Source organism: Clostridium sp. 1001275B_160808_H3, assembly GCF_015550425.1.
In the GTDB taxonomy this organism is placed as follows: Bacteria; Bacillota; Clostridia; order Clostridiales; family Clostridiaceae; genus Clostridium.
In genome coordinates, this window is sequence record NZ_JADNAT010000001.1 from 173,015 (window position 1) to 230,685 (window position 57,671).

The window sequence follows — 57,671 nt, forward strand, 5'->3', positions numbered from 1 at the left end:
TTCTCCAAGTCCACAAAGAGAAGCATCCTTTACAACTTCACATAGTTCCTTCATTTTTTCTAAATCTTCTTCTTTTGCAGTTCCATCAGTAATTTTCTTTAGCAATTCTAATATTCTTTTATTTCCTATTCTACAAGGAGTACATTTACCACAAGATTCATCAACACTAAATTCTAGATAAAACTTAGCTATATCAACCATGCAGTTATCTTCATCCATTACTATCATTCCACCTGATCCCATCATGGAACCTATTGATGTTAAAGTATCATATTCTATAGGTAAATCTAAATACTCTACTGGTATGCATCCACCTGAAGGTCCTCCAGTTTGTATAGCCTTTAACGATTTATTATTGACAATTCCACCTCCTATTTCATAAATTATGTCTTTTAAAGGCATTCCCATTGGAATTTCTACTAATCCTACATTATTAATATTCCCTGCTAACGCAAAAACCTTAGTTCCAGTAGACTTTTCTGCTCCTATTGAGCTATACCATTTAGCACCATTGTTAATTATTTGACTAATATTTGCAAAAGTTTCCACATTATTAACACAAGTTGGTCTTTGCCATAGTCCTTTTTCTGAAGTTCTTGGTGGCTTCATTGTAGGTTCTCCTCTTAATCCTTCAATTGAATGAATTAATGCTGTAGCTTCACCACAAACAAATGCTCCTGCTCCATACTTTATTTCAATGTCAAAATTAAATCCTGTATTTAAGATATTGTTTCCTAGAATTCCTATTTCTCTTGCTTGCTTTAATGCTATTTTTAATCTATGAACAGCTAAAGGATATTCTGCTCTTATATAAATATAACCTTTGCTAGCTCCAATAGCATAACCACAAATAGCCATTGCTTCTAATACTGAATTTGGATCCCCCTCTAATATTGCTCTATCCATAAATGCTCCTGGATCACCTTCATCAGCGTTACAAATTACATATTTTATATCACCTTTTGCTCTTCTAGCAGCTTCCCACTTTCTCCCTGTTGGAAAGCCTCCGCCCCCTCTTCCTCTAAGGCCAGATTCACTTATTTCTTTTATAACATCCTCTTGAGTCATAGTTGATAGAGCTTTCCCAAGTGCTGTATAAGCCCCTCTTCCTAGAGCATCTTCCATATTTTCCGGATCTATAACTCCACAATTTTTTAATGCTATTTTTACTTGTTTTCTATAAAAAGGTATCTCTTCTTTTACCTTTATCCTTTCTTTAGTTTCTTCATTTTCATAAAGCAATCTTTCAACAACTGTGCCTTCAACAATATGACTTTCTACTATATCCTTAACATCTTCTTCAGTTACCTGTATATAAAACACCTTATCAGGCATAATTTCTATTACTGGTCCTTTTGCACAAAAGCCAAAGCATCCTGTCATTATTACCTTTACATCTTCTTGCAAATTTAATCTTTCTATTTCTTCTTTAAATGCTTTAAATATATTATCAGAGTTTGAAGCTTTACATCCAGGTCCTCCACAAATCAATATATGCCTTTCTTTTATTTCATCTTTATTAAATTTTTCTGGATTTTCTCTAACCTCTATTTTCTTTTTACATTCTTCATGCATCTTTAATAAATCATTATAAGTATTTATTCTATTCATATTAACCTTGCTCCCTTAAATTATTTATTAATTCATTTACTTGAGGCTTAGTAAAATATCCATAAACTTTATCATTCACAAGCACAACTGGTGCTATAGCACATGAACCAACGCATCTCAATGTATCTAGAGTAAATAGTCCATCCTCCGTTGTTTCACCTTCTTTTATTCCTAGAATCTTTTTAAAATCCTCTAGTATATCGCAGGCTCCTCTAACAAAGCAAGCTGTCCCAGTACATACACTTATAACATATTTACCTTTTGGCTCTGTAGAAAAATATGAATAAAAAGTTATTACACCATACACCTTAGATACTGGCATATTTAGTCTATCAGCTATATACTCCTGTACCTCTCTTCCTAAATATCCATATAATCCTTGTGCATGATGCAATACTGCAATTAAGGAACTTTCATCATCGTTTCCTTCACTGATGAATGATTCCAATTCTTTAAATTTACCACATTTGTCTCTCAAATTATCTCCCCCATTTTGTAATAATTTCAATTTTCAAAATTTTCCAATAATTAAATGTTAGCATACTTATATTTATTTTTAAACATATATAAGATTACTTATCATAATTTATTTTATTAATTATTAGAACTTAAAATTCTTATACTTTCTTTCTAATTAAAAAAGTTGTATTCTAATTTTTTATATTAGAATACAACTCTTATATCTTATAGTATATTTTTATTCATAAATAAATCACTATATGTCTTATATTTAAATTCCACTTATAAGACACATATAACCTTTATCTTTCTCCATATATATTCAATGAAAAACCTTTTTCTAAAGCTTCTTTTGCATATTCCTTTGCTCCAAATAATGATAAATCTCTGTAATTTCCACATTGAATTTCATTAGCTGCTGGTATTTCTGTTGCATTTAAAACTTCTCTTAATGATAATTCTAATGCTTCTTTTATTTCAGAAGCTTCTCTATCTCCCCATATACTTAAATAAAAGCCTGTTCTACATCCCATTGGAGATAAATCTATTATTCCTTCCAATCTACCTCTTAACTCATGTGCTAAAATATGCTCTAATCCATGCATAGCTGCAGTTCCAAAAGCCTCTTTGTTTGGCTGTAAAAACCTGATATCAAACTTTGTTACATTATCTCCTTTTTCACCTGTTAATAAACAACACTTTCTTATATAAGGTGCTTTAACTATTCTGTGATCTAATTCAAAACTCTCCACTTTTTCCATTTTCTTTCCTCCATATAACCATATTATTTATATTTAATATTATCCTAATTAATATATTAACTAATTTATTACTCCTTCACAATTATTTATAGTATCTAATATAGAAAATATACTTGTACTTATTCTTTTAGCAACATATGAATTATTCATGGTATATAAATGAATTCCATCTACTCCACTTGATATCAAATCTATTATTTGCTCTGTGGCATATGCAATTCCAGCATCTCTTAATGCTTCAGGCTTAAATTCATATTTATTCATTATTTTAATAAATTTCTTTGGCAACTTAGCTCCACATAATGAAACTATTCTATTTATTTGCTTAGTATTTATAACAGGCATTATTCCAGCTTGTATTGGAACATCTATATTATATTTATCTTTTTCTTCTAAAAATCTATAAAAGTACTCATTGTCAAAAAATAATTGAGAAATTAAATGTGTAGCACCTGCCTCTTGCTTTTTCTTTAGATTAATCAAATCATCTTCTATACTTATACTATCTAAATGCCTTTCTGGATAACATGCAGCAACTATATTAAAATTATCTCTTTGTTTTATATGCTTTATAAGATCACTTGCATGTTCAAATTCATTATTTCCATTATAATCTGAAGGTATATCACCTCTTAAAGCTAATATATTTTCTATTCCTGATTGCTTTAGATTATCTAATATAGTATTTACTTGATTCTTATTTGAGTGTACACATGTTAAATGAGCTAATGGCTCTATTTTATATTTATTCTTTATTATTGATGAAATTTCACATGTCATATTCTTAGATAAGCTTCCACCTGCCCCATAGGTTACGCTTATAAAATCTGGTTTTAAATCCTTTAATTCCTCTAAAGTATTATAAATAGTATCAATTTTTGATTCTTGCTTTGGTGGAAATATCTCAAATGAAAAAACCACCTCTTTTTTATCAAACAAATTCTTAATATTCATTATAGCCCCCCTTTTCAATGGATAATTGAAAATATATTCACTTATATATTTTTTATACATAAAAAATACCCAAAGGATAACCTTCAGGTATTGATATACAGCCCATGAATTACCCTTATCTAACAGGAATTAGCACCACACAACAAGGCTACTATATAAATGAAAATCATTTATGATAATTAACCTACGTAGGTTGCTGGGTTTCTTAGGGCCAGTCCCTCCACCACTCTTGATAAGTTTCAATCTTATTTTTATATATTACAGTTTATTTACAAATATTTTTAAATATACATCAAAATTCACATATTTAAAATGTAAAATTTATATATGTGAATTTTATTGCTTACTGAATTGTAGAATTAAATTCATAAAAAATATTATTTATGAATTTTCATATTTGCTTATTTTAACTTGCAAATTCATCTTTAAAAATTGCCATTAGTATTTCATCGTGATATTTTCCATTTCTATATACCTCTTTCTTTAGTATGCCTTCCTCTTTAAATCCAACCTTCTTATAACATGCTATTGCTCTGGTATTAAAGGAAAAAACTTTAAGCTTTATCTTATTCATATTTACTTCTTCAAATATAAATTTTGTTAATACTTTTAACGAATCACTGCCATATCCTTTGCTCCAATATTCCTTGTCCCCAATCATTATACCTATTACACAAGTTCTATTTTTTACATCACATTCATTAATGCTACATCCACCTATATATTTTCCTGTCTCTAAATCTTCAATTGCAAAATCATAAGTAAAATTAGAATTTGCTTTTCTACTTCTTACCCATTCCTCTTCTTGCCATTTAGTCATTGGAAATGGAATGTTAGAGTCTAAAAACTTTTTTACTTCTTCATCATTTATAAACTCCACTGCTCTTTCTATATCCTCTTCCTTATATGCTCTTAACCTTACTAATTTACCAGTGTACATGATAAAACCCCCTTTTTTAATGGATAATTGATAGTTTACAATAGACGATTGCAATGGAGAGTGGGCAGTTATAATTGATATTTGATAGTGAGCAATAGATAATTTATATTTGATAATTGATTATGAATGATTAATGAATTATGTAATAGCTTGAGTATGCCTATTGATTAAATTAAATTATATTATAATTGATAATTTCTGAATTTTCAAACTTTTATTTTGTTTAAGCCTATATTTTAATTAAGTGTTTATTATTAATTAAAATTTTTTAATCAACGTATAATATTAATATAATAGGAAAACAAGTTAAGAAAAGAAGGCTCTTAAAAGAAGAAATATGTGTAGCAACTGCTCTTAATAGACAAGGAAATTTAAAAATATCTTTAAACATGTAAAGTATCTGATCACTTATTATTTGTTCCGTATCCATTTGGAGTTGACTATTCTTAATACCCTTTAAGAAAACTGTTGATATTCCATCATTGTTTTTTATATAATATGATTCAAATCGTGAATCCCCTGATTCAATACTTCTACTATTTACATTGTAATTCCATACTCTTATTTCATCAATCATATCGTCATAAACATAAAGAGTTATAATTAAATTATTATCATAAGATTTAATCGTCTTTAAAATGGACATTTTTTTATTATCTATATCTAATAAAAACTTATTAATTAATTTACTTTCCTTTTCTAAGGTATTTGAAACATTTACAATATTATTATTTTCTGCTTCTAAAATCGTATAAGAACTTGGTAGTTCATAAATATCTTCTAACTCTTTATCTATAGATTTAAGCTTATACCCATTACTATTAAAATATAAAGATAGTGCTATAGAACAGCCAATAATTATTATTACTACTATTAAAGAATAAAAATATTTTTTATTAATAATCATTGATACTTATACTCTTAATAAACTTGTTGTAAGTAATGGGAGTTAGAGTATATAGAACTAACTGTTGTATAGTAGGTATATTGGTAAGTATTATATTGATATACATCTACTTTATGTCTTTCAAATTTCATCCTTCTATTAAGTTTTACAATATAATAGTTATTACCAGCTGGGAAATTTACCGTTGAACCTGATGTATATGCATTTGTACTCATTTGTCCTGTACTTACACTAAAACTAAATGGCTCCCATCCAAGACCAACACTAATACTTTGGCTACCACCTGAATCATAATTAAAGAAAAGAGAACCACGACTTTTGAAATTATTCCCTCCAGCAGGTTATCCACTCGGTGTCAAAGTAACAGTTTGATATTCAGTAGATACAACAGTAATCTTTTCATTTTCTCCATACTTAGGTTGTATTTCTGATTGTTTTTTAGCAAATTCTTCAGAGACTATTTTTTCATTAGGAATAGTAGTTGCTGCAAAAGTGTTTTTTACTGGTGCTGAAACTAAAGTAAGTGTTAATACTGAACAAGTTAAAATCGAAATTAATTTTTTTTGTAACATAATATCATCCCCTTTTGTTTATATTATATGCTCTTTTTATGTATTTACAATTATTGGAATTAATTTTTGTAAATCATTCATTTTATGTAAATTGAAAAACTAACTTCCGTTTTTTTTACTTAAACAGAAGTTAGTTTTGCAAAGTCTTTGATATAATTAATTTGATATTTGTCCTAAGCATATTAGAATGTGAGAAGTAAAGCTTCCTTGAGAAAGAAACTTCACTTCTTATTTTTTCCATATATAATTAAGTTTAAACACTGGCTCAAGCCGTCGCTTTTAGCGATTCAGTTCTGTTAAACTATTACAAATTAAAGTCCAGTAACTTCAAATCACTGGACTTTTAAATTAATTGTATTACATACTTATAATATATTATCAAACATTATTTAAAAACTACTCTCAGTAGTTTTCGACTTAATTTTACATTCTAAATTTTAAATTTTTAATTATGCGACAGCACCTTATCTTAATTATATACTATCAGCTCTTAATTAAAAGTAAAATTATCGAGATTATACTAAAAGCTAAACTAACCATATTTATGTATGTTACAACTTGCTTTGGAGTAAACCCCTTAGCTTCTAGTCTATAATGTATTTGGCTTCTATCTGCTTGATATACTGGTTTTCCATCCATAAATCTTTTTATTATAACAAAAAGATTATCAAATATAGGAATTGCTAGAGCTAGTATTGGAATAAATAAGCTCATTAAAGTTGCTTGTTTAAAAGCACCATCTAAAGCTATTATACTCAATATAAATCCTAAAAAATTTGCTCCTGAATCTCCCATAAAAATCTTTGCTGGATATTTATTATACATTAAAAATCCTAAAGTTACTCCTGTTACTATTAGTGACATACTTATAGATTCACTTTGTCCTAGAATAATTGCAGCTGCTGCAAATGTTATTGATGAAATCAATGATAATCCACCGGCAAGTCCATCCATACCATCTGACCAATTTATAACTGTTGTTACTCCAAATATCCATGTAATTGTAAGTATAAATTGTATTATTCCTGATAACTGTATATAAACTCCTGTAAACGGATTTGTAAATCCTCTAAAAACTATTCCTGATTTAAATATAATAAATGCTGCCACTAATTGAACTATTAATCTTGGATATATAGGAAATTCCTTGCCTCTAGTTTTAAAACTATCATCTATTAATCCTATTAATAATATTAATCCAGAACCTAATAATATCCATGATTTTTCTTTAACTGATGTATAATTATTAACTGTAAAATATACTATAAAAAATCCTATAAACATAGCTAATCCACCACAGAGTGGAGTTTCACCTTTATGTTTTTTTCTTTTTGTCGGTTTATCTGTAAAGCTATATTTAAAAGATAATTTAATCAAAATTGGCGTTATTAAATATACTATTAAAAATGCTAATATAAAAGATAATATATATCGCATAATTTCTCCTTAACCTCTTAACTGTTGATATTCTTTTTATTTATTATGTCGCTTAAAGTCATTACCTTATTATACTATTTATAAATATTATTATCAATGACAAAACAATGACGATTTTTATCTTATATTGCTAAAATAGAAATATATAAAGTCCCTATTTGGTTTTATGTAACACAAAACCAAATAGGGACTTTTTTCTAATTTCTTGCTTGTATCATATCTTTAACTTTCATTAATCTAGTTAAAGCTCCTCTTTCATTTTCATCAAGCTTCATTCTTATATACTTAATGGTTTCTTGCAGAGAAGGAATTGTCATATATTCAAGAGCATTAACTCTTCTTCTAGTCTTTTCTATTTCATCTGCCATAAGTTGAGTTGACTTTTCAACTTCTGCAAGTTCTAATAGCTTAGGTAAAATTCCATAAAGCTTAGCAATTGAATCATCTAATTCAGATGATGTACTTGCAAAACCATAAGGGAATATGCTCCCTTCATCGCCTTCAAGCTGTCTATGGAAATTCATCTCTGGAACATTAACACTCATTATATTTTTAGTTCCTACTTCAACAGATATACTTTCTTTTGGATAAGCTACTGCTTCCTCTAGAAATTCTGAGCTCATAACAGCTCTAGCCATAACAAAGTCCTTAAGTGACCCTTGAAGCTCTGCTTCTACAGATTTTCTTAATTCATTGTTGTATTTGACAAGATTAACGAATTGTCTCATAAGCTCATCTTGCTTATCCTTTAAAAGTTTATGTCCTCTTGTAGCTGTAGCTAATCTCTTTTTTAGCTTAGACATCTCCATTCTAGTAGGATTGACATTTAATCTTGCCATGGCTATTCTTCATCTCCCTTTGGCATATACTTTTCAAGATACTCATCTCTTATTCTCTTAAGCTCTGTTCTTGGAAGTATCTTTAAAAGCTTCCATCCTAATTGTAAAGTTTCTTCAATACTTCTGTTTGCTGTAAAACCTTGAGATACGTATTGTTCTTCAAATGCTTCTGCAAACTTAGCATATTGCTTATCTGTATCTGATAAAGCTGATTCTCCTAAAATCGCTGATAATTCTTTTGCTTGCTTACCTTGTGCATAAGCTGAGAATAATTGATTCATTGTATCAGCATGATCTTCTCTAGTCTTATTTTTACCAATCCCCTTATCTTTAAGTCTTGAAAGTGATGGTAATACATCTATTGGAGGAATAATACCTTTCTTATATAACTCTCTTGAAAGGATTATTTGTCCTTCTGTTATATATCCAGTTAAGTCTGGAATTGGATGTGTCTTATCCTCTTCAGGCATTGTTAAAATAGGAATTTGAGTTATAGAACCTTCTCTTCCTCTAAGTCTACCTGCTCTTTCATATAAAGTTGAAAGGTCAGTATATAGATATCCTGGATATCCTCTTCTACCTGGAACTTCTTTTCTAGCAGCTGAAACTTCTCTTAGTGCTTCTGCATAGTTTGTTATATCAGTCATTATAACAAGTACATGCATTCCTTTTTCATAAGCTAAGAATTCTGCTGTAGTAAGAGCCATTCTTGGTGTTGCTATTCTTTCGATAGCTGGATCAGATGCAAGATTCATAAATAATACTGAATTATCTATAGCACCTGTTTTATTAAATTCATCAACGAAGAATTGTGATTCCTCGAATGTAATACCTATTGCAGCAAATACAACAGCAAAGTTAGCATCTGAGTTTAAAACTTTCGCTTGTCTTGCTATTTGTGCAGCTAATTGTGCATGAGGAAGTCCTGATGCTGAGAAAACAGGTAACTTTTGTCCTCTTACTAATGTATTAAGTCCATCAATAGCTGAAATACCAGTTTGAATAAATTCTGATGGATAATCTCTTGATACTGGATTAATAGCCTCACCATTTATATCTGATCTTTTTTCTGGAATTATATTAGGGCCATTATCAATTGGGTGTCCCATACCATCAAAAATTCTTCCTAGCATATCCTCAGAAACACCAAGTTCAAGTGGTCTTCCTAAGAATCTAGCTTTTGTTTCTTTTAAGTTTATTCCTGATGAACCTTCAAAAAGCTGAACCATTGCTCTTGTTCCATTTATCTCAAGAACTCTACCTCTTCTTTTTTCACCAGTTTGAAGTTCTACTTCAACTAATTCATCGTATTTAACGCCTTCAACGCCTTCAACTACCATCAAAGGTCCTACAACTTCTGTAACTGTTTTATATTCCTTAAGCATTTAGAACCCCTCCCTTTTCGTTGATTAATGCATCTATAGCAGATTTTAATTCTACTTCAATTTCATCTATCTTATTTATATTATCTTCATGAATATATTTACTTCTTGCAATTTTATCTCTTATTTCACTTAAGCCTAAAATTTCATTTAAGTAAATTCCTGCTTTTAATGCTCTTTCTGCTTCTTTTCTAAATAGAAGTATTAGCTTTAACATTTTATATTGCTTATCTAATGAAGCATATGTATCAACTTCATGGAATGCATTTTGTTGAAGGTAATCTTCTCTTATTGATTTTGAAACTTCAAGTTTTAATCTATCTATCTCTGATAAAGCATCTATACCAACAAGACTTACTATTTCTTGAAGTCCTGACTCTTCTTGAAGTAAAGTCATTGCTTCTTGTCTTAAGGTAGACCAATCTGATGCAACTTCATTATTCATCCACTCATCTATAGTATCTGCATATAATGAATATGAATTTAACCAGTTAATTGATGGGAAATGTCTCTTATATGCAAGCTGAGCATCTAATCCCCAGAAAACTTTAACTATTCTTAGAGTAGATTGTGTAACTGGCTCTGAAAGGTCTCCTCCTGGAGGTGAAACTGCTCCTATAGCTGTTACAGCTCCTTCTCTACCATCTTTACCTAAGCAAATAACCTTACCAGCTCTTTCATAGTAATCAGCAAGTCTTGATCCAAGGTATGCTGGATAACCTTCATCCCCTGGCATTTCTTCAAGTCTACCAGACATTTCTCTTAAAGCTTCCGCCCATCTTGAAGTTGAATCTGCCATTATTGAAACAGAATATCCCATATCTCTGAAGTATTCTGCAATTGTTATTCCTGTATATATACAAGCTTCTCTAGCTGCAACTGGCATGTTAGATGTATTAGCAATAAGGACTGTTCTCTTCATTAAGCTTTCACCAGTCTTAGGATCTTTAAGTTCTGGGAATTCATTAAGAACGTCTGTCATTTCATTTCCACGTTCACCACAACCAACATATACAACTATTTCAGTATCTCCCCATTTAGCTACTTGGTGTTGTACAACTGTCTTACCAGCACCGAATGGACCTGGAACTGCTGCTGCTCCGCCCTTTGCAACTGGGAAAAATGTATCTATAACTCTTTGACCTGTAGTCATTGGTGCTTCTGGTTTTAACTTTCTTGCATATGGTCTACCTTTTCTTGCTGGCCATTTTTGCATTAATGTTAATTCCTTATCACCTTTTTCAGTTTCTACTATACAAACAGTATCAACTATTGTGAATTCTCCTGCCTTAATTTCTTTTATTGTACCCCTTACTCCATAAGGAACCATTATCTTATGTAGCACTACTGTAGTTTCTTGAACTGTTCCTATTATATCTCCAGCTTCAACTACATCTCCTACTTTAGCTGTAGGTTCAAACTTCCAAATTCTTTCTCTATTTAATGACTTAACTGCTACACCCTTTGTTAAAAACGGTGAATTTGCAGCTTTAGCAAATGCATCAAGTGGTCTTTGTATACCATCAAACATTGATTCTATTAGTCCTGGTCCTAATTCTATACTTAATGGTTCTCCTGTTGTAACAACTGGGTCCCCTGGTCCTATTCCTGTAGTTTCTTCGTAAACTTGGATAGATGCCCTATCGCTTCTCATTTCTATGATTTCTCCGATAAGACCTTTATCCCCAACCTTAACCATGTCGAATATATTTGCTTCTTCCATTCCTTCAGCAACAACTAAAGGACCTGCAACCTTAATTATCTTTCCGGTCTTCAAATCACTAACCTACCTTCCTATAAAATATTAACGCCAACAGCTTTTTCCACACTATCACTAATTCTCTTTAATCCAATATTTAATGAACCTTGATTACTTGGAATTAATATTACAGCTGGAAGTACTTGTTCATTGTAACGTGCTATTGTTTCTTCAATATGTTGTGCTATTTGCTCTGTTACAAAAATTACTGCGTAGTCATTTCTTGCACAGTTATCAACTGCTCTTCTTGCTTCATCAGCTTCAACTACTGGGAATACATCTATTCCTAAAGCTTTGAAGGCTAAAACCGAATCCTTATCGCCAACAACACCTATTTTCTTATGCATATATATCACGCAACCTTTCTCTTATTACTTCCTCAGCAATATTATTAAGCTTGCCAACCATTATAATCCTTATTACTTTTATTTCTGTTTCTTTTGCATAAATATAAGATAATATCTTTTCTGGTCCAAACGTAACTAACTTAGAATCTTTCATTAATTCCATGATATAATTATCACTTAACTTTTCTAAAAGACTTGCAGATTCTGTAGCTATATAACCTTCAAAGCCTTCTTTTATTAAATCTGAATAAATAGTGCTTTGTAATTTAGCCATTATATTCTCAGGTGATTCATTTAATAGAGCTATAAGCTTACTACTATCTATTGCACCACCATCAACTATAACTTCCCCAGCAAAATCTCTTCCTTTATTTTGTTTCTTTATTCTAAGTAAAGTTCTTATGTTAGTAGAATCTATCATAGCTTTTACTAAATTATCTATAAACTTATAATTTAGTGACTTATTTATATCTACTAACTCTTTATACATATATTTATCTATTATTATGTCTATCTTTTGAGGATCCTTAGTTTCTTCAAAAGATTTCATTGCTTCCTGAACTCCTTTTCCAAGGTTTCCATTTAAGCTTTTAAAATTATCTCCATCTATTTTACGTTTAACTTCTTGTAAATCTAGATTTCCTAGTTGTATAAGCATTGAAGATAAATCTTTGCCTAATACTTTTCCTTTTAGAAGTACCTTTATATTATGATAGTCATATTTTAAACTCATTAACTTCACAACATCTTTTATAGGACTTATTTCATATACTAGTTCATATACCCTTTTCAATTCTGCCGTTAATATTTCTTCATAATCCTCTGGTCTCTTTATATTTGCTGAAACATTTGAATACTCTGTTTCATTTAATATTCTTAGTACTTCATTTGCCGATGGAGCTTCTATCATTCTATCAATTTTAGGCTTATCAAGAAGTCTAGTTTCTAAAACCCATATTCTTGATACAGCTTGGGTAAATTTCATTACATCCATCTCTTACCCTCCTTAATTAAACAACACTCTTGCTACTTCAAACTCCAATTCATCTTTTAATGAACTTACTAAAGCTTCATATGTGTTATTGATTTCTATACCATTACTTTCAAGAATAAATCCACCTTTAAAGTTTCCAGTATTAGGACTTAGTTTAATATTTCCTTTATCTCCTAATGATTGATTTAAATCATAAATAAAAGTAAGATCTACTACTTCCATTCCTTCTTTATTTAAAATTAATGTTTGCTCTCCTATTTCACCTAGAGAAAGTATTGAATTTTTTATAAATCTTAAAAAATCATCTCCAGATATAGTTGCTAACATATCTATACTATTTTCAAATACTTCTTTTATAACTTCTTGCTTTGCAGATAACTTATTGTTTCTAACCTTAAGAGAAGCAGAAGATAGAATTCTTTCTTTCTTAGTTTTAGCTTCAAGCTCAGCCTTTTGTATAATTTCTTTTTCAAGTTCTTTGGCTTTAGCTATTTTCTTCGAAAGAATCTTATTTTTCTCTTCTTCAGCAGAAGCTAAAATACTTTCCTTTCTCTCTTCAGCATCCCTAAGGATTTTAGAAGTTAGATTATTTACACTTGCCATAGCCTTTTCTCTCCAATCCTAGAATCCTTTATTTACTAACATGAATGAAATAACGAATCCTAATAATGCGTATGTTTCAACCATTGCTGCTAATATTATACCTTTTGTATTATGTTCTGGGTTTTTAGCTAATATTTGAATACCAGCTGCTGCAACTTTACCTTGAGCTATTCCAGACCAAAGACCTGCAAATGCTATTGGTAAGCAAGCACCTAATAGATATAAACCTTGATCTAATGGCATTCCTGAAGCCATTTTAGTAAATACTAAGAATCCTATAACGAAACCATATAAACCTTGTGTACCTGGTAATAATTGAAGAACTAATGCTTTACCAAACTTTTCTGGTTCTTCTGTAACTAATCCTGTTGCTGCTTCACCAACTATACCAACCCCTTTAGCTGATCCTATACCTGATAAACCAACTGCTAAAGCTACTCCCATAGCTGCAAATATTAATCCACCGTTATTTTCCATAAAAAATTGAATCCATGACATTTCCATTTTATAATTCCTCCTAATTTCTTTTGATCTTTATATACTTTTCTGAAAGCTTAAATGCTTTAAAAGGTCTTCCGCCACCTTCATAGAATTTTCCAAAATATTCAACATATTGAAGTCTTGCTGTGTGAACATAAGCTCCAAGTAATGATAATCCTAAATTGAATATATGGAATAAAACAAATAATATAGGTCCTATTACTATTGCTGCTACACCTGGTAAAGTATGAATTAATAGGTTTAAAGCACCTGCAATTGAACCACCAGCTAATCCTAAAGCCATAAGTCTTGTATAGGATACTAAATCTCCTACATATCCGGTTATACCATATAAAGAATATAAACCTTGACCTATCTTAGCTCCTGCAGATTTTTCTTCTCTTCCTCCACCTATAACTATTAGTATAGCTCCAATAATAGCTGTACCAATAAATATATTTCCTAATATATTTGGTAATCCTAAAAACTTAACTGCTGCAATTCCTCCTATAGATAATAATGTTATTATCCATGAACCTGCATCTAATAGTGCATCTTTGGCTTTTCCAATCCTAACTAAACTATAAACTTTTATAAATAGTCCAAAGAATATTTGAATAACTCCTAATGCTAAAGATAAAATTACTATAGTCATAACATCTTTATTAGTATCTATTATTTGAGTTGGTAATGTTATAATATCTCCAAAGAATGACCCATAAATTGCTCCGAAGAATATTGTTGGAAAACTTAAGTAAAAGAAGAATTTTGCAAAATCCTTTTTACCCTCATCTAGTTTTAAAAATTTAAGAGCTAATGCTGCTCCTATTAAAACTAATAGTCCATAACCTACATCTGCTACCATCATTCCAAAGAATATTAAGTAGAACGGTGCAAGTAAAGGCGTTGGATCTATTTGATTATATTTAGGATAACTATACATTCCAGTTACACTTTCAAAAGCAGAAATAAGTTCACCATTTTTAAGTTTAATTGGAACATCATCTATCTCATCTTCTTTGACGTCTTCAAATTCTATATAGTAATCGTCTTTAAGAATTCTACTACATATTGATTTTAATGCTTCACTATCTTCTTGTGCTATCCATCCTTGAATTGCACATACATTTTTAGTTTTTAAGAAATTTGTTGAAACTTTAACACGTTCAACCTTACTTACAAAATAATCATAAGCTATTTCTAACTTCTTTAAATCTTCTTCAAAGCTTGCAATTTCTTCTTGAATGAAGAATTTCTTTGATTGAAGTTCCTCTATTTGATGCTTAAATTCTAAAATAAGCTTCATTGGAACATCCTCGTGTTCAGCTTTAAAGGCGCTAAATCCAACTCCCCTTAGAACTTCTGATATATTTTCACTATCTTCTTTGTTAGATAAAATTAAAAGATTAATATCATTGCTGTTTCTTGATATTATTTCAACATATGCATTTGATAACTCTTCTAATAAAGTATCTTCATAAGATTTTGTTATGGTCCCTAAGAAATATGATGTATTTTTTAGATCTTTTATTTCACTAAAAGCTACATCTAAATCCTGCCAAGGAATTAGAATGTCTATTTCAGCCTGTAACTTTGTTATATTTGAATCTAAACTAGCCAGCTCTGCTTCTTTTTCTTTTGCTTTATTATAGCTTGCTTCCCAATTAGAGGCTTTAATTTTTTCATCTAATTCATCTAATGTTAATGTTAGCTTTTCTTCTTGTAATGCTTTTAGTCCTGATTTTTTAGGGACATATTTTTTAAGAAATTCTAGGGCAAATTTAGCTTTTGATAAATTTTCTTCATACTTTGAATACTCTAAATCTATATCATCTTTAGTTAAGCTTTTTAACTCTTCATATTTATCAAGGAATTCCTCATCTTGTAAATTAATAAATTCTACATTAGATAATCCTTGTATTTCTCTTAAAAGCTTTTGCTTTTTAGATTCAAAGGTAAGCAAAGTGAATTTGTTCATCTTAACTATTGCCATGAATCTTCACTATCCTCTCAACGATTAAATTAATAGCATTATTCTTTTTCTCTCCAGAAATATTTTTAATGCTTGCTACTTCATTTTCACCTTTTTCTAATATAGGTGTTGCTTCTGAATTTCCTTCTTCTTCCGCCTTAGATATAATTTGCACTTTTTTTGAATTTGCTTCATTTAGAATTTTGCTATACTCTTCTTCTGCTTGAATGCTTGCATTTTTTACTATTTCCTTTGAAGTTATTATAGCTTCTTGAATAAGCTTTTCAGCTTTTTCCTCCGCCTTCTTAATTTCATTTATTGCTTCTAATGCCAAAATCTCACCACCTTTATCGTTTTAAATAATAATATAGAAATTAATACTTTATATAGTATTAATTACTCTTTTCTATTTTCCATTATACACTGTTTGACGTTTTTTTCAACATCTTTATTCTTCGTCTGGACAAACAAACGTAATCTTTCAATTATTGTAAATGTTTTCCTTGTTTGTTTATTATAGATTTTATATTTTCTTAAATTTCTGTTATTTTATCTGTTATATGTACTATATCACCTCCATGACCAAATAAATAATAATCCTTTTCTTTAACTACAGTAGAATCCTTTATAAACTTACTAATGTTTATATCAAAAACTTCTAGATGATAATCTTTAAAGGAATATATACCCTTAAATTGGTCTTTTATTTTTATCTCTTCTTCTTTATCAAGGTTTCTTTGTATAAATTCCGGAATACCTCTTTTTTTATTAAATCTAAGATAATCAAACTTTAATATTTCTTTTAATATAAAATTATCTTCTTTTAATATTTCCATATTAAAATCTAAAAATACTTTATAATACTCACTATTTCCTATGTTTCTATCAAAATAGCCTTTAGAGTCAAAATAATTACCTAAAGTATAGTAAAAATCAAACGGTGTATCAAATCTCTTTACCAAGTATTTTATTATGTTATTAAATTTTTGAGAGTTATAATATTTATCGACCATTTCCTCTACTTTCTTAAGCTTTATTAATTCATCATAGCTTATATCTTTAGTTTTCAGAATTTCATATGGTGGATATGGAGAGTATTTCATTCCATACTCTTCTGCTTCTTCCCTCATTGATGACCCTCTTAAAAGCTTTAAAAATCCTAGTTGAATTTCTTCTGGCTTTATACTATAAACATCGTTAAATGATTTTTTGAATGAATTATAATCTTCTCCTGGAAGTCCTGCTATTAAATCAAGATGTTGTTTTATGTTTCTGATTTGCAGAAGTTCTTCTACTTTTTCTTTTATGTCACTAAAATTTACAAATCTATTTATTCTATTTAATACATCATCATTTGTTGTTTGTACTCCAACTTCAAATTGGAATCTATCCTTTGGTGCTTTTCTTAATAATTCAAGTTCAGATTGTTTTAATATATCTGCTGATATTTCAAAATGGAATTGTGTTTTAGTATCTTGATTAATAAGAAACTCCCAAATTGCCATAGTAAATTTATGATTACAGTTAAAAGTTCTGTCTACAAACTTTACAAGCCTAACTTCCTTATCTATAAAATATTTCAATTCTTGTTTTACTCTGTCTATATCTAAGAATCTAACCCCGTGAGTAGTTGATGATAAACAATATTTGCAATTAAATGGACATCCCCTAGAAGCTTCGTAATATACTATTTTATTATCTAAATTTTCATCTTCTTCATATGGGAATATTAATTCATTCATATTCATAAGAGGTCTTTTACCATTTGATATTACTTCTCCATCAATTTTGTAATATAAACTTCTTACTGAATTTATTTCTCTTATTCCTAGTTTATACTCTACAAATTCTCTATATGTTTTTTCGCCTTCTCCTTCAATGGTATATTCCCCATTTAATTCTTTTAATATGTTTTGACTATCGTAAGATACTTCTGGACCTCCATACAATATCTCTATATCTTCATCTACTAATTTTATAAGATTAGAAAGTCTTTTTATCATTTCTATATTCCAGATATAAGTCGAAAAGGCCACTACATTCGGCCTTTCCTTTATTATTTCTTCTAATATCTTTTCATCCCTATCATTAATAGAAAACTCTCTAATCTTACAATCATAATCCATATCTTTAGTAAAGGCTCTTAGGTATCTAACTGCTAAATTACTGTGTACAAATTTAGAATTTATAGCTGTAAGTAAAATTTTCATACGTATCTTCTTCCTTTCAAATTAAAGTTTTATCCCCTTTATAAAATGTATATCCTCCCATAATTTAGTTTCTTCTATTTTATAGTATTTTTCAAGTAATTTTTTATTATCCTCTATATTTGACTTTATTATTGGATTTAAATTTTTGAATTCAAATTCTCTTACTTTACCAGAAGGTAGTACAGCCATTATTTTATTATTAATCATCTCTTTCACTTCTTTATTTATATCCCATATAAATATTTCTCCACCAACTTTAATGTACTTTGTTATTTCTTCAATCAGCTTTAATCTACTAGAATTGTTCCATAGCTTGCTTAAATGAAAAAACATTGTGCAAGTGTCATATTCTTCTTCATTAAGAACTATACTTGAATTATCTCCACCAACATAATCCACTGAAATTTCATCCATTACATCTTTTGATATATTGTAAATAACCCCGAAACTCTCCCCAACATCTAGTATATCTCCATTTAGCTTTACATCAGATAAATTAAGTACTATAGTTTTTCCCATCTCACCTTACCTCCTAATTACATAAGTTATATTATATTTATATTTATTACTTCTGTAATTTATTAATAATTTTTATAAAAAAGAAGAGGTTTCTTTAAAATACACAAATAGATTATACTTATATATTTCCAAAGAATTTCTCTTCCTTTTATCACTTAATATTATCTTTTACATTTTTATTTTTTATTAGTATACATGTAATTATCACTATAATAAATACTATAGAAAAAATCCAAAATACCTTTGGCAGCCTAAATAATTTACCAGATTTGTTGTATTCAAGATTATATAAACATCCAAGTTTACTATCTAAAATATAAAAACTATCTTTATAAAATAATATTTTCTCTATCTTACTTTTATCTCCTAAGTCTACTAAATCTCTTGCTACTCCCTCTTTGCTTAGCGCATAAATAAATCCTTTTTTATTATTTCCAAAGATAATAGTGTTCTTTTCAAAGCATATTCCTTCTTTATCTATTGCTAGTCCTTGTAATGATGAAACATCGTTATCTTGATACATAGGAGCACTTGGATTTTTATCTGGATGATTCTTTATTAAAAATTCTTGTCTTACTGACTCTGTAAATCTTGGTGATGTTATAGGGTCACCGCCACTATAATCTGGCCATCCATACCAATTTTCCTCTTCAAGATTATAAATATAATCCTTATCATCTTTTATATTTCTAGGAGGTAAATCTTCCATGCCTCCAACTATTGCTTTAATTTTCCCCTCACTATCTATATCCCATCCATTTATATTTCTTATTCCATGAGCATATAATTTTACTTCCTCAGTATTAATATCATAAGATAATATAGCAGCATTACCTATTTTTTTTGATTCTACCTTTTCTCCTACCTCGTTACTTACTGAATAAGGAGAAAAAGCCCCAGTTTTTCCATCTCCATAATTGTTTCCTGTTAAAATCCATGGATTAGTTGCAATATCGAATGCTTCCCCTTTTGAATTAACAACTCCAGCATTAGTATTACTTCCAACAGAAAAATAAAGTTTATCATTATTTAAAAGCAAATTTACCTTCTTATTTATGCCATCATTAGGTATTTCGGTTATAAGTTCCTTATAGGATTTTGTGTCTAAGTTATATTCTAATACCCTATTGTCTGTAGCTATGTATAACTTTTTATTATAATATAGGATATCTAAAATATTAAATTTACTTTCTCTTATTATTAGTTCATCATTTCCATCTTTATTAAGTACTCTGATTGTATCTTCAAATGCTAGATATAAATTACCTTCCTCATCAAAGGCAAAACTTTTAGCTCCTTCACACCCTTTAAGGCTTATTGACCAATCTATGTTTTTATTTAAAATATCTAAATCATATTTATTTGTAACCTTAAAAATTCCAAAGGCGATAGTCACTACTATAATTGAAACAAGCAAAAATTTAATAAACCTCTTCATGTCCTCCCCCTTATTTTCTATTTATGTTTAATTTATATTTTGAAATACATAAATTATTACCTTTATGATAATTTAATTTTCCCTTTATTTATTTATTTTCTTAATATTTAGTAAAGGCATATTTTCTTTTATTTAGGAATAGATATAAGTGTACTAATTGGGGGTGATAAACTTTGGGAAAAGATAGTTTTGTAAGAAATTCTTTTCTTCTTACAGCATCTAATATAACCACAGGAATTTTAGGATTTATTTTTTCAATTTACTTATCAAAACTTATAGGCCCTGTTGGGATAGGATTATATGGCTTAGTAATGCCTATATATAACCTTTTTATCTGTTTAATGACCGCTGGAATTATAGCAGCTATATCCCAAGTATCTGCAATATATAAATCTAAAGGCCAATATAATAACATAAGTAAGACTATAAGAACAGTTGCAAGCTTTAATGTAATATGGGCAATTGCCATAGGAATTATGGTATTCTTTTTAGCTCCCTACATAAGTAAATACGGTATACATGATTTGAGAACTGTTAATGCTATCAGAGTAACTTGTCCAGCAATGGTATTTATAGCTTTATCTAATATATTAAAAGGTTATTTTTATGGAGTCTCTAAGATAGTAGTTCCTTCTTTTATTGATATTCTAGAAAAAGCTATGCGTATTATCACTATTGCTTTATTAATCTATATGTTTAAAGCTACAACAATTACATCTATGGTAACTTTAGCTTATGTTTCCTTAGCAATTGGAGAACTTCAAAGTTTACTTTTATTATTTGTATATTATAAAAACCTTGCAAAGAAAGTTCCTCCATCTGTTGATAAACCTGAAAGAGCTTCACAATTGTTATTTAATGTTTTTATAATTGCATTCCCATTATGCCTTAATGGATTTCTTGGAAATTTATTTGGTACAGCATCTACCTTACTAGTTCCTAGAAGATTAGCAGCTGCTGGCTTTGATACTACCGTGGCATTAGGAATGATAGGAAAATTTACTGGAATGGCATTAACAATAGTTACTTTTCCAATGATAGTTATTTCTTCTATTAACTCTCTTATAGTTCCTGATCTATCAGAAACCTTAAGTAGGGGTGACTATTACAATGCTACTGTAAGAATAAAAAAAGTTATGAAGATAGCATTTTTACTTGGACTAGCTACAGCCATAATTTGTAATATAATTCCTGATTCACTCGGCCAAATGTTTTACGGTAGAGATGACTTAGGTCAGTATATAAAGATTGCATCATTAAGTGCGCCAATTTTCTTTACTGCAAATACTATGTTTGGAATACTAAATGGATTAAATAAACAAGGAGTAATACTTAGAAATTCGTTAATAGTATCAGTACTCGAACTTGTTTGCTTATTTATATTTATTGGACTTCCTGGTGTTAATATAATGGGTTATGGTATAACCATATTTATAACATCTAGTGTAAGTTTATTTATAAACCTTAGAGAAGTTCAAAAGCATATATATTTAGACTTATCAACAAGTAATATAAGCATATTTCTACTGTTGTCAGTACTAATATTTATGATACTTAGATTATTTACAACTAACTTCTTAAATGATTTATTTATAACTAAAAACTTAATAGTAATTTCACTAACATTTCTTATATTTACTGTACTTAGCTTCTTTGGCATTGAAGAAGAATAATAATTATAAATTGTAGATATATAGGCTACGCTAACTTATATTTCTAATTTATAATAGCAGTGTAAAGTGAAAGAGTTATTGAATAAAAAAACAAGGGATGTCGCGAAACGCGACTCCCCTTGTTTTTTTATTGTTAATTAATTTGAATTGAAAATTCTTCACCTATTTGTATCAAATCATTATCATTTATTCATTATCAATTCTTTATATAAGTTCTTTTCTAAGACTTCTAGGTAAGAATCTAAATACCCTTGGCGAAATTAAATCTAAATCCTTCTTTCTTATTCCTCCAAAGTAAACCATTGTATATAAATATACTATTCCACCTATACCTATTAAAACTAGTGTTGCTACAGCAATAATAACTCTTCCGCCTCCAAGCATATCTGCTACTTTAATAACCGGAAATTTTACTAGGAATATTACAATGGTCATCAATATAGAACATATTGTTGGTACTATTGCTTGCCTTATTATAGGTATTTTAACCTTAAAAAATCTTTCTATTTTTCTATGATTTATTACAGCTGGAATAATAAATGATACAAATGTTGCTACTACTGCTCCCATTATGTTTATGCTTGGGACTGGAATTAATATTAGATTTATAGCTATTTTTGCTATTAATCCTGCGCTTGCAGATACTATTATTAAGTATAATTTATTTATTCCTTGAAGAATAACATTTTGTATGGTTGTTATTGACATAAATATAAGTAAAGATGATCCATACATAAGCAATGTATATCCTGTAGATGTATTATTAAATAGGAATTTATATATTTCCTTACTTAATATAGCTAATCCAAATGTAGCTGGCATAATTATTATATATGTTATCCTAAATGCATAGCTTGTTTGTTGCTTTAAGTCTTTTTTATTCTTATGTACAAAAGCCTGTATTACCTTAGGAAATATTGAAGTTCCAAGTGCAGTTACTATAGCTAAAGGAACATACACAAGAGTTTTATAGTATGATAAAACTGCTCTTAAATCATTAATTTGTTCTTGATTAAATCCTGCCGAACTTAAGCCTCTTCCTAGAGTCATAGTATCTATAACACCTGCAAAATTTTGAACACCTGCAACTAATGTTATAGGAAGAGCATACATAAATAACTTTTTAACTATCCTTTTATCTGATACTCTTCTTCTACTTGAATCATGGTTTTTTTCAGCTTCTTCTTTATAATTTCTTTTTTCATATATATATATTATATATATTATTGCAATTATAGCACCTAAGGAAGTTCCAACAGTTCCCCCTGCGCTTCCCCATTCATTACTACTTGTTATAGCAATTAGCATACCTGCAAAAACTAAACTAAGTATAACATTTATTAACTGCTCTATAATTTGAGATATAGCTAGAGCCTCCATCTCTTCAACTGCTTGCATATATCCTCTATAAGCTGCTAAAATAGCAGCAAAAATTATTGCAGGTGCCAAAAATACAAAAGTTAAAGCTGACTGTTCTGCATGAATTATTTTTGAAAGAGGAAATGCTAAAGCCATAAAAATCCCAGCAATTGCTATACTTATAATAGCTAAATACTTTATAGATAGTTTCATAGCTCGTAGTGCATCTTTATGGTTTCCCATTGCTCTAAGCTCTGTAACAACCTTTGTAACTGCAGGTTGTGCACCTAAGCTAGTTACTGCAATTAAAAAAACGAATATATCATATCCAGCAGTATATATTCCGTAACCCGTTTCACCTAGAACAGCAGTTAATAAAGGAACATATATTGCTGATAATAATTTACCAGCAATACCTGCAATTGATAATATTAAAAAGCCACGTCCGGCTGATTTTTGTTCCATACCCAATCACCTTTTATTTTATTGTGAATTTAAACACATCATTTTTAATCTTCTTAAATACTGGTGGTAAGCTTTCTATTATAGTTTTATTGTTTAAATAGCTTAATTTATCTGGTGCATCTCTAAAAATTAATTTATATGCATATAAGAACTGACAATCAAGTCCAAACTTATTTGCAAAAAATGAATTTAATTTTCTATCTCCGTATTTGTTATCACCAATTATAGGAGTTCCTAAATGTGATAGGTGTGCTCTAATTTGGTGACTTCTTCCTGTTATTAAATCTATTTCTAAAAATGAATACGCTCCATTTGTTTTCAAAGTTTTAACTTCCATTGCTATTTCTTTTGAATCATTTATTTTTTCATCATATATTCTTGATATATTAGCTTCTTCATTTTTATGGATATATCCTTTATATAATCCATCTTTAATTTTTCCTTTTACTAATGTATTATAATACTTTTCAACTTTACCTTCTCTAATCATTTCATTCATTGTTCTTAATGATTCAAAGTTTTTCCCGAATATAACTATTCCTGAAGTATTTCTATCTAATCTATTACATGGTGCAGGAGTAAATGTTAATTCATTTTCAGGTAAGTAATCACCTTTTTCATTTAAATATGATAATACGTAATCAGTTAAACTTGCCTCTTTTCCCTTTTCATCAGGGTGCACTAAAATATTAGGCCATTTTTCAACTATTAGTATATTAGAATCTTCATAAGTGATCTTCATTCCTCTAGCATTAACTTTAATAAACTTTTCTTCTGGCTTTTCTTTATTACTTTGTATATATTTTATTTCTACTACATCATCTATTTGTAAAGAGTAATTTTCCTTTTGTTTCTTTCCATTAACTCTTACATCACCTTTTCTTAAAGCCTTAAATATTTTGCTTAAAGGAACATCTTTTAATAATTTTCTTAAAAATTTGTCTAATCTTTGACCTGCTTCATTTGTGCCTATTTCTATTCTCAAACTAATCACTCCTAGTTTTTTAGTATTCTAACTATATTTTCCCCATTGTTATAGATTAATATTAAATTAGCTTCTTGTCAAATACTCTAACACCATTTGACACTGCATTGCTACGCCTAATGGCAGACAATCTTCATCTATATCAAACAAACTACTATGAGCAGGATAAATTATATTTTTACTTTTATTTCCTGAACCTAAAAAGTAAAAAACAGCAGGTCTTTCATTTGCAAAATATGCAAAGCTTTCAACACCCATCTTGGCATTTTTTTGAAGTAATATATTTTCTTTTCCTATAACTTTTTCAGCACCTATCTTAAATAAATCAACCATAAAATCATCATTATATAAATTAGGATAAGATTCTTCTATATCTATCTCTGCTGTTGCTCTTGAAGATTTGCATATTCCATCAACAATTTCAATTAATCGTTCTTTAGCAAATAATCTGTCTTCCTTACTCATAGTTCTGATAATACCACTTATCTTTACTTCATCTGGTATTATATTTTGAGCTGTTCCACCATGAATACTTCCTACCGTTATAACTGCTGGATTTGATGTATTTATTTCTCTGCTTACTATAGTTTGCAAGGCTAATACAACATGACTTGCTATAACAACTGGATCTACAGTTGTATGTGGATAAGCTCCATGTCCGCCAGAACCTTTTATCGTAATAGTAAATGGGTTAGATGCTGCATTAACTACGCCAGGCTTTAACATTATAGTTCCGCATTCTAAAGTTTCTTCAACATGAAGACCACATATACAATCAACTCTTGGATTCTCTAAAACTCCCTCTTCTATCATAAATCTAGCTCCACCTATAGTTTCCTCGGCTGGCTCAAATAATAGTTTTACATTTCCAGTAAATAAATGTTTGTTTTGATTTAACAATTTAGCTGATCCAAGCAATATAGTTGTATGAGCATCATGTCCACATGCATGCATTCTTCCCTTAATCTTTGATGCATAATCGCAAATTTTTTTATCTATAATTGGAAGCCCATCTATATCTCCTCTTAAGGCTATAGTCTTTTCACTACCTTCGGTATTTTTTTTAGTTCCTCTTATTATTCCACATACTCCTGTTTTAGAAACTTCTTTAAATTCTATTCCTTCATTTTTTAAAAAACTTTTTATAAACTTTGAAGTTTCATATTCTTCCATCCCTATTTCAGGGTGTTCATGTAATGTTCTTCTTATATTTATTAATTCATCCTTTATGCTTATTGCTTCCTCTTTAAAATTCATATTCTTGCCCCCTATTTCAATGTGAAATTTAACTTTATTAACTCCAAAAAACTTGAATATTATCCCCACTTTTCAACTTTTCTGTATATCCCACTTTATTTCCGTTAAGTAACAAAGTAATTATTCCCTTTGCTTCTTTTAGATTAAACTCTACATAATTAAAGATATCAACAAAGATATAATCTTTTTGTCCACTAAGCGTTATTAACTCATCATTAAATGTTACTTGAATGTCGTTATTGATATCTAAGTTTTCTTTTAAATCCTTTACTTTAATTTTATCTTCATATTCAATTGTATTTGTTTCATCTTTTTGCTTGTCTAAAAAATTTGAATTACTATAATATATCAGGTTATCGCCTTCACTAACTATATAATCTGCTAATAATTCTACTCCGCTTTTTTCTAATGAAACATCTTCTTTTATTATATATTCCTTTATATCTTTAATTGATTTAGGAAATATTATATTAATATCATCATTTTCTTGTATATAATAATCTATGCTTCTAATTTCATTATTAACAATAATGATTGGTTCTAAATTAATTAACTTATTATTTATATATATACCTATACTATTAAACTCTTTTATTTGTTCAATTATTTTAGGTCTTGCATCTTTTCCTGGAACTGCATATGATATTTCTATTATATCTCCATCATTAACATGCTTATCTATGCTTTCTAGTTTATCATTAAGTTTAATTATAGGGTTTTTTCCTTTTTCTCCAAAAGCTATTCGCTTTATACCATTCAATTTATATCTTAAATTCTTGCCATTTTTCCCAATAAGCATACTTGGATTTATACCTGCTTGTATAATAACATCCATAATAGTATGATTATGAGAATTAAACATACTTACAGGAGTTCCATTTAATATAACATCTATAAAATCCTTTTCTCCATTCTTTAATGCCACAAGAGCAATTCCAAGTACTGTTACTCCAGCTGATCCTAAGTTATTATCACTTATACATTCAACTACAGCTTTTCTATCTTTTATCGCTATTCTTTGAACTGGAATATTTAATTTTTCACTAAGTTCTTCTATCATCCAAGGGGTATGAGCTCCACCCCCCACTAAAAACAATGCACTTGGCGATTTATTTCCATTAAGTTCAATTATCTTTGAAGCAATTCCCTCAGAAATTTTTCTTACTACTGGTCTAATTGACTTTTTTATACTTTCAGACTTAATTGTATTTTCAAATCCAATTATATCTGTATATGTTATCTCTTCTTTTAACTCTAAATTTCTTTTTATGTATTCAGCTGTATTAAAATCAACCAAGCACTCCTGCACTATGGCTTCTGTTACCTCATCACCAGCCTGTGGAACCATTCCATATGAAGATATGCTTTCCTTGGAGCTTATAGCTATATCAGACGTTCCTGCTCCAATATCTACTAGAGCTATATTTAAAAGTCTTAAGTTTTTAGGTACCACAGCTTCTATAGCAGCAATAGGTTCTAAAGTTAAGTTACTTACTCTTAGCCCAACCTTTTTCATAACCGTATATAATGAGTCAACTACAGAACGTGGTAAAAATGTAGCTATTACTTCTACTGATGCTCCTTCACCTTTATGCCCTACTAAATTAGATATAACAAATCCATTTAAATAATAGTTTTTTACTGAATAACCTACACAATATAATTTTCCATCTGTAGTTTTATTTATTTCACTTTCAGCTTCCTTTAGAGCAATCATCTCCAAGTTTCTTATCTCTTCCTTTGTTATCTCTTCTTCGGAATTAAGCTCCATTTTCCCTTCTGAATTTATAGTCTTTAAAAATCTACCAGCTGCAGCAATAGATACATTATCTAACTTTATTCCAAGCTCTGACTCTATATCATCTACTATCTTCTTTACTGATCTTGCTACTAATTCTATATCATGAATTTGACCATCTATCATAGCTCTTTCTTCATGTTCTAGATATTTTTCACATATTATTTTTACCTTATCATTTTCTACTATTCCTATACTTCCAATAATAGATCTTGTTCCTAAATCTAGTGCAAATTTAATATTCTTTAAATTTACATCATTCATTTGCTAACACCCCATATTTAATATATTAACTCATTTTCTTCATTATCTTTATCTTTATCTTTGTCTTTTATCTCTTCATTCTTTCTAATCTTCTCAAACTTTATTAAGGCATAATAAACTCCACTTTCTACTGCAAATGTTATAATAAAATATAGTACAGCAAATATTAATATTCCTACTAAAATATAAACCAATTACAAATCCCCCTTATATTACCATAATAAGATTATACATCCTAAAAAAGTAATAGTGAACAATTAGTTCACTATTATAACAAGATTATTTTCAATTAGTACCTTGAGAGAGAAGCTTTTACTAAGGTTATCACCAAAATCAATTTTAATTACATCTTTATCTATTGATACTACTTTTCCATCCCCATAAGCTCTGTGATGAATCATATCATTAACTTTTATTCCGTAATCCTCATTTAAATTTATATCTTTAAATCCACCTTCTTGTGCAAATCTAGATACATCTTTAAACCTTCCTCTTTGTGTTTTAGGAGAAAAGATATATAAATTATTTATTGCTCTAGTTATTCCAACGTAAAACAATCTTCTTTCTTCTTCTATATTTTCATCCATTGATGATTTATGCGGAATCGTTTCTTCTGTAGCATTTATTATAAAAACATTTTTAAACTCCATTCCCTTAACACCATGAATGGTACTTAAAATTACGCCTTCTTGTACAGCTTTACTCTCTTCTATTTTTTCTTTAACTCTTTCAACATGACCTAGCAACTCTATTATAGTTTTTAACCCATCTGCTGCACTCTTAAATTCTTCTATTATATCCTCAAGTTCATCTATACTTTGATTGTACCTTTCTCCATACTCTTTTAGGTAATCTATATAATTTAGTCCTGAAACTATATATTGTATTGCACCTGATAAAGAAAGTTTATTTAAATATAATATATCCCTTCGCAATTCATCTAACTTTTTTGCTTGATATGGCGGTGTATCTTTCTTATCTATTAATATGTCAAACGGAGATTTATCCTCAAATGAATTTCTTATATATTCTAAATTTGATTTACTCACATATCTAAAAGGCTTATTTATTATTGATAGAAAGCTTTCTTTATCTTTTATGTTTATTGAAAGCTTTAAATATGAAAGTATATCCTTACATATAAAATGCTCAAAAAAATTATATCCTTTATCTAATAACACAAATGGTATTCTCCTACGAGTAAATGTATCTATCATACTCCTTGCTTCCATGTTTGTTCTATATAAAACTGCATTATCACTTAGATTATCAATAGATTTTTCAATTACGCCTGCTATTTCTTCACCTTGAATCCTCTCATCATAAGGAGTTGTAAATTTTATTATGCCAACAGAGTCCTTATAAGAATTTATAACTTTATCATTTCTACTCTTATTATTTTTTATTACTTCCTTTGATGCTTCCACTATATTTTCATTACTTCTATAATTTATAGAAAGGTATATCTTTTTAGCCTTTGGAAATATTTCATCAAACCTTACCATGTATTCTGGTTTTGATCCCCTAAAGCTATAGATACATTGATCCTCATCTCCAACTGCAAAAAGTGAATTTTCATGATTTATCAACTTTAAGAATTGAATTTGTAATTCATCACAATCTTGAAACTCATCAACTAAAATATATTTAAACATTTCTCTATATTTATTTAAGGTATTAGGATTATCTCTTAATAAATTTATTACTTTAATTGATAGATCATCAAAATCCCAAAGTCCATTTTTAGTTTTATACTCCTCATATTTCTGTAAACATTCAATAAAAATATCTTTTGCCATAGTAGGTTTAAATTCTTCTATAGCTTTTAAGGAAGTTTTAAAAAATGAGATATTATTTAATGCCTCCTTTATTTTATCTTCGCTTACTTCATCTGAATACTTTGATAAAACAGACTTTATTAACCTATGAGAAATTCCCCCATCTATTATTGATATGTTAAATCCCTCTTTTAAAAGAATTTTATAAAACAATCCATGAAATGTACCAAAAAAAGGGGCAATTTCTTTATTAAATACATTTTTATATCTACTTCTCATATTATCAGCTGCAGCTCTAGTAAAAGTTATTATTATAATATTACCTAATCTCACTTTTAACTCATTTACTAAATAATTAACTCTATTTATAATAACTGTAGTTTTTCCTGATCCAGGTGCTGCAACAACTAGTACATTTTTTTCTTTTATATAAACAGCTTCTTTTTGATATTCATCTAAATAAATTTTCATATTTGCTCCTTTTTTATATTATATTATTGACTTTTTTATGCTATAAATAACTATATTGTAATAATTTATGTATAGATGTACAATATATTTATATATTGTAATTTATTCTATAGATAAATTCATTTACTATATTTAAACGTATATAAGTTACAATTAATACTTAATATCCAACTAAAATATCTAAGTATTTGATAATAAATAAAGTTAGTATTTCAGTAACTTATAAAAAAAATAGATAATATATGCTTTTAATTTCGCTTTTTTCTAAAACTAATCATATCCAATATTTAATATAATACTAACTTTGATTATGTATATTATAATTGAAACATATATAATTTATAAGAGGAGAAAAACATGGAAAATTTAATTAGATTTGATGTTACTAATGAACGTAACCTTACTATGTTAGTAGACTTTTATGAACTAACAATGGCAAATGGATATTTCAATAAAGAAATTGAAAATAAAATTGCATATTTTGATATGTATTTTAGAAGAGTTCCAGATGGTGGTGGATACTGTATAATGGCTGGTGTAGATCAACTTATACAATATCTAAACAACTTAAAATTTACTCAATCTGATATAGAATATCTAAGAAGCAAAAATATTTTTTCTGAAGAATTTCTAAATTACTTGAAAAATTTTAAATTTGAATGTGATGTCTGGGCTATTCCAGAGGGAAACTTTGTTTTTCCAAATCAACCATTAGTAATAGTTAGAGGACCTGTTGTTCAAGCTCAATTTATAGAAACAATGATATTACTTACTATAAACCATCAAACACTTATAGCTACTAAAGCTAATAGAATTTGTAGAGCTGCTGCTGGAAGAACAGTTATGGAATTTGGTTCTCGTAGAGCTCAAGGCTATGATGGAGCAATTTATGGTGCTAGAGCATCAATAATTGGAGGTTGTGACTCAACAGCTTGTACTATAGCAGATAAATACTTTGATGTTCCAGCTGTTGGAACAATGGCTCATAGTTGGGTTCAATTATTTGATACAGAGTATGAAGCTTTTAAAGCTTGGGCTGAAGTATATCCAGATAATTGCTCACTTCTAATTGATACTTATAACGTATTAAAATCTGGTTTACCAAATGCAATAAAAGTATTCGATGAAATATTAAAACCTATGGGTAAAAGACCTAAGGGAATCAGAATAGACTCAGGTGATATAACTTATTTAACTAAAAAATGCAGAAAGGCTTTAGATGCTGCTGGATACTCCGATTGTAATATAATAGTATCTAATTCCTTAGATGAACACATAATAAGAGATGTATTAGATCAAGGGGCTTGCATAGATTCATTTGGTGTTGGAGAAAGATTAATTACTGCTAAGTCAGAGCCTGTTTTTGGTGGCGTATACAAACTTGTGGCTGTAGAAAATAATAATCAGATTATCCCTAAAATAAAGATAAGCGAAAACACTGAGAAAATTACTAACCCTGGATTTAAAAAGATATACAGAATTTATGATAATGAAACTCATAATGCAATAGCTGACGTAATAGCTTTAAATCATGAAGTTATTGATGAATCAAAACCACTTGAAATATTCCATCCTATTGAAACATGGAAAAGAAAAACTGTTACTAATTTCTATGTTAAAGATTTAATGGTGCAAATATTTGATAAAGGCGAGCAAGTATATGAAAGCCCATCAGTTTTAGAAATAAAAGAATTTTCAAAGAATGAAAGCTTAAAAATGTGGCCAGAAATATTAAGATTTGAAAATCCTCATAATTATTATGTAGATTTATCCCAAGATCTATGGACACTAAAGCAAGATTTACTTCATAAGTGCATAAAATAAAAAAGAGTGATTTAATCACTCTTTTTTATTTATTTTAATAATTAATAACTTTATCATCAATATTATAGTTTAAATATCTATCTTGTGAATAAAATAAGTCTTCATCCACGCTACCAACAAACTCCACTTTATTATTTGAAGACAAAAACTCCTTAAATGGACACGTATCAGCTTCATCGCTTTTAGAATACATAGGACATGTATTATAACAACTTACCTTTTCTTTATTGGTTGACCAAAACGGACACTTACTCATACCTCTCCCCCCAATACCTAAAGTGTGAAAACGAAATCACAATTTTCTTATATTATATTATATCTTTTTGCTAAAATAAAGTATTTTATATCCCTTTTTGAAAAATAAATATCGACTTAATTCCCTATATTTTTACACCACTCAATGGAGCTACAATATATATCAACTAAAACTCCATCATCAATTTTTAAATTAGTACATTGCTCTTCTATTTTTTTATTATCTAGTACTTCGTATGCTAAGGCTAACTCTAAAATATCCCTTAGAATATTTTTTTCTCCGATTAAAGCCTTCTTTATTTCTATATTAACAGGTAAGTTTTCAACTACATAATTGATATCTTTCTCCATCATTAAATGCAAGTTTGAAAACAACCCAACCATAAAGGCTGATGATAAATCATTATAGTGTATTATCTTAGATATTCCCTCACAGAATTTAGCCCTTATTACTATATTCTTAGCATACTCATCACTTTTACCAGACGAAATTTCCACAACCGACAATATTGATAACCACTTTCTAAGTTCTTCTCTTCCAATTAACATTATAGCCTGCTTTATAGATTTAACTTCTTGAAGAAAGCTAAAATAAGATGAATTTATAAATCTTAAGAATTTATATGTTAAAGCAATATCTGTTTTCATTGTGTACTCAACTTTATCTATATCATAATCTTCTCTTATTAATTCTATCAAAAGTGTAAAAATACTAGTGTTCTTTATTGCCATATCTTTTCCTAAAAATATAGCTGGCTTACTATAATAAAATCCTTGAAAATAATCATATTCAAGGCTTTTTGCTTCTTCCAAATCTTCTAATGTCTCTATTTTTTCAGCTAGCATTTTAATACTAAACCTTTTACAAATTTGAGCAATTTTTTCTCTTGATTCTTTAGATGAAAGAAGAAAATCAACTTTTGCTATGTCTATAACCCCAATAAAATTTATAATATCATTTATATCTACCACATCATCTAATGCTATGCAGTATCCTAATTCTTTTAAATAAGATAATTGATTAATTACATCTTCCGATGGATTAACACTTTCAAGTATTTCTATTACTACTCTTTCTTTTGGTAGTAATGTTGCAATATTCTTCTTTATTAACTTTTCTGAAAAATTAACAAAAGCTAGTTTATTATCAGTTAATATATCTAACCCAAAAGACGATATATTATCTATTACTTTATATGTAGCCTCTTCATCTTCAATATAGCCTTCGAAATTATTTTTTAAAGAATTTCTATAAAGCAATTCATAAGCTACTACTTTTTCTTCTTTATTATATATCCCTTGCCTAGCTATAAAAATATCCATTTTCTCATCCTCTATTATTAATTTATAATTATTATATACTAATAACATGTAATTTAAAAGAAATTAAGTAAATTTAACAGAAAAGTAAAAAGATATGAAATTAGTGTCTATATTCTGCACTCTATTCCATATCTATAATATTATATCTAAACCATTAATTATCTTATCTTTTGCAATGACTACTATTTTTAACTACTGATATATTAATTATTTCATTAGTAAATGCTTTAAGTAGTGCTTTTTCCAAAACTTTTTCTTGATCAAAATTTTCTATATCCCTACATTCAGCAAATACCTTATTTATTTCTCCATCTACATTTCTATATGTTAAAGTTACATATGGCTTTTCATATTCCACTTTAATTATCTTTAATCCCCATGATATCTGCGCATAATCACCATCTGTGGTAAGTTGTGTTAATTCTCTTAATTTTACTTTTTCCTCTGAAGGGTCAGTTATTACAATTAATTCGTCTCCAACTTTATATTTTGCCATTTTATTTCCTCCTCATAAATATAAATTCATCTTTATTATATATTATTGCTACTTTTTATGATATTATTATTTTATAAGATTAAATAATTTAAACTATATAAGTTTGTTAATTTATTAACAACTTTAATATTATATTATCATATAATATTAACGAATACAATAGTAACAAGAAAATTTTACTATATAATTAAAATATTTCAACAATTAATATTAATTATTCAATAGCATTAATTACTAAAAAACATTTGTTGACACTTAATTCTTTATAATATATAATTTAATTAATAATAAAAAAGGATGGTGTATTATGGAGAATATAACTTCTATCTTCAGAGAAAAGAAACTAAAACTTACTCCTCAAAGATTAGCAGTTTATAAATATTTAATGAGTACAGATGAACATCCTTCTGCAGAAATTATATATAAAGCACTTCAACCTGAGTATCCTACTATGAGTTTAGCTACAGTTTATAAAGCATTAAAGACTTTAGTAGAAGTTAAATTAGTTCAAGAAATTAATGTTGGAGAAGGCAATTTTAGATATGATGCTAATTCACATGAACATGCTCATATTCAATGTATCAACTGTAGTAAGGTAACTGACTTAGAAAATATATCATTTACGACTCTTAATCGTACTGCTGAGGAGTGCTCAGAATATAAAGTTCTATCAAACAAAATATTTTTTTACGGATTATGTAAAGATTGTCAATAAATGATTAAGCTAGAAATTTTAATTAATTTCTAGCTTTTTATTTATTTTGTATTAATCGCTAATAAGCCTCATATAATAAATTGAGGTGATTATATGTCAAGATTTATAATTATAAAAAAGAATGTTGTACTCTCTTATATAATAACTTTCCTTATATTTTTTGTGTTTGTATTATCTACTTATTTTTTTCTTACTAATAATAATTCTATAGAAACACTCACACCAATTACTTCAAAAAATTATAATGATTTTGACTTAGATGGAGATGGTGAAAATGATAAGATTGAAATATCCAAGGAAAATAATAACTACATATTAAATATAAAAAGTAAAGATAAAACTTATCCTCTTGTTAATAATGACGGATCAAATTTGCTTGGAGATTCACTTATTAAATGGCCTATCAAAGTGAATATTATAGATTTATCCAGAAATAACCTTCCAGAAATAATTGTACAGTTATCCAAAGATAAATCTCCTGTAAATTATGTATTTTCATGGAATGGATCTAAATTTGTAAATACATTTTTTTCAAGTGATAATATAATAGGGATACTTGATTCCAACAATAACAAGACGCCTAAACTGCTCTCTCTTTCTTCGAGCAAAGGTGATGGTTCTACCAAAAGTATTCTTTTCCTAGGAGATAACATAAAAGATATAACATTTTCAAAAATAAAAGTTCCTGGATTATCTGCAATTCAAGGATTTATAGATGTAATTGAAGCTCCTTACGAATTATCTGAGGCACCTAACATTTTCACTCCTAATATAGATAGTACTGAACTTGCAATATTATGGGGATTAGATAAGGATAATACAAGATATTCCTTCCAAAATGGTTATTTTTCAGATTTTAAATGGGATTCAAATGGAAATATATTAGGGGTAAATTGGACATTATCATTTGAATCTGTAAAAAATACAAATGATTCTTCTCCTGATAAAGAGCTATTATTGTATTTATCAGTAGAAGATGATGGATATGGTTCTCTTAAAATATCTTCAATAAAGAAAATATAAAATTAAAAGGCCGCTATAAGCGGCCTTAAAAGGGGGATGGGGGGGTTTTAGCTTAAACGAAGATTTCTCATCGCTTGCTATAGGAGAATACTTCTCCGGTACAATAATATTATTTACATAGACTTACCTTTTTATACATTTCCTTAATAAATTTCTAAATTTCATTATTCCTTAAAATATCCATTATTGTAAGCTTCTATAACTTTATCTATAAAATTAGCTTTTTTTGAATCAACTATACTTTTTATAGCTATTAACATTTGTATGTTCTCATCATCTAGTAAATCATCATCTAGTAAGCTATTATCAGAAGTGTCACTCTTTATATCAGTTATGTCAAAATTATTATCATTAGAAGAAGCAAAATTTGAATTGCTATCTAAATTAGTATTATTATTTCCTAAATTAAAGTTTCCCATCCCTAAATTATTCATCATACCTTGTAAAGCTCCTAAGTCAAATCCACTTCTATTATTTATCCCACTTCTCCCCTGTTGATTATTTCCAAACTGCCCTAAATTAAAGTTATTTAAATCTAATCCATCCATCTTCATAGATGAAAGCACATTTCCGATTTGACCCATATCCATATTTCCGCCAAACATACTCATCAGTTGAGCAGGGTTTATGCCAAATGGCGCATTATTATTCACCCTATTACCGGAGTTATTATTAATTTCTCTCTCCCCTTTATGTCTATGTTTCTTTTTTGACATTTAGGTTCCTCCTATTATATTCCTGTTGCTTTATTATATGTAAAAAAATTAAATATGTTTATACTTTTAGGCATTTTTTTGGAGGGCTAAGCCCTCCATCCTCTATACTAACAGCAAGCGTCTCCGCCAAATAAGCTTCCTAAACAGCCTCCGCATAGTAAGAATAATAAAATTATTAAAACTGAACAGTTATTATTTAAAAGCCCTGATCCACATGCAATTAATAAGAATATTATAGGTGTAATACAACTATTCATTCCACCAAATATATTTCCAGTTCCACAACATGGCATTGGTTCACAGCAGCAGCAGCAATCATCATAATCTTTTTTATGGGAATGTTTCCTTGACATAACTATCTCTCCTTTCTAATTTAAATTAGCAGCATCCGCCAAATATATTTCCGTTTCCACAGTTACCAAATCCTGAGCAACCGTTGCAAAGGAATAGAATTACTAATAAGAATAGATAAGATGAGCAGTTTCCAGCTCCATATCCACCATATCCGCCATCACAGCAACAATCGTGTTTACGTTCTTTTCTACAGCAACAGCTATTATTGTATCCTCCGCCGAATCCTCCACTATAGAATAGTATTAATAGTATCCATATCCAACTTCCAAATCCACAGCCACATCCTATATTATTAAATGGGCCTTGGTTTGAACATTGGGGTGCAATATTATCACTACAACCGCATGAATTTAAACCATTTAGAATTTCATTCATTTCCATAACTTACTCCTCCTTAGGATTTTTAGTTTTTTTTTGTTTTATAGTATATACTATTCTCTCGAATAATAATTGCCACTGTTTTTTATTGTAATATTTTAAATTTTTATAAATAAAAAAAAGAACTTATAGTATTCACTACAAGTTCTTTAATATATTATTCTACTTCAATATTATCAATTATAGGCCCAAAAAGGTTATCTATCAGCTCATCCTTCCCCTTTTTATGAACTGAAGAAAAGAAATATAATTTATCTTCCTTTGATAAATTTAATGTCTCTCTTATTACTTTTTCACTTTTCCTTAACTCATTATTAGACAGTTTATCGCTTTTAGTTGCTATAACTACCTCATCATACCCATAAAACTTAATCCATTCGTGCATTTGTATATCATCTGCTGTAGGCTTATGTCTAGAATCTACTAAAAGTACTACTCTTTTTAATTCTTCTCTTCCATTTAAGTACGTTTCTATAGTTTTTCCCCAACTTGCTTTTTCAGTTTTAGATACTTTAGCATATCCATATCCAGGTAAGTCAACTAGATAAAACTCATCACCATTTATAATGAAGAAATTTATTAATCTTGTTTTTCCTGGTGTTTGACTAACCTTTGCAAGTTTTTTCCTATTAGTTAAAGCGTTTATTATAGAACTTTTCCCAACATTAGAACGTCCCACAAATGCTATTTCTGGTAATCCTGTCACAGGGTACTGCTCTTTTTTAACTGCAGATATAACAAAATCTGAATTTTTAATTTTAATCAATAGTATCAACTCCAATTATAGCTTTATTTAATACTTCATTAACATGATCAACTGTAATGATATTAAGCTTATTTTTTACTGTACTTGGTATCTTAATTATATCTTTCTCATTTTCCTTTGGTATTATAATAGTATCAATCCCAGCTCTATAAGCAGCAATTGATTTTTCTTTTAATCCTCCTATTGCAAGCACTCTACCAGTTAAAGTAACTTCTCCAGTCATTGCAACATTACTTCTTACCTTTTTTTGAGTTAAAGCTGAAATAATAGAAGTTATTATAGTAACACCTGCAGAAGGACCATCTTTCTTTATAGAACCTTCAGGGAAATGTATGTGAATATCAGTATTCTTATAGAATTCTTCATTTATACCATATCTTACTGCATTAGCTCTTACAAATCCAAATGCAATCTTAGCTGATTCTTGCATAACATCACCTAATTGTCCTGTAAGAACTAATTTACCTGTTCCCTTCATAGTAACAGATTCTACTGGCAATGTATCTCCACCAGCAGCAGTCCATGCCATTCCTTTTACTACTCCTACTCTATCTTCCTTTTCTTTTATATCAAAACTATATATCTTGTTTCCTAAATACTTCTCAATTCTATTAGAAGATATTGATATTGATGTCTTATCATTCTTTATCATCTCTGTAAGAGCTTTTCTTATTAGCTTTCCTAAAACTCTTTCTAAACTTCTTACTCCAGCTTCCCTAGTATAAGAGTTTATTATTTCCTTTATAGCACTTTCAGATATCTTAAATTGATCATTTGTTAACTTATGATCTTTTAATAATTTTGGTATTAGATAATCTCTAGCTATATAATATTTCTCTTCATAAGTATAACCAGATACCTCTATAATCTCCATTCTATCTAATAATGGTGCTGGTATTGTATCTAGTGAATTAGCTGTGGTTATAAATAATACTTTAGATAAATCCATATCTAATTCTAAGTAATGATCTCTAAATGTATTGTTTTGTTCACTATCTAATACTTCTAAAAGAGCATCTGCCACATTCCCTCTGTTATCAGATCCTAATTTATCTATTTCATCTAATAAAATAAGAGGATTATTAACTTTAGCTTCTTTTAAAGCATATGCTAATCTACCTGGAATAGCTCCAACATAAGTTTTCCTATGTCCTCTGATTTCAGCTTCATCTCTAACGCCTCCTAGAGACATTCTTGTGTACTTTCTATTAGTTGCATTTGCTATTGATTTAGCTATTGATGTTTTACCTACTCCTGGAGGTCCAACTAAACATAATATTGGCCCTTTCAAGCTATTTGTATATTGCTTTACAGCTAAGTATTCTACTATTCTTTCCTTTACTTCTTCTAGTCCATAATGTTCATTATTAAGTATTTTTTCAGCTTCATTTACATCAAAAGTATCCTTTGTTGATTTACTCCAAGGTATATCAAGTATCCAATCTAAATAACTTCTTATTACATTACTTTCAGACCCCTGACCAGATGCTGATTTCAATCTTGAAAGTTCACTTTCAGCTTTTTCTCTAACATGTTTAGGTAATTTAGCCTTTTTAATTCTTTCCTCGTATTTAGATATTTCTTTTTTATCTTCATCATCTTCTCCAATTTCCTCTTGGAGTACTCTTATTTGTTCTCTTATATAATATTCACGCTGAGATTTATCAACACTCTCTTTAAGTTTCTTACCTATTTTCTTTTCAACATTTATTATATCTATTTCATTTTCTAATATAACAAGTAGTTTTTCTATCCTGTTAATGCAATTAACCTCTTGTAGTATTTCTTGCTTTTTATCTTCATCTACAATTACATATGAAGCAACTACATCTACAAGCTCACTATAGTTTTCTATTGTATCAAATATAGATATAATATTATTTTTCATATTTCCTGAAGCTTTAATATATCTACTAAAACTCTTTTTTAAAGAATTTATATAAGCCTCAATATTTTCATATTCTTCATTTGAAGGCTCTTCGATTCTTTCTACTGATACTTTTAAATATCCTTCACTTGAATCTAATTCTTTAATTTCTCCTCTATCTAATCCTTCAACTAACACTCTTATTACATCATTTGGTAGCTTTATTATTTGTTTAACCTTACATATAGTTCCTATATTATAAATATCACCAATTTCCGGTTCCTCTATTTCATAATCCTTTTGAGTTGCTAAGAATATATCTGTTTGATTTTCCATCGCTGCTTCTATAGCTGCCTTAGACTTTTCTCTTCCTACATCAAAATGTATTATCATATTAGGAAAAATACTAATTCCCCTTAGAGGAATCAACGGTAGAGCCATTAATTTTTCACTCATTTATTCCCATCCTCCTTACATTATTATGTAACTTTTATAGTATACACATAAAATTATTATTTTTCAATCTATTTTAATCTATACAATACATAATACTTAAATTTCTATATAAAATAAGTAATATTAATTATTATTTTATACTTATTATTATAATTATAATATAAACTTGAAATTTAGCAATGGACAATATTAGTAATGAGTAATACTATTAAATCTACTTATACTGGTTCACCTTATAATTAAAAGAGCCGTCTTACGACAGCCCATTAAAAATATGAATATAAATTTATTAATATAATTTTTTCTGAATCATTAAATATATATTTTTACTCCTCTCCTTTGGCTGATAATATATCTATGTTGTTATTAACAACTATATCTTCCACAGCCATATCTTCAACAATTACATCTTTTAATAGTGCTTCATTTATCACTTCATTTAGGCTTTTAACAGCTACAACTTCAATTCCTTCTATATCATTAAAACTGTCCTTCCAATTTTCAATTGGTATAATGACTTTTGTTGCACCAGCCTTTTGTGCTGCATTTATTTTTGCATTTACTCCTCCAATAGGCTTAACTTCTCCTAAAAGACTTATTTCTCCGGTCATAGCAACTTTATTATTTACTTTAACTTTATTTATAGCACTATATATAGCAGTTGCAATTGTTATTCCTGCTGATGGTCCATCAACTGGCATTCCCCCTGGAATGTTTATATGTATATCATAATTTTCACATTCCAAATTAAAAATATTATTTAAAACTGTAAGCACATTTTGGATTGATGAATATGCTGTACTTTTTCTTTTAATTTTTCTATTGTTACTACTTATTTCTTCTTCTTCAACAATACCTGTAACCTTTAAGTTTCCTATTCTATGCGCCACTTTCTTTGCAGTTGCTTCTATTTCCATTAATATACCTATATTAGCTCCATGCACTGCTAATCCATTAACTACTCCTATTTCTGCTTTATCTTTAATTTTTTTATCAGGAATTTGAGTATAATTTCCATTTTCTATGACCCACTGTATATCATCTATATTTATATCGCTTCTATTTTCATTTATTGCTACTCCTGAAGAAAGCTGTATTAAATTTACAACATCTCTTCCATTAGTACAATACTTTGAAATTAAATCTAAACATTTATCATCTATTTCTAGCCCAACCTTATTAGCTGCATTTTTACCTATTGTTTTAATTTCTTCAGGATGTAATGATCTAAAAAATATTTCTACACACCTTGATCTTATAGCTGGAACTATTTCTTCTGGACTTCTTGTAGTAGCTCCTATTAATCTAAAATCTGCTGGTAATCCATTATCAAAGATTTCTTTTATATAATCTGGCATATTAGGATTTTCACTACTATAATATGAACTATCCAAAAATACTTTTCTATCTTCTAATACTTTAAGTAACTTATTTAGTTCTATAGGATGCAATTCACCTATTTCATCCATAAATAACATCCCTCCGTGTGCCTTTGTGACAGCACCCGGTTTAGGTTGTGGTATTCCTGCAACTCCTAGAGAGCCAGCCCCTTGATAAATCGGATCATGTACTGAACCTATTAAAGGATCTGCTATTCCTCTCTCGTCAAATCTTATTGTTGTTGCATCAATTTCTATAAATTTCGCATCTTTCTTAAAAGGAGATTTTTCCCTCTTCTTAGCTTCTTCTAATACTAGCCTCGCAGCGGCGGTTTTTCCTACTCCTGGAGGCCCGTATATAATAACGTGCTGTGGGTTAGGTCCACATAAAGCAGCTTTTAAGGCTTTTATTCCATCTTCTTGCCCTATTATTTCTTCAAATTTAGTTGGTCTACTTTTTTCAGTTAATGGTTGGGTTAATTGAATGCTCCTCATTCTGTTTAACTTATCCATTTCCTTAACATTTTCTCTTTCAATAACAACTTTATTATTACTATGGGCTTTATTATTATTTACCATATAATAAATAAATACTATCATAGTCGTTATTTGCAATACCACTAATACTTCAGTCATAAATTTTGCATTACTTTTTAAAAGTTAATGCTCCCTCCCTTCTTTTAGTCATATCAATATTATTAACTTAATCAGAGGTTAATATTCTATAAAAAAAGGGGGAATTACCATTATTTTTCTTGAAGCTATCTTATTGTTATATTTAAAAATAAAAGACATCTTATAGTTAAATATAACAATAAGATGTCTTTTTATTATGCAGTTTCTATACCTTTTCTTTTTTTAGTTTTCTTAGCCTTTAATTGAGGTCTTACCTCACCTTCTGCTAATTTAATAATTTCTGGATTATTTTTTTCTTTTATGCAATCTTCATTTATAATAACTTTAGAAATTGTTTCGTCAGAAGGAATATCAAACATAACTTCTGTCATCATTTCCTCAACTATAGATCTTAAACCTCTAGCACCAGTTTTTCTTTCAATAGCTTCATTTGCTATTGCTTTTAATGCATCATCAGTAAATTCTAACTCAACATTATCAATCTCAAAAAGCTTTCTATATTGCTTAACTAAAGCATTTTTAGGCTGAGTTAATATATTCACTAATGCATCATTATCTAATGATTCTAGAGTTACTACAACTGGTAATCTACCAACGAATTCAGGTATAAGTCCAAACTTTAATAAATCACTTGGCATTATATCTTTAAGTAATTTACCAACATCTTTAGTATGTCTAGATGTTATATTTGCGCCAAATCCTATAGAACTCTTTTCAGTCCTTTTTTCTATTATTTTATCTACACCATCAAATGCTCCTCCACAAATAAATAAGATATTTGATGTATTTATTTGTAAGAATTCTTGATGTGGGTGTTTTCTACCACCTTGTGGTGGAACTGAAGCTGTTGTTCCTTCAAGTATTTTTAATAACGCTTGTTGAACTCCTTCTCCTGAAACATCCCTAGTAATAGATGGATTTTCAGATTTTCTTGCAATTTTATCTATTTCATCTATATAAATTATTCCTTTTTCTGCTCTTTCTATATCGTAATCAGCATTTTGGATTAATTTTAATAGAATATTTTCAACGTCTTCTCCTACGTATCCTGCTTCTGTTAATGTTGTTGCATCAGCAATTGCAAATGGAACATTTAAAAACTTTGCTAATGTTTGAGCTAGAAGCGTTTTACCTGATCCTGTAGGTCCTAATAAAAGTATATTACTCTTTTGTAATTCAATATCATCATCTATTAAGTTAGAGTTTATTCTCTTATAGTGATTATAAACGGCAACAGATAATGATTTTTTAGCTTTTTCTTGACCAATTACATATTGATCTAAATAATTTTTTATTTCATTTGGTTTTGGAACACTTGTTGTATCTAATTCAATGCTGTCTTCAAATTCATCTGCTATTATTTCTGAACATAAATCTATACATTCATCACAAATATATACACCAGGTCCAGCTATTAATCTTTTAACTTGCTCTTGATTCTTTCCACAGAAAGAACACTTAAGTTGTTTCTTCTCATCGTACTTAGCCATAAATTCACCTCGCTTAGATTAAGATAGAACTTTGCTTAGTTGCTACCTTTATCATTTTTCGTAATTACCTTATCTACTAACCCATAATTCATAGCTTCTTCCGCTGTCATAAAGTAATCTCTCTCAACATCTACTTTTATCTTTTCTAGAGGCTGATTAGTATTTTCACTTAATATTTTATTTAATGATTCTTTAATCTTTAATATTCTCTTTGCGTGTATATCGAAATCAGTTGCTTGACCTTGGAAGCCACCTAGAGGTTGATGAATCATAATTTCACTATTTGGTAATACAAACCTTTTTCCTTTTGCTCCTGATGAAAGTAAAAATGATCCCATTGAAGCTGCCATCCCTATACATATAGTAGATACATCTGGCTTAATATATTGCATTGTATCATAAATAGCCATACCTGCGGTTATTGATCCTCCTGGACTATTTATGTAAAGATGGATATCCTTATCTGGATCTTCACTTTCTAAGAATAATAATTGTGATACCACTAAATTAGAAATGTTATCATCAATTTCTCCACTTAACATAATTATTCTATCTTTTAATAATCTTGAGAAGATATCATAAGATCTTTCTCCTCTACTAGTTTGCTCTACAACCATAGGAACTAAACTCATTTTTATTCCCTCCTTCTCTATTATCTACCTTCTTTTATAATATATCCATATTCTAAAAAAACTAATTATATTAAATTATATAAAATTTTATTTATTTTGTTAATGAATATTTGAAATAATTGCCAGAATTTTATTCTGGCAATTATTATTTATATACTATTTATTATTTTCAACTAAGAATTTTATAGTCTTTGATACTTTAACATCTGCAAGAAGTGCTGCTCTTTGGCCATTCATTAATAAATCAACCATTTTTTCATCTTCTTGAGCTGAGTACATTTTTGCAACTTCCTTAGCTTTTTCTTTTAATTCTTCTTCTGTTGCATCAATATTTTCAGCCTTTTCTACAGCTTCTAAAACTAAATCCGTCTTTACTTTGACTTCTGCATTTTCTTTCATGTATTCTCTCATTTTTGCTTCGTCTGTACCAGTAAATTGGAAATATTGTTCTAGATTTAAGCCTTGATATTGAAGTCTTTGTTCTAAGTTGCTTACCATTGTATCAATTTCTTTTTCAACCATAACTTCTGGAACATCAATTTTAGCATTTTCAACAACAGCTTTTATAATTGCATCTTCGTATTCTCTTTCTGCTCTATTGTTGTTTTCTTCTTCCATTTTCTTAGCAATATCTTCTTTTAATTCTGCTAATGTATCAAATTCTGAAACTTCTTTAGCAAATTCATCATCAATTTCTGGTAATTCTTTTATCTTTATTTCTTTTACTAAAACTTCGAATTTAGCTTGCTTATTATTTAATTCTTCTCTTCCATAGTTTTCTGGGAAAGTTACGTTAACTTCAACTTTATCTCCAACTTTCGCTCCAACTAATTGATCTTCAAAATTATCTATAAAAGTACCTGATCCTATTTCAAGTGAATAGTCTTTACCTTCTCCACCTTCAAATGCTACATCATCGATAAATCCTTTGAAATCAATAACTGCTGTATCTCCAGTAGCTACTTCTCCATCTTCCTTAGTTTCGATTCTAGCATTTTTTTGTTGCATTTCTTTTAATTTTTCATTTATTGCATCTTCTGTAACTTCATAAGATGGCTTTTCAACTTTTAATCCTTTGTATTCTCCTAATTCAACTTCAGGATAAACTGTAACTTCTGCAGTATATACAAATTCTTTTCCTTCTTCTGCTGTCACTATGTCTATCTTTGGATAATCAACAGGAATTATGTTGTTTTCTTCTAATGCTTTTGAATATGATGCATCTATAGCAAAATTAACTGCATCTTCAATTAAAACTCCTATACCATAGTATTTTTTAACTATTGCCATAGGAACCTTTCCTTTTCTAAATCCTGGTACATTAAAATTCTTAACGTTTTTATTATAAGCTCTTTTTATAGATTCTTGAAATTTTTCAGCCTCAACCTTTATTTCAAACTTAACAACGTTTTTCTCTATTTTTTCCATTTTAGCTTCCATTGTACTCTTCCTCCTAAAATAGTAAGATACTATCATAATTGATATAACTAGGTTATTATACCATACTATATCAAACACTTTCAAATATTTGTTTATTTAATTTTATCTTAATCGACTAAATAGCTATTTTGATTTACATATTTAACATTGCCATCAATTACAACTTCTAATCCTTTTTCTTTCAAATCTCCAAATTTTATTTCCCTCCCCTTAGAATTCCATAAAGTACTATGGGTATTATTATTTAGATCTACAACCCATATATATTTATTTAAATCATATCCAAAGTAAGGTACATTGCTAATGTATGCAACCTTTGTATCTGTTACAAACTTAGCTTCCACATTCCACAAATATCCATTATATGTTTGAAGAACTGAATCTTTATTAAATATTTCTCCATTTGGAGCTGTATATTTATCTTTTGTTATATTAGCTTCTTTTTTATTTGAATTAAAAATCTTCATATTTTGATTTTCATCTATAACTAAAATTAAATTTTTCGCTTGGTTTATAGTATAATACATATTACTTGGAACTTCTTTTACACCTTTAAATTTTATCGTTCCATTTATATCTTCATATTCCGCTTTTAATATAGAATTTTCATTAACTTTAAATTCCATAATTTTACTTTCAGGTTCTTTAGGTGCTTCTTCAATAACTTCTTTGTTTTCATTGTTTTCTAAGTCATCAATATCTTTATCTGTATTATCAAAAGATTTATCTTCAGCAATCCACATTTGAAGTTTATTTTTTAATGTATCCGTATTTATACTACCTATAGCTATCTTAATAAATAGACTACCTATAAGTAAAACCCCTATAACCGAAATAGCTGCTATTCGTCTTCTACGTTTTTTCATCTTCCTCTCATAATCTCTACTGAATATGCTAGGTTTTCTCACACCTAATACCTCCCCATAATTTATATTTTATATTAAAAGCTTTTACATTTATTTATTATAAAATACATCATATAGTATTATTTACCTTTGCTTTTGCAACCACAGCCTGAACCGCTTCCCTTACTACTACAACATCCACCACATTTTAATAAGCCAAGATCTCTCATTTCTTGTACTGATAGCTTAGCTTCATTTTCTGTATAATCTTCATAGTCAGGTGTTGACTTTAATATATCTTCATTTCTAAAATTTTTCATTTAAATCACCTCAAATTATATTATATAACGTATTTCACCGAATTCTATATATATTTTATATATTTTTATATATTTTTATTTTATAAAATGCTAATATTTTCTGAAAAAATCTTATTTTCGATAAATTTTCTAAAAACTATTGGATTTTTTGACAAAATATAATATAATAAATATATAAATTTTACAATTATTTTATAAATTACATATTTTTTCATTACATGATTAGCCCATACTACTGATAATAATTTTTTATTATCAGTTTTAATAAAACCCCACATATGTTCATTTATTCCCTTTCTTAAATGAACATAGAAACCCTTTAACCTGTGCAATTTTGTACAGGTTTTTTTATAATTAAAAATTGATAATGCACAATTGATAATTAAGGTTAAAATTCTTCATTCTTCAGAATTTTTTATTAAAAGACTTCTAAATTAAGCTTCGCTTAATTTTTTTCATCAATTGTCAACTGTCAATTATCAATTGTCCATTGTATAAAAAGGCCTTTCGGCCAATTTTTACAAATATCCACTAGGATCTATATGTTGTCCATTAATTCTTATTTCCCAATGGATATGAGGTCCAGTACTCATTCCTGTTGATCCAACATATGCAATGGTTTGCCCTCTTGCTACTGTTTGTCCAACACTTACTAGAAGTTCACTATTATGTCCATATAATGTTTGAACTCCGCTACCATGATCTATAATAATTGTATTTCCATATCCAGATATCCAACCTGAATATGCAACTACACCACTTTTTGATGCAGCAACAGGAGCACCATAAGGATCGCCTAAATCTACCCCAGTATGGAATCCTGCTTCTCCAGTAACTGGATTAATTCTTGGTCCATACGGATCTGTTACAATACCATATCCAGGTCTTAAAAACGTCTCGCCACTTGGATCTCCAGGAATTATATTTCCTCCTGAATTATCTTCTCCACCTGAATTATCTCCTCCAGAGTTACCTCCGCCCGAATTACTTCCACCATTATTAGAGCCATTATTTATTTCATTAAATATACTATCTAAAGCTGCTTGCAACTCTTGATTATATGAAACTAAATCACCAATTTGTTCTTCTAATTCTTTTTCTTTATCTGATAAAGATGCTATCAATCCTGACTTTTGTGATTCTAATCCATATAGCTCGTCCATTTTACTTTGATGGAATTCTTGTTTTACTATGAATTCCTTTTGAGCTTCTTTCAACTCATCTTGCTTTGCTATTACTTCATTTTTATCAGCTTCTATTTCTTCTAATTTTTTTGAAATTTCAACCTTTTCGTCTTCTAATTGTTTTTGAATCTCTTTCGCTGATTCCATTAGCCCTTTATCTAAAGTCATTATTCTAAACACATTTTGAATATTGTTAAATAAAGAAACTATACTTTCACTTCTCAATATCATATAAATATAATTTGCAGTTACATCCATTTTATAGTAATTTCTTACTCTCTGATCTAATGCTTCTTTTATCTTTCTACCTTCTTCTTCTTTTTCTGTAATAAGGGCTTCTTTTGTAGAAATTTCATTTTCAGCACTTGTTATCTCTGAATTTATTCTATCAATTTCACTTTGTACCTCATCTATTTTAGCCTGATATGAATCAACTTCTGCTTTTGCACTTTCTAAATCCTTACCTTTTTCATCAATTTGATTCAAAATCCCTTGAAGTTCACTTGATTGATCTTCTATTTCTCCATTAACTTTATCTTTTTCATTTTCTAAATTGCTTATATCATTTTGATTTTGTTCAATTTTATCTTGTAAGGAACTACTACTTTCTGCTAACACCAATGTGTTACTTGAAAAAATTACTACAACAGCTAAGGTTACTGCTCTTAATTTCTTATTCATAAGTTTTACACCTACCCTTATTCTAAATTAAACTTTTGTACACCGACTATTTGCCATTTCCCATCAACATATTCCATTTGAGTTAAAAACATTTCATTAACATTATTTTTTATAAACGGGATAAGTTTTTTACTTACACTATAATTTAAATCTATAACTATGTTAGCTTTATAAGTCTCATCTTCATAATAAAACTCACTACTCTTTACCTTTGTTTCTAATTCGGTAAGCTCATAATTATTTTTTAAAAATAAACTTTCTCTTCTTATACTGTTATATATTTTATTTTTTGCATCATCTTGTGCATTTTCTATTAAAGAATAGTCATTTAAATTTAAAGCATTAAAAACACTACTGTAAAACTTATTAGTACAACTATCTATTTGAGTCAATAAATTATCATTAACCATGTTTATATCTATATTTATATTAGGTAAGTCTCCCACATTAACTTTTTCGCTTTCCAACACTCCCCATGGAAATTCTCTTTGCAAATATATATCTATATCTTTATTCATAGGTATTGGACCATAGTTTTTTATATCTTTTACTTTTCCATCTATTTTTTTGTCATTTATAAATACATCTGCATCATTATAGTTTGATGATAGACTTATATTAATAGCCTTCAAATTCAATGTAAATTCTTCATTTTGCATCAAAAATATTTCTTGTTCCTCAATAACTTTTCCATATAACGTATCTAATTCCCCTTTTATTATATATTTCCCGGGAATTAGACCGGTTTTTATATTTGTCGCATCTATAGGAATGTTATCAACATAAATCTTAGCCTCATTAAAATTTGTATTAACCTTTATATCAATAGGTTCTATTTGTATTTTATAGTTATTAAAAAATAGTATTCTATCATTCTTTAAAGTGAAGAATCTACTTTTTTCACTACTTTTTAACCCCCTTATTATGTCATCGACTTGTGTAGTATTTTCTGAATAATATTCTGATAAAGGTTGAAAATCCTTTCTACTTATTTTTTTATCATCAACTCTAATCTTTCTATATATTTCTCCAGGTTTATTTTCTTTCAAAGCTATCTCTAGCTTCTTCAAAACAATATCTTTTGAAGCTTTATATCTTCCTACCCCAAAACCAATTAAAATAAAAAAAACTAAAATTGTACTAAGTAGTATTTTTCGCTTAATTAGAAATTCTTTAATATTATTAAAACTTAAACCATTTATGTCTTCTTTTAAGAGGCACATATATTCTTTTAAGTTTTTTAATAATCTATCAAATTTCTTCAAGTTTATCAACCCTCTTTACTCCAAAATATCTATTATCCATTTTTTACATTCTACACATTTATATATTCTTATCACAAATAAATCTAGCATTTTTTGCTTTCCTGAACTTGCTAATGCTTCCACTTCTGCTTGTGTTAAAAACTCATCATTTTCGTCTAAAAATCCTGGTATTTCAACTATATAATTCTTATTTGTCTTTTCACAACATTCATTTTCTCCTACTACTTCTATTTCCTCGTATGTAAGATCTTTGCTAAGTTCTTCTATTATAGGTAATATATCTTCAAATTCATCTAAATTATCTAAAAATTCTTCCTTGTAAAATACTAAATCTTTTATTTCGAATAATTTTTTCATAAAAACACACCTTTATTTATATTTTAATTTAATTTTATATTTAATAATACTATTTATCAAGATATTTTGCATAATAAGGAACTATTTATAAATCTATGATATAATTTTAAAATAAGACTATATTATTGGGGAGGGATTGTATGATATTTGATAGCCATATGCATTCAAAATTTTCTACAGATAGTGATATGATGATATTAGATGCAATATCTGCTAGTAAAGAAAAAAATATTGGCATTATAATAACTGATCATATGGATTTAGACTATCCAGTAAAAGAAGATTTCAAGTTTGATGTTCCTACTTACTTTAAAGAATATGAAAAATACAGATCTGAAAGTTTAAAGTTAGGAATAGAAATTGGATTAACACAGAATACCTTTGCTCAAAATGAAAAAATAGCTTCTAGTCATGACTTCGATTTTATATTAGGTTCTATACATGCAGTTAAAAATCTTGATATATACTGTGATTATATATATCAAGGTTATGATAAACATGACTTCTTTTCTTACTATCTAGAAGATATGCTGTCTTGTGTAAAATTATATAATAATTTTGATTCCTTATCACACATAGATTATCCTTGTCGTTATTGCTCTTTTGAAAATAAAGAAATACCAATTCAAGACTTTAAAGATATTCTTTCTGAAATATTTATTACTTTAATAAATAAAGAAAAAGTTTTAGAATTAAACTCAAGTAGACTTCACATAAATTCAGCTAAGGAATCTTTATTTGATATATATAGTCTATATAAAGACTTAGGCGGTAAATATGTTACTTTAGGCTCTGATGCTCATAACCATAAAAGTATTTATAGAAATTTTGATATAGCATTAGACTTTATAGACTCAATTGGTTTAAAAGGAGTTTATTTTAGTAAAAGAGAACTTCAGTATTTCTAATATGAAAGGGGCTCGCGTTTCGCGAGCCCCTTTATAAAAATAAGATATTAAATTTTTAAGGCAATAAAACATATTTGAAATTGAATAATTTTTATATTAAATAGATTTCTGATACTACACCTTCTTTTACATTATTTCATTTCACTTAAATTTATTATCTCTTTTTCTTTAAGTCTATATATTGTCCATTCATCCATAGGTACTGCCCCCAAAGACTTATAAAATTTTATTGATGGTTCATTCCAATTAAGGCATGTCCACTCCATTCTCTTACAGCCTTCTTCTCTTGCTTTCTTCCCTAAAAACTTAAATACTTCTTTTCCTAATCCATTTCCTCTAAATTCCTTTTTTATGAATATATCTTCTAAATAAAGACCACTTCTACCTATAAAAGTAGAGAAATTATAAAAATATAATGCATATCCAACTGGATTTTCATCTAACTCCAATATTACAACTTCTGCTCTATTATTTTCAAAAATAGAGTTTCTTAATGTTTCCTCTGTTGCAATAACTTCATCTGACATTTTTTCATACTCTGCTATTTCATTTATTAAGGATAAAATTAATGGAATATCCTCCTGTGAAGTTTCTCTTATTTTAAAATTTCTTATGTTAGTATCATAATATTTCATAAAAATCCCCCTTATCTTTAGACACCTAAATAATTTAAGCTATTTCCTTTACCATTGCTACATCACATCTATCACATACTTCTTCATTAAATTCTTCAAACCCATATTTTTTATAAAGTTTTATAGCCTTATATAAAACTGAATTAGTCTGCAAAGTAATTCTTTTATAATTAAGTGACTTAGCGATTTTAAAAGAATTTTCTATCATAACATTTCCAAGCCCCATCCCTTGGAAATCTTGCTTTAAATACATTTTTCTTAATTCACAGGTTTCATCATTTATTTTATAAATACCATATGTTCCTATTATCTCTCCATTGAACTCTATAACTTCAAAATCCCCATTATTTTGAATATAATACTTAGATATATCAGTTATATCTAAATCTTCTACTTCTGGATTTAAATCTAATCCATAGAGATTCAGTACCTCCTCTACTAAATTTAGTATTTCTACTTCGTCTCCATTTCTAGCTTTTCTTACTAAAATATTCTCCATAAACTTGCCCCCTTATCTATACGTAAATTAATAAATCTTTATAAAAAAGAGGACATATATAATGTTGCTTATTCAGTCACTTCACTTAAAGGCAACTCAAAATTATATATATCCACTTAAGATTAAATGAAAGAAAATAAGCATCTAGTAGTGTCCTTTATAAAATTTATTAATTTATTAACATTATAAAGGTTTTTTTATAATATTTCATTATAATTACGGAATTTTTTTACAAAAACCTTAAATACATACATTGCCAAAATTAATACAGTTATAAATATAACTCCTTCAACTAAAAATATATTTTTTATAACACCAACTTGATATAGGGCTGCAGGAAAATCTATTACAGCATGAATTAATATAGCTAATACATAGTAGATATATTTTCTTTCTTTAACTGCATACAAAACTATAATTGATAATGATATATGAATCACCATAGCAAATATTCTTTCTATTCCAGGCATGGCCCACATGATGGAACTGCTATTTACAAATTGGTCATACGTAGCACTTATAACTTCCTTTGGTACTGATAATCCCTCCATTATAGATTGGAATCCACCTTTATTTATTAAATTAGAATAAACTAAAGAATTTATACTGCTTATTGCCCCGATTAAAATAGCTTCCATTCCACCATGTCCAAGTCCATATGTTACCCCGCTCATTACATCTCTATCTTTTATTATAAACTTGAAACATAGAAATCTTGCTGTTTCTTCAAATATTCCAGCCATAAGACCACCATATAACATATAAGCTATTGGAGTACTTAACAAAAATCCTGATGTTGTACTATTTAACTTCAAGAAATATGAATGTATAGGAGCTTCTAAAATTTGTGCAAAAATAAAAAATGCTGCTGCACCTATAAAGAATGTTTTTAAACTTACATTATATTTTCTTTTTAAAAATATAATTCCTCCTATAGGTACTATCACACTTACTAATAAGCTAAATACCATAAATACAATTGATAAGCTACTAACCATAAATAATCCTCCCTTATAATTTAAACATTAAAATTTGTATCATATATAGCAAATAAAATTATCAACAATATAAGTAAAATTAATAATATTGTTGCTTTTTTATTTGCAAAATTAATCGTATACCCTATTCCTACCCTTTTCTCCACCATCCATGCTGGATCATTCTTATTATAATAAAACATTCCCCATATCCATTTGTCATCATCATTCTTATATAGGTCATCACCTTCATTTTCTTCTTCTATATTCCGTCCACCTTGACCTATTAATATGAATATTATTATGAATAAAGTCATACTAATGGATATAAAAACATTAATAAAATTCTCTAATGAGTTAGTATAAAAATTATAAATTATACCTAGCTGTATTACTGAGTATAATGCAACCATTTCTATCTCTGTTATAAATAAAAATAGAGAAATTAATCTTTTAAATTTTTTCTTTCTTTTTACAGCTGTTTCTATATTTCCACTATTTAAATCAACTTTTGAAGTTAAAGTTATTTTCGTTAACAAATACATTGCTAAGCACATTATAATTTGATATATAGGAATTTTATAAATAACATAAGAATTCATATTTAAAATATATTCTCTTCTATATATAGTTAATACTAAAATTATAATAGAAATTAATATTGGAAGTAAAAAAAACTTTTCATTTAATGCTTTATATCTTTCATTTTTCTTTGGCTTTCTTAATGTAGTATCTACTATAACAACATTATTAGTTTTATAACTCCAATTATTTTTTTCTTTTAACTTCCTTGTTATTTTATAGTAAATAGCAAATAAAATTGCATGAATTAAAAGAGCTCCTATTAATGATATTGTCATTATCATAGATAATATAAATTCACTAACTTGTAAATTCGAAATCATTAGTATATTATTTATTACAAAATAAATTACAAATATAAAAAGTACCTTTCTTTTATAATCTTTATCTAAGGCTTTTATTTCACTTGACTCTTGATATTTTTTAGGAATTCTAACTCCAAAATATATTCCTTTATTAGAAGTATTATTTAAATAATATGATAAAAGAACCATAGTTATTATAACTATATTTGAAGTTAATATAATCATAAAGTTTTGCAAAATAAATTCACCTCCCATCTGTATTTTATTATATTCCTCTTATAGCTAAATATATTATTACTATTAATATTAAAATTATAGGTAATACCATGATAATCATTCCTATTGGATTTCCTAAATTAATATCCCATCCAATACCTATTCTCTTTTCTATAAAGATACTTGGATCATTTTTATTGTAATAAAAGCTTCCTAATACCCAATACTTATCGTCATCCCTATATATTTCCTCATCATTACTTTTGATTTTTATATTCTTTCCGCCTTGCCCTATCTTATAACTTATTACTAAAAAAACAATTACAGTAATAAATATAACTGTTAAGCTAATTATATTTACTTTATTAATACTCCATCCATACAACGTACAAAATTGCATTAACGCAAATAAGATAATAATTTCTAATGCAATAATAAATAAAAATATTGAATTAAATCTTTTAAATATTCTTCTTTGTTTTTTTATTTCTTCTAAAGTCCCACTATTTATTTCACTTTTTCCATTAATAGCAAATTTGTTCATAGCAAGTAAAAACAAAATCATTCCTACTTGAATTAAAACTGGAAATAAAGCTAAATAAAAGAAACCTTGAAAGCCACTTTTTTCTACAAAACTATCCGCAATCCCCTGGGCATTATAATGAATTGGGAATAGTTCTGGAACCTCCTTATATGACAAAAGAGTTAGTATAAGTGTTATTGCAGGAATAATTAATAGTAATAAATAACTTTTGCTTCTTACTCCTACAAAATCGTCATTCTTCTTAGGTTTTCTTATAGATGTATCTACAACAACTACGTTCTTACCTAATTTTCTCCATCCCTTTTCTTCTTTTAATCTAGTCATCTTTTTCCAGTACATAAAAATAGGAATGTTTGTAATTACCAACAACATTAATACTAATAAAGTAAATAAAGATACTTTAGGATAGAAAAATACTATAACATTAATAATTAAAATAACTGGTATGCTAAATATTAAGTAAAATTTTTTATATTTTTTTTCTAATTTAATTATATCATTATCTTTTTCATATTCCTTCGGAACTCTCACTCCAAATATAATCCCATTATTAGATAACTTATTAACATATAAACCGCTAAAAAATGAAATTAAACTTATAAAAATAGTCATAGAACACACAATTATTCTTTCCATAATTAACTATTCTCCTTATTATTAAACTCTAAAAATACCTTATCTATATATAACTTAATTTCATCCTTACTAATATTTCTATTAAAGCACTGGGCCATATAAAAATATAAGTTTTCATCTAAATCTTCTTTGAACTTTTCCATTGATTGATTTAAATTTAATGAAACCACTGCACCTTTTCTTCTATCAATTTTAATATATCCTTCATCCTTAAGCATATTATATGCTTTATTAACAGTATGCATGTTTACCCCTATATCTTCTGCTAATCCTCTTACCGAAGGTAATTCCTCGCCTATTTCAATTTCTGATTTAGCAATTCCTTCAATAACTTGATTTTTTATTTGCACATATATTGGAGTATCAGAATCAAAATCTATCCTTAAAATCACTTTATCACCTCGTTTTAACTTTTATAGAAATCAATATATAAGATTAAGAATTGTTTAAGCTTTAATTAATATAAAATTCACCTAAAACACTTATAATATAATTACATTATATATTAAAATTTATAATTCTTAACTTTATAATTTAAAATATAATTATATTAATTAATAAATAGGAGGTTTATAATGAATAAAAAACTTTATAAAATATCATCTCAAAAAAGAGTAGCTGGAGTATGTGCTGGATTTGCTGAATATCTTAATGCTGATGTAACTCTAATCAGAGTTCTAGCTTTACTACTTATACTTTGTTCATTTTCATTAGGATTAATCTTCTATATCGGTTGTGCTCTTATAATGCCTGATAAATCTGAAATAATGTAGATAAGGGGATGTCTATAAGACACCCCTTAATCTAGAACTTAAGATTTTAAATTGTAGTAATATTTCGTACTTAATTATCTAATTTATATTATTTTAAAACTACTTTTAAGAGTTTGCTACCTTCATTTTGCATTTTAATTTTCAACTCTTATTTGTATGATAACTTCTTTTAATTTAGCTTATTAAATAGCTTTATACTAACTGTATTTAAAAGAATTAATAGCGCAGTTAGAATTAGAGTTAAATATATTATTACAAGTGTAATAAATAAAGCTATATTTAATATTTCTAATTTTATAAATAATAATATTGGTACTCCAATGATTATTACTGAAATAATCATTTGAATTATGACACTTATACTTTGTTTTACTACAACAGTTTCTGAAGTCCAATTTAAATTAGGAAAGAAATTGTTAACTATTATTCCTAAAATTGATACTATAAAACAATATATTGTTGTTATGATAATTAACCATATTAATTCAATTATTGATAATTTCAATGAAAAGAAGAAAATAATATCACTTATTAAAACTGTTGGCATAATTAATATTAGATTTAAAATTATCTTTCCTTTAAATATATCTATTGTTCTTATAGGAGTAGATTTTAATATCCATAAGTTCTTTCCTTCCATTGATATAGATGAATTAGTTGTACAAGATATTGATAAAATACCACATATCACAGCAATGATAAATAAAGGAATCATACTATCAACAACTTCTATTTCCATAATCTTAAATAAAATCTCTTTTCCCATAAATAAAGTTGATATAGCAGCTATCAATATTAATACAGGCCCTATAATTGTATTCAACACATATACAGGCGAAGAAAAATATCGTTTTATTTCTTTTTTAGTTAACGCAATTATTTGTGACGATACATTCATTTCATTTATTTTATAATTTGACTTTTTAAAACTCTCTTGTAATTTTGAGTTTATTTTCTTAA

57 protein-coding genes and 1 riboswitch (2 of these 58 running past the window's edge) are annotated in these 57,671 nt (G+C 28.0%); of the genes, 6 read left to right on the top strand and 51 right to left on the bottom strand.

Annotated features, from left to right (window positions below; genetic code table 11):
* The 21 genes from I2A75_RS00810 to I2A75_RS00910 all read right to left on the bottom strand — a co-directional run.
* On the bottom strand, nt 1-1,611 hold the 5' portion of the coding sequence (locus I2A75_RS00810; RefSeq protein WP_195262576.1) for an NADH-ubiquinone oxidoreductase-F iron-sulfur binding region domain-containing protein. 294 nt of this gene lie to the left of the window's left edge; 1,611 of the gene's 1,905 nt are visible here — the first part of the coding sequence; it begins with the start codon at nt 1,609-1,611; the stop codon falls past the left edge of the window.
* 1 nt (nt 1,612) lies between these two features.
* Entirely contained in the window at nt 1,613-2,089 is a 477-nt protein-coding gene (locus I2A75_RS00815) for an NAD(P)H-dependent oxidoreductase subunit E (RefSeq protein WP_195262577.1), read from the bottom strand.
* 283 nt (nt 2,090-2,372) lie between these two features.
* The gene (locus I2A75_RS00820; RefSeq protein ID WP_195262578.1) at nt 2,373-2,831 is read right to left on the bottom strand and encodes an S-ribosylhomocysteine lyase; all 459 of its coding nucleotides are present in this window, start codon (nt 2,829-2,831) and stop codon (nt 2,373-2,375) included.
* A 60-nt stretch (nt 2,832-2,891) separates the two neighbouring features.
* Nucleotides 2,892-3,785, bottom strand: coding sequence for a methylenetetrahydrofolate reductase [NAD(P)H] (metF, locus tag I2A75_RS00825; RefSeq protein WP_195262579.1), 894 nt, complete (start codon nt 3,783-3,785; stop codon nt 2,892-2,894).
* 112 nt (nt 3,786-3,897) lie between these two features.
* Nucleotides 3,898-4,024: riboswitch (SAM riboswitch) on the bottom strand.
* 167 nt (nt 4,025-4,191) lie between these two features.
* The gene (locus I2A75_RS00830) at nt 4,192-4,725 is read right to left on the bottom strand and encodes a GNAT family protein (protein ID WP_195262580.1); all 534 of its coding nucleotides are present in this window, start codon (nt 4,723-4,725) and stop codon (nt 4,192-4,194) included.
* A gap of 268 nt (nt 4,726-4,993) precedes the next feature.
* Nucleotides 4,994-5,632, bottom strand: coding sequence for a hypothetical protein (locus I2A75_RS00835; RefSeq protein ID WP_195262581.1), 639 nt, complete (start codon nt 5,630-5,632; stop codon nt 4,994-4,996).
* Nucleotides 5,633-5,646: 14 nt separating this feature from the next.
* Nucleotides 5,647-5,847 carry a hypothetical protein gene (locus tag I2A75_RS00840; RefSeq protein ID WP_195262582.1) on the bottom strand — a complete coding sequence of 67 codons (201 nt, stop codon included), beginning with the start codon at nt 5,845-5,847 and terminating at the stop codon, nt 5,647-5,649.
* 126 nt (nt 5,848-5,973) lie between these two features.
* Nucleotides 5,974-6,204 (bottom strand): hypothetical protein, encoded by a 231-nt coding sequence (locus tag I2A75_RS00845; protein ID WP_195262583.1) that lies wholly within the window; start codon nt 6,202-6,204, stop codon nt 5,974-5,976.
* Nucleotides 6,205-6,687: 483 nt separating this feature from the next.
* Complete coding sequence (locus I2A75_RS00850) at nt 6,688-7,641, bottom strand: MraY family glycosyltransferase (RefSeq protein ID WP_195262584.1); 954 nt, start codon at nt 7,639-7,641, stop codon at nt 6,688-6,690.
* A 197-nt stretch (nt 7,642-7,838) separates the two neighbouring features.
* Nucleotides 7,839-8,480, bottom strand: coding sequence for a V-type ATP synthase subunit D (locus tag I2A75_RS00855; protein WP_008676926.1), 642 nt, complete (start codon nt 8,478-8,480; stop codon nt 7,839-7,841).
* A 2-nt stretch (nt 8,481-8,482) separates the two neighbouring features.
* A complete protein-coding gene (locus I2A75_RS00860; protein WP_195262585.1) occupies nt 8,483-9,865 on the bottom strand; it encodes a V-type ATP synthase subunit B in 1,383 nt (460 codons plus the stop codon).
* The gene (locus I2A75_RS00865; protein ID WP_195262586.1) at nt 9,858-11,639 is read right to left on the bottom strand and encodes a V-type ATP synthase subunit A; all 1,782 of its coding nucleotides are present in this window, start codon (nt 11,637-11,639) and stop codon (nt 9,858-9,860) included. Before I2A75_RS00865 ends, I2A75_RS00860 begins: the two co-directional genes overlap by 8 nt.
* Before the next feature lie 17 nt (nt 11,640-11,656).
* A complete protein-coding gene (locus I2A75_RS00870; RefSeq protein WP_195262587.1) occupies nt 11,657-11,968 on the bottom strand; it encodes a V-type ATP synthase subunit F in 312 nt (103 codons plus the stop codon).
* A complete protein-coding gene (locus tag I2A75_RS00875; protein ID WP_195262588.1) occupies nt 11,961-12,962 on the bottom strand; it encodes a V-type ATP synthase subunit C in 1,002 nt (333 codons plus the stop codon). Before I2A75_RS00875 ends, I2A75_RS00870 begins: the two co-directional genes overlap by 8 nt.
* A 12-nt stretch (nt 12,963-12,974) precedes the next feature.
* Nucleotides 12,975-13,565: a V-type ATP synthase subunit E family protein gene (locus I2A75_RS00880; protein ID WP_195262589.1), complete on the bottom strand. Its 591-nt coding sequence runs from the start codon at nt 13,563-13,565 to the stop codon at nt 12,975-12,977.
* A gap of 18 nt (nt 13,566-13,583) precedes the next feature.
* Entirely contained in the window at nt 13,584-14,069 is a 486-nt protein-coding gene (locus tag I2A75_RS00885; RefSeq protein ID WP_142691187.1) for a V-type ATP synthase subunit K, read from the bottom strand.
* A 13-nt stretch (nt 14,070-14,082) separates the two neighbouring features.
* Nucleotides 14,083-16,038: a V-type ATP synthase subunit I gene (locus I2A75_RS00890; RefSeq protein ID WP_195262590.1), complete on the bottom strand. Its 1,956-nt coding sequence runs from the start codon at nt 16,036-16,038 to the stop codon at nt 14,083-14,085.
* Nucleotides 16,025-16,351, bottom strand: coding sequence for an ATPase (locus I2A75_RS00895; protein WP_195262591.1), 327 nt, complete (start codon nt 16,349-16,351; stop codon nt 16,025-16,027). The genes I2A75_RS00890 and I2A75_RS00895 overlap by 14 nt, the downstream gene beginning before the upstream one ends.
* 199 nt (nt 16,352-16,550) lie before the next feature.
* Nucleotides 16,551-18,227: a B12-binding domain-containing radical SAM protein gene (locus tag I2A75_RS00900; protein ID WP_195262592.1), complete on the bottom strand. Its 1,677-nt coding sequence runs from the start codon at nt 18,225-18,227 to the stop codon at nt 16,551-16,553.
* A gap of 21 nt (nt 18,228-18,248) precedes the next feature.
* Nucleotides 18,249-18,746: a hypothetical protein gene (locus I2A75_RS00905; RefSeq protein ID WP_195262593.1), complete on the bottom strand. Its 498-nt coding sequence runs from the start codon at nt 18,744-18,746 to the stop codon at nt 18,249-18,251.
* Between the two features lie 151 nt (nt 18,747-18,897).
* Complete coding sequence (locus I2A75_RS00910; RefSeq protein ID WP_195262594.1) at nt 18,898-20,184, bottom strand: hypothetical protein; 1,287 nt, start codon at nt 20,182-20,184, stop codon at nt 18,898-18,900.
* Nucleotides 20,185-20,357: 173 nt separating this feature from the next.
* Here I2A75_RS00910 and spoVB point away from each other — a divergent pair, with 173 nt between their 5' ends.
* Nucleotides 20,358-21,857, top strand: coding sequence for a stage V sporulation protein B (gene spoVB, locus I2A75_RS00915; protein WP_195262595.1), 1,500 nt, complete (start codon nt 20,358-20,360; stop codon nt 21,855-21,857).
* 204 nt (nt 21,858-22,061) lie between these two features.
* Here spoVB and I2A75_RS00920 read toward each other — a convergent pair whose 3' ends face one another.
* The 6 genes from I2A75_RS00920 to I2A75_RS00945 form a co-directional block, all read right to left on the bottom strand.
* The gene (locus tag I2A75_RS00920; RefSeq protein ID WP_195262596.1) at nt 22,062-23,681 is read right to left on the bottom strand and encodes a polysaccharide biosynthesis protein; all 1,620 of its coding nucleotides are present in this window, start codon (nt 23,679-23,681) and stop codon (nt 22,062-22,064) included.
* Nucleotides 23,682-23,694: 13 nt separating this feature from the next.
* Complete coding sequence (locus I2A75_RS00925; protein ID WP_195262597.1) at nt 23,695-24,666, bottom strand: RluA family pseudouridine synthase; 972 nt, start codon at nt 24,664-24,666, stop codon at nt 23,695-23,697.
* 66 nt (nt 24,667-24,732) lie between these two features.
* Nucleotides 24,733-25,923 (bottom strand): M20 family metallopeptidase, encoded by a 1,191-nt coding sequence (locus tag I2A75_RS00930; RefSeq protein WP_195262598.1) that lies wholly within the window; start codon nt 25,921-25,923, stop codon nt 24,733-24,735.
* A gap of 37 nt (nt 25,924-25,960) precedes the next feature.
* Entirely contained in the window at nt 25,961-27,985 is a 2,025-nt protein-coding gene (locus I2A75_RS00935; RefSeq protein WP_195262599.1) for a rod shape-determining protein, read from the bottom strand.
* Between the two features lie 17 nt (nt 27,986-28,002).
* Nucleotides 28,003-28,179, bottom strand: a complete 177-nt coding sequence (locus tag I2A75_RS00940) for a hypothetical protein (protein WP_195262600.1) — start codon at nt 28,177-28,179, stop codon at nt 28,003-28,005.
* 63 nt (nt 28,180-28,242) lie between these two features.
* Nucleotides 28,243-30,234, bottom strand: coding sequence for an ATP-dependent helicase (locus tag I2A75_RS00945; RefSeq protein WP_195262601.1), 1,992 nt, complete (start codon nt 30,232-30,234; stop codon nt 28,243-28,245).
* 357 nt (nt 30,235-30,591) lie between these two features.
* Between I2A75_RS00945 and I2A75_RS00950 the strand changes: the two genes are divergently transcribed.
* On the top strand, nt 30,592-32,058 hold the full coding sequence (locus I2A75_RS00950) for a nicotinate phosphoribosyltransferase (protein WP_195262602.1): 1,467 nt from the start codon (nt 30,592-30,594) through the stop codon (nt 32,056-32,058).
* 34 nt (nt 32,059-32,092) lie between these two features.
* On the opposite strand, the gene I2A75_RS00955 is transcribed toward I2A75_RS00950, so the two are convergent.
* The 3 genes from I2A75_RS00955 to I2A75_RS00965 all read right to left on the bottom strand — a co-directional run bounded on the left by I2A75_RS00955 (nt 32,093) and on the right by I2A75_RS00965 (nt 34,132).
* Entirely contained in the window at nt 32,093-32,314 is a 222-nt protein-coding gene (locus I2A75_RS00955) for a hypothetical protein (RefSeq protein WP_195262603.1), read from the bottom strand.
* 116 nt (nt 32,315-32,430) lie between these two features.
* A complete protein-coding gene (locus I2A75_RS00960; protein ID WP_195262604.1) occupies nt 32,431-33,636 on the bottom strand; it encodes an HDOD domain-containing protein in 1,206 nt (401 codons plus the stop codon).
* Nucleotides 33,637-33,799: 163 nt separating this feature from the next.
* Complete coding sequence (locus I2A75_RS00965) at nt 33,800-34,132, bottom strand: hypothetical protein (RefSeq protein ID WP_195262605.1); 333 nt, start codon at nt 34,130-34,132, stop codon at nt 33,800-33,802.
* A 307-nt stretch (nt 34,133-34,439) separates the two neighbouring features.
* On the opposite strand from I2A75_RS00965, the gene I2A75_RS00970 reads away from it, so the two are divergent.
* Both I2A75_RS00970 and I2A75_RS00975 read left to right on the top strand, forming a co-directional pair.
* The gene (locus tag I2A75_RS00970; protein ID WP_195262606.1) at nt 34,440-34,847 is read left to right on the top strand and encodes a Fur family transcriptional regulator; all 408 of its coding nucleotides are present in this window, start codon (nt 34,440-34,442) and stop codon (nt 34,845-34,847) included.
* Between the two features lie 93 nt (nt 34,848-34,940).
* Nucleotides 34,941-35,870, top strand: a complete 930-nt coding sequence (locus I2A75_RS00975) for a hypothetical protein (protein WP_195262607.1) — start codon at nt 34,941-34,943, stop codon at nt 35,868-35,870.
* Nucleotides 35,871-36,034: 164 nt separating this feature from the next.
* Here I2A75_RS00975 and I2A75_RS00980 read toward each other — a convergent pair whose 3' ends face one another.
* The 14 genes from I2A75_RS00980 to I2A75_RS01045 all read right to left on the bottom strand — a co-directional run bounded on the left by I2A75_RS00980 (nt 36,035) and on the right by I2A75_RS01045 (nt 50,636).
* Nucleotides 36,035-36,586 (bottom strand): hypothetical protein, encoded by a 552-nt coding sequence (locus I2A75_RS00980; RefSeq protein WP_195262608.1) that lies wholly within the window; start codon nt 36,584-36,586, stop codon nt 36,035-36,037.
* A gap of 107 nt (nt 36,587-36,693) precedes the next feature.
* Nucleotides 36,694-36,939, bottom strand: coding sequence for a hypothetical protein (locus tag I2A75_RS00985; RefSeq protein ID WP_195262609.1), 246 nt, complete (start codon nt 36,937-36,939; stop codon nt 36,694-36,696).
* Nucleotides 36,940-36,964: 25 nt separating this feature from the next.
* Nucleotides 36,965-37,321, bottom strand: a complete 357-nt coding sequence (locus tag I2A75_RS00990) for a hypothetical protein (RefSeq protein WP_195262610.1) — start codon at nt 37,319-37,321, stop codon at nt 36,965-36,967.
* A gap of 154 nt (nt 37,322-37,475) precedes the next feature.
* Nucleotides 37,476-38,081 carry a ribosome biogenesis GTP-binding protein YihA/YsxC gene (gene yihA, locus I2A75_RS00995; protein ID WP_195262785.1) on the bottom strand — a complete coding sequence of 202 codons (606 nt, stop codon included), beginning with the start codon at nt 38,079-38,081 and terminating at the stop codon, nt 37,476-37,478.
* A complete protein-coding gene (lon, locus tag I2A75_RS01000; RefSeq protein WP_195262611.1) occupies nt 38,077-40,407 on the bottom strand; it encodes an endopeptidase La in 2,331 nt (776 codons plus the stop codon). The genes yihA and lon overlap by 5 nt, the downstream gene beginning before the upstream one ends.
* Before the next feature lie 326 nt (nt 40,408-40,733).
* Nucleotides 40,734-42,422, bottom strand: coding sequence for an ATP-dependent protease LonB (lonB, locus tag I2A75_RS01005; RefSeq protein ID WP_195262612.1), 1,689 nt, complete (start codon nt 42,420-42,422; stop codon nt 40,734-40,736).
* A gap of 194 nt (nt 42,423-42,616) precedes the next feature.
* The gene (clpX, locus tag I2A75_RS01010) at nt 42,617-43,912 is read right to left on the bottom strand and encodes an ATP-dependent Clp protease ATP-binding subunit ClpX (protein WP_195262613.1); all 1,296 of its coding nucleotides are present in this window, start codon (nt 43,910-43,912) and stop codon (nt 42,617-42,619) included.
* Between the two features lie 35 nt (nt 43,913-43,947).
* Nucleotides 43,948-44,544 carry an ATP-dependent Clp endopeptidase proteolytic subunit ClpP gene (gene clpP / locus I2A75_RS01015; protein ID WP_195262614.1) on the bottom strand — a complete coding sequence of 199 codons (597 nt, stop codon included), beginning with the start codon at nt 44,542-44,544 and terminating at the stop codon, nt 43,948-43,950.
* 156 nt (nt 44,545-44,700) lie between these two features.
* Nucleotides 44,701-45,984 carry a trigger factor gene (gene tig / locus I2A75_RS01020; RefSeq protein WP_195262615.1) on the bottom strand — a complete coding sequence of 428 codons (1,284 nt, stop codon included), beginning with the start codon at nt 45,982-45,984 and terminating at the stop codon, nt 44,701-44,703.
* 107 nt (nt 45,985-46,091) lie between these two features.
* The gene (locus I2A75_RS01025) at nt 46,092-46,892 is read right to left on the bottom strand and encodes a hypothetical protein (protein WP_195262616.1); all 801 of its coding nucleotides are present in this window, start codon (nt 46,890-46,892) and stop codon (nt 46,092-46,094) included.
* Nucleotides 46,893-46,969: 77 nt separating this feature from the next.
* Complete coding sequence (locus tag I2A75_RS01030; protein WP_195262617.1) at nt 46,970-47,149, bottom strand: hypothetical protein; 180 nt, start codon at nt 47,147-47,149, stop codon at nt 46,970-46,972.
* A 518-nt stretch (nt 47,150-47,667) separates the two neighbouring features.
* A complete protein-coding gene (locus tag I2A75_RS01035) occupies nt 47,668-49,014 on the bottom strand; it encodes a M23 family metallopeptidase (RefSeq protein WP_195262618.1) in 1,347 nt (448 codons plus the stop codon).
* A 17-nt stretch (nt 49,015-49,031) separates the two neighbouring features.
* Nucleotides 49,032-50,279, bottom strand: a complete 1,248-nt coding sequence (locus I2A75_RS01040) for a hypothetical protein (protein WP_195262619.1) — start codon at nt 50,277-50,279, stop codon at nt 49,032-49,034.
* Nucleotides 50,280-50,294: 15 nt separating this feature from the next.
* The gene (locus tag I2A75_RS01045) at nt 50,295-50,636 is read right to left on the bottom strand and encodes a hypothetical protein (RefSeq protein ID WP_195262620.1); all 342 of its coding nucleotides are present in this window, start codon (nt 50,634-50,636) and stop codon (nt 50,295-50,297) included.
* Between the two features lie 140 nt (nt 50,637-50,776).
* On the opposite strand from I2A75_RS01045, the gene I2A75_RS01050 reads away from it, so the two are divergent.
* A complete protein-coding gene (locus I2A75_RS01050; protein ID WP_195262621.1) occupies nt 50,777-51,544 on the top strand; it encodes a histidinol phosphate phosphatase in 768 nt (255 codons plus the stop codon).
* Between the two features lie 131 nt (nt 51,545-51,675).
* Here the strand turns inward: I2A75_RS01050 and I2A75_RS01055 are convergent, their stop codons facing one another.
* From I2A75_RS01055 to I2A75_RS01080, 6 genes are all read right to left on the bottom strand, one after another.
* Nucleotides 51,676-52,179, bottom strand: a complete 504-nt coding sequence (locus tag I2A75_RS01055; protein WP_195262622.1) for a GNAT family N-acetyltransferase — start codon at nt 52,177-52,179, stop codon at nt 51,676-51,678.
* 34 nt (nt 52,180-52,213) lie between these two features.
* Nucleotides 52,214-52,678 (bottom strand): GNAT family N-acetyltransferase, encoded by a 465-nt coding sequence (locus I2A75_RS01060; RefSeq protein WP_195262623.1) that lies wholly within the window; start codon nt 52,676-52,678, stop codon nt 52,214-52,216.
* Nucleotides 52,679-52,875: 197 nt separating this feature from the next.
* A complete protein-coding gene (locus I2A75_RS01065) occupies nt 52,876-53,676 on the bottom strand; it encodes a YhfC family intramembrane metalloprotease (protein WP_195262624.1) in 801 nt (266 codons plus the stop codon).
* A gap of 20 nt (nt 53,677-53,696) precedes the next feature.
* A complete protein-coding gene (locus I2A75_RS01070; RefSeq protein ID WP_243241906.1) occupies nt 53,697-54,767 on the bottom strand; it encodes a DUF5808 domain-containing protein in 1,071 nt (356 codons plus the stop codon).
* 40 nt (nt 54,768-54,807) lie between these two features.
* The gene (locus I2A75_RS01075; protein WP_195262626.1) at nt 54,808-55,938 is read right to left on the bottom strand and encodes a DUF5808 domain-containing protein; all 1,131 of its coding nucleotides are present in this window, start codon (nt 55,936-55,938) and stop codon (nt 54,808-54,810) included.
* Between the two features lie 2 nt (nt 55,939-55,940).
* Nucleotides 55,941-56,330, bottom strand: coding sequence for a GntR family transcriptional regulator (locus I2A75_RS01080; protein ID WP_195262627.1), 390 nt, complete (start codon nt 56,328-56,330; stop codon nt 55,941-55,943).
* Nucleotides 56,331-56,513: 183 nt separating this feature from the next.
* On the opposite strand from I2A75_RS01080, the gene I2A75_RS01085 reads away from it, so the two are divergent.
* Nucleotides 56,514-56,711, top strand: coding sequence for a PspC domain-containing protein (locus I2A75_RS01085; RefSeq protein ID WP_195262628.1), 198 nt, complete (start codon nt 56,514-56,516; stop codon nt 56,709-56,711).
* A gap of 169 nt (nt 56,712-56,880) precedes the next feature.
* On the opposite strand, the gene I2A75_RS01090 is transcribed toward I2A75_RS01085, so the two are convergent.
* On the bottom strand, nt 56,881-57,671 hold the final stretch of the coding sequence (locus I2A75_RS01090) for an ABC transporter permease (RefSeq protein WP_195262629.1). Its footprint extends 811 nt past the window's final position; the window shows 791 of its 1,602 coding nt (coding positions 812-1,602); its start codon lies off the right edge, out of view; its stop codon occupies nt 56,881-56,883.

What these genes read in the sequence shown, in the direction of transcription:
- I2A75_RS00850 (WP_195262584.1), bottom strand. Translation starts at nt 7,641, where the DNA reads ATGCGATATATATTATCTTTTATATTAGCATTTTTAATAGTATATTTA.
- lonB (WP_195262612.1), bottom strand. Translation starts at nt 42,422, where the DNA reads ATGACTGAAGTATTAGTGGTATTGCAAATAACGACTATGATAGTATTT.
- I2A75_RS00875 (WP_195262588.1), bottom strand. Translation starts at nt 12,962, where the DNA reads ATGGATGTAATGAAATTTACCCAAGCTGTATCAAGAATATGGGTTTTA.
- I2A75_RS00970 (WP_195262606.1), top strand. Translation starts at nt 34,440, where the DNA reads ATGGAGAATATAACTTCTATCTTCAGAGAAAAGAAACTAAAACTTACT.
- I2A75_RS00910 (WP_195262594.1), bottom strand. Translation starts at nt 20,184, where the DNA reads ATGAAGAGGTTTATTAAATTTTTGCTTGTTTCAATTATAGTAGTGACT.
- I2A75_RS00880 (WP_195262589.1), bottom strand. Translation starts at nt 13,565, where the DNA reads ATGGCAAGTGTAAATAATCTAACTTCTAAAATCCTTAGGGATGCTGAA.
- I2A75_RS00890 (WP_195262590.1), bottom strand. Translation starts at nt 16,038, where the DNA reads ATGGCAATAGTTAAGATGAACAAATTCACTTTGCTTACCTTTGAATCT.
- I2A75_RS00920 (WP_195262596.1), bottom strand. Translation starts at nt 23,681, where the DNA reads ATGGAACAAAAATCAGCCGGACGTGGCTTTTTAATATTATCAATTGCA.
- I2A75_RS00885 (WP_142691187.1), bottom strand. Translation starts at nt 14,069, where the DNA reads ATGGAAATGTCATGGATTCAATTTTTTATGGAAAATAACGGTGGATTA.
- I2A75_RS01030 (WP_195262617.1), bottom strand. Translation starts at nt 47,149, where the DNA reads ATGAAAAATTTTAGAAATGAAGATATATTAAAGTCAACACCTGACTAT.
- I2A75_RS01075 (WP_195262626.1), bottom strand. Translation starts at nt 55,938, where the DNA reads ATGGAAAGAATAATTGTGTGTTCTATGACTATTTTTATAAGTTTAATT.
- lon (WP_195262611.1), bottom strand. Translation starts at nt 40,407, where the DNA reads ATGAGTGAAAAATTAATGGCTCTACCGTTGATTCCTCTAAGGGGAATT.
- I2A75_RS01070 (WP_243241906.1), bottom strand. Translation starts at nt 54,767, where the DNA reads ATGATTATATTAACTTCAAATATAGTTATAATAACTATGGTTCTTTTA.
- I2A75_RS00975 (WP_195262607.1), top strand. Translation starts at nt 34,941, where the DNA reads ATGTCAAGATTTATAATTATAAAAAAGAATGTTGTACTCTCTTATATA.
- I2A75_RS00990 (WP_195262610.1), bottom strand. Translation starts at nt 37,321, where the DNA reads ATGGAAATGAATGAAATTCTAAATGGTTTAAATTCATGCGGTTGTAGT.
- I2A75_RS00980 (WP_195262608.1), bottom strand. Translation starts at nt 36,586, where the DNA reads ATGTCAAAAAAGAAACATAGACATAAAGGGGAGAGAGAAATTAATAAT.
- I2A75_RS01055 (WP_195262622.1), bottom strand. Translation starts at nt 52,179, where the DNA reads ATGAAATATTATGATACTAACATAAGAAATTTTAAAATAAGAGAAACT.
- clpX (WP_195262613.1), bottom strand. Translation starts at nt 43,912, where the DNA reads ATGGCTAAGTACGATGAGAAGAAACAACTTAAGTGTTCTTTCTGTGGA.
- I2A75_RS01035 (WP_195262618.1), bottom strand. Translation starts at nt 49,014, where the DNA reads ATGAATAAGAAATTAAGAGCAGTAACCTTAGCTGTTGTAGTAATTTTT.
- metF (WP_195262579.1), bottom strand. Translation starts at nt 3,785, where the DNA reads ATGAATATTAAGAATTTGTTTGATAAAAAAGAGGTGGTTTTTTCATTT.
- I2A75_RS00965 (WP_195262605.1), bottom strand. Translation starts at nt 34,132, where the DNA reads ATGGCAAAATATAAAGTTGGAGACGAATTAATTGTAATAACTGACCCT.
- I2A75_RS00835 (WP_195262581.1), bottom strand. Translation starts at nt 5,632, where the DNA reads ATGATTATTAATAAAAAATATTTTTATTCTTTAATAGTAGTAATAATA.
- I2A75_RS01045 (WP_195262620.1), bottom strand. Translation starts at nt 50,636, where the DNA reads ATGAAAAAATTATTCGAAATAAAAGATTTAGTATTTTACAAGGAAGAA.
- I2A75_RS00845 (WP_195262583.1), bottom strand. Translation starts at nt 6,204, where the DNA reads ATGTTACAAAAAAAATTAATTTCGATTTTAACTTGTTCAGTATTAACA.
- I2A75_RS00945 (WP_195262601.1), bottom strand. Translation starts at nt 30,234, where the DNA reads ATGAAAATTTATTTAGATGAATATCAAAAAGAAGCTGTTTATATAAAA.
- I2A75_RS01060 (WP_195262623.1), bottom strand. Translation starts at nt 52,678, where the DNA reads ATGGAGAATATTTTAGTAAGAAAAGCTAGAAATGGAGACGAAGTAGAA.
- clpP (WP_195262614.1), bottom strand. Translation starts at nt 44,544, where the DNA reads ATGAGTTTAGTTCCTATGGTTGTAGAGCAAACTAGTAGAGGAGAAAGA.
- I2A75_RS00830 (WP_195262580.1), bottom strand. Translation starts at nt 4,725, where the DNA reads ATGTACACTGGTAAATTAGTAAGGTTAAGAGCATATAAGGAAGAGGAT.
- I2A75_RS00840 (WP_195262582.1), bottom strand. Translation starts at nt 5,847, where the DNA reads ATGAGTACAAATGCATATACATCAGGTTCAACGGTAAATTTCCCAGCT.
- tig (WP_195262615.1), bottom strand. Translation starts at nt 45,984, where the DNA reads ATGGAAGCTAAAATGGAAAAAATAGAGAAAAACGTTGTTAAGTTTGAA.
- I2A75_RS00960 (WP_195262604.1), bottom strand. Translation starts at nt 33,636, where the DNA reads ATGGATATTTTTATAGCTAGGCAAGGGATATATAATAAAGAAGAAAAA.
- I2A75_RS00855 (WP_008676926.1), bottom strand. Translation starts at nt 8,480, where the DNA reads ATGGCAAGATTAAATGTCAATCCTACTAGAATGGAGATGTCTAAGCTA.
- I2A75_RS01050 (WP_195262621.1), top strand. Translation starts at nt 50,777, where the DNA reads ATGATATTTGATAGCCATATGCATTCAAAATTTTCTACAGATAGTGAT.
- I2A75_RS00820 (WP_195262578.1), bottom strand. Translation starts at nt 2,831, where the DNA reads ATGGAAAAAGTGGAGAGTTTTGAATTAGATCACAGAATAGTTAAAGCA.
- I2A75_RS00905 (WP_195262593.1), bottom strand. Translation starts at nt 18,746, where the DNA reads ATGGGAAAAACTATAGTACTTAATTTATCTGATGTAAAGCTAAATGGA.
- I2A75_RS00870 (WP_195262587.1), bottom strand. Translation starts at nt 11,968, where the DNA reads ATGCATAAGAAAATAGGTGTTGTTGGCGATAAGGATTCGGTTTTAGCC.
- I2A75_RS00950 (WP_195262602.1), top strand. Translation starts at nt 30,592, where the DNA reads ATGGAAAATTTAATTAGATTTGATGTTACTAATGAACGTAACCTTACT.
- I2A75_RS01085 (WP_195262628.1), top strand. Translation starts at nt 56,514, where the DNA reads ATGAATAAAAAACTTTATAAAATATCATCTCAAAAAAGAGTAGCTGGA.
- I2A75_RS00955 (WP_195262603.1), bottom strand. Translation starts at nt 32,314, where the DNA reads ATGAGTAAGTGTCCGTTTTGGTCAACCAATAAAGAAAAGGTAAGTTGT.
- I2A75_RS01065 (WP_195262624.1), bottom strand. Translation starts at nt 53,676, where the DNA reads ATGGTTAGTAGCTTATCAATTGTATTTATGGTATTTAGCTTATTAGTA.
- I2A75_RS00985 (WP_195262609.1), bottom strand. Translation starts at nt 36,939, where the DNA reads ATGTCAAGGAAACATTCCCATAAAAAAGATTATGATGATTGCTGCTGC.
- I2A75_RS00860 (WP_195262585.1), bottom strand. Translation starts at nt 9,865, where the DNA reads ATGCTTAAGGAATATAAAACAGTTACAGAAGTTGTAGGACCTTTGATG.
- I2A75_RS00935 (WP_195262599.1), bottom strand. Translation starts at nt 27,985, where the DNA reads ATGAATGATGTAAATTTAAAGAATATTAAATTTGCACTAGATTTAGGA.
- I2A75_RS00930 (WP_195262598.1), bottom strand. Translation starts at nt 25,923, where the DNA reads ATGAATTTTAAAGAGGAAGCAATAAGCATAAAGGATGAATTAATAAAT.
- I2A75_RS00900 (WP_195262592.1), bottom strand. Translation starts at nt 18,227, where the DNA reads ATGAAAATTTTACTTACAGCTATAAATTCTAAATTTGTACACAGTAAT.